Raw genomic sequence first — 57,545 nt, 5'->3', positions numbered from 1 at the left:
AAATACATTATCTCAATCTATTTTTGTTCAAAACGCTTCGTTGGTCATCAAAAATGCCCTAGCGCATAATCGGCCTTTTTTCCGTACAGATGAGGATTTTCAAGATGCTCCACTTTTAGTTGGTCCCGTCCTATTCCAAGAGGATGTACAATACGTCATTATATTAGACGAAATCGAGTTTTCGAAAGTAACTTCTGAGCAATTCGAACTTTTCACATGGTATTTACGCTGGATGGGTGATCGTTTACAAAACGCTTCTAATCTTTGGCTATCAAGTCAAGAGGATCGTACATTCCCTAAAACAAGCATTTATTATGAAGATGAATTTGAACATTTACTAAAAATAGAAAAGAAACGGTACGAAACATTATCTTATCCATATTCCTATTTTGAGTTCAATGCTCCACAAGATTCTTTAGAAATGATAAATTCTATTTTAAAAGATCATTTGCGGGATATTGATATATTCGGTTATAGTACGACCGAGCAAAAAATTATGATTTTATTACCTGGCACTGAAGAAAAGTTTTTACTACAAGTTCAAACTCGTATACAAAATGCTCTTTCTTCTAAAGGAGTGATATTCTAATGATTTTACTCCTTCTTTATTTTATTTACGCTATTTTAGTTTTTCTTTTATTTCGATTTACGAAAAGTTTAATTGCTGAAGATAAAAAAGGAATTATTGAATTTTGCTTGATTATCTCTCTTCTTTTCCCGCTTATCGGACTTATTGTGTCAGTAATCATGTTATTACTTAATATACGAAGATCCAAAACCGAGTGGTTACAGCAATACTCTGATTATGTTTCATTTCACGTTGATAATTACGAAGATATTTTGGAATCAGCTAAACAAGATATGGACTTAATTTCATTTTCTTCTGGATTAGAACTAGATAAGCCTGAATTACATAAACAACTCATTGTACAGTTAAGCTCCTCCTCTATTTCTAATGAAGGAGGCTTATTGAAAGAAGCAATTCACCATAAAGATCCTGAAACTGTACATTACGCAGCAACTACTATCAATTTACTAAATGAACGGTACGAAAAACAGATTGAATACTTAAATAGGCAATTCCTACAAAGTCCACAAAATGAAATTGCAAAAGAATTGTTTTCTAACTATTTAAGATATATAGACAGTGGTCTTCTTTCTAATCAACAAAAAGAAAAAATAATCGATGAGTTTATGAATTTTATTACACAAAGTGTAGAACTATTCCCTAACGAATCTCTTTACCCTTTCCAACTTGGAAATCTGTTTCTACACACAAAACAATACGCAAAGTCTGAAGAACAATTTTTAAATCTTATTCATTTCTATCCTGAATCATATTACGGTTATGTTGGATTACTTGAAATATATTATGACCAAAAGTTATGGGACAAGCTCTATAACTTAATCAATAATCTAACAGATGCAAAAAGAATTCATATACTACCGCGTAAATATCAATTATTTGTAAGGCAGTTTGGAGGCGCACACATTGAAAAAGGGGATTAATATATATATCGGGATTATTAGTATCATTTTATTTCTCTTAATTTTATCCATCCTTATATATCGAACAGAAAATTTTTATCAAAAATTTTCTGTTCCTAAAACTACAGAAACAGATACTGTTAAAACACTCAAAGCAAACGATGTAACTCAAAATGGACAGAAAATACAATTATACGTTTTAAAAACGGATAATACATTAGGACAACAAGTCGAATTTAATACGAAGAAGGCAATGGATTACGCACACCTACACTATAAAGATATTACAGCTAATGAAATTAAGGGACTTACTCCCTCTCCCTACACAGGGATTATTATTACAGGTGAAATAATGGAGCAACTTCCACAAGCTGATATTCAAAATTTTGTACAAATGGGCGGAAGGATTATTATCGCAAACCGACTTGATTCAGATCCTTCCTGGAACGCACTATTTGGTATTACAAAAAAGGAAGGCTTCAAAGATGCGGAAGGATTAACCTTTGAAAAGGTTTTATTCCCTGGTTATCCAGATCTCCCAAGTTCTTCTACATTGTTTACTCATAGCTCAATGAATATTACGCTAGATGAGAATACAGCTACTCCTTGGATTACAGCAGAAGATACTCCCATCCTCTGGACCAATGACTACGGTGAAGGAAAAGTCTTATATTGGAATACAACAGCATTGAACGCTAAATTAGGTAGAGGTATGTTCGTTCAATCACTGGGTTCTATTTTCCCGGCTTTCGCTACAGCACAGCTTGGAGCAGAGATTATGTATATCGATGACTTCCCATCTCCGGTTCCAAGTGGAGAACTAAAAAACTTAACGACAGAAAAAATTTCTGTTGAAGAATTTTATAAAAAACATTGGTGGAAAAATATGAAGGATATCTCTGAAGAACTTGGTATTAAATATACAGGTGTTGCGATTGGGACATATCAGGATAAAGTGACGCCACCTTTTGAAGATTTCACAGATAAAAATAGAAATACCTATTTATTATTTGGTAGAGAATTATTAGCTCATGGTGGAGAAATTGGAATCCACGGCTATAACCATCAACCTTTATTATTACCACCGGATCCGGTAGATAAATCACTTGAATATGTTCCTTGGAATTCAAAAAAGGATATGGAGAGCTCTTTAGATGCTTTACAAAAACTCGTGTATAACTTCTTTCCAAATGAAAAATTAAAAACCTATGTACCACCATCCAATATTATAAATGCAACTGGATTAAGTGCATTAAACGACGCTGTACCAACTCTAGAAACGGTTTCCTCTCTATATGTGGGAAGTACAAGTAACGGCAGTTTAATTCAAGAATTTGGACCAGATGAACATAACAAAAATATTTATCACTTCCCGCGCATTACTAGTGGATATGCTATCACAGATGAGGAGCAATTTATCTTAGCTGATGTTACCGCAAATTTAGGGGTTATCTCACATTTCGTCCATCCTGATGATATCCTTGATGAAAAACGCTCGGGTAACTTAACATGGGAAGAATTATTTAAAGCTTATAAAACGACAATTAAAGAAATACGAGAAAGATATCCTTATATAAAAAGTATGACCCAAAGTGAAGCAACTGCTTCTATGAAAATTTATCAAACTGGTGACCTAGATGTTTCTTATGAAGATGATGCTGTTCACATTGCATATAAAGGGTTACCAAACCATACTTCAACAATTATACGTGTAGAAGAAGGTAAGAAGATACAACCTGGCTCATTCTCTTACGGTACAGTTAAAAAGCTTGATTCCCAAATTTATAGCGTTACGTTAACGAAAGCCAGCGCTACAATTCCAATTAAAGGAGAATAACAGATGAGAATAGGTTTGGTCGTTGAAGGCAGCTACCCCTTTGTAAGTGGAGGGGTAGCAAGCTGGGTTCAAATGATTATCCAGCAGTTTAAAGAACATGAATTTACGATTTTTGCGATAGTCCCTCAAGTAAAAACAGAAGATGAATATCAATATGAAATTCCAAGCAACGTAAAAGATATCATTCTGATTCCTTTGCAATCAGAAAATGAACCAAAACATATAAAAACTAATTTAACTGAACAAGAAGTACAGACACTTCAAAAGTGGTTTACATTTCAAGCCAACGATACAACAGCATTACAAATATTAGGGAATAAACAAAAGCTAGGAACGCTCCATTCCTTCTTCGAAAGCCGTGAGTTTTATGCAATTGTTAAAGAAAGCTATTCATATGAAGAAAGTAGTGGATCCTTCTTAAATTACCTTTGGATGTGGAGATCTATGTTTACACCAATCATTCAAATTTTACAAATTGATTTTCCTGAATTAGATCTTATTCATTCTGTATCGACAGGATATGGTGGATTACTTGGTGCTGCAATTAGTGCCAAGTCCGATATACCATTTATTCTAACCGAGCACGGTATTTACTCCCGAGAGCGTGAAGAAGAAATACTACAATCTACTTGGATACCAATTGAATACAAAAAAAGATGGGTTTCTTTCTTTCATCACTTGTCTCATCAAGCATATGAACAAGCCGCTGACGTAATTACGTTGTTCGGCCGAAATAGTGCATATCAAAAAGAATTAGGTGCCCCAGCTCATAAACTAAAAATCGTTCCAAATGGCGTTACTTTATCTGACTATAAAGGGTTACGTAAACCAAAATACAATTCAGATAAACTCATCATTTCCGCCATTATACGAGTTGTGCCAATTAAAGATGTAAAAACAATGATTTATGCAGCTAAATTATTATTAGAAAAAGATATTCCATTTATATTTTACTTGCTAGGTCCTGATACGGAAGAAGCAGAATATGCTCAGGAATGCCGTGATTTAATTCAACAATTAGGATTAGAAGAGCATGTAATAATGACCGGCAAAGTAAATATTAAAGATTACTTAAAACAAACAGATATTCTCGTATTAACAAGTATATCTGAAGGACAACCATTAGCTATGTTAGAAGGAATGGCAGCAGGATTACCATGGGTTGTTACAGATGTCGGTTCTTGTAGGGAGTTAATTTACGGGCAAGACGAAGATCCTTACGGGCAATGTGGATTTGTTGTACCACCTGTATCCCCTGAGCAAGTTGCCATTCATTTAGAGTGGTATTATCGTCACCCTGAATCCATTCAACAATTTGGGAATAATGGGCGCAATCGTATTGAAGCGCACTATCAATTATCAGGTGTCGTTGATAGTTATCGTAAGCTTTACTTAGAAAGAGGTAAAAAAACATGGCAGGAATAGGATTTCGTTTACAAAAATTATTCCAAGAAGACTACTATTCTTCAAGAATAAAAGCGTACGGATTTTCATTATTTGTTACAGCTGGTCCGTGGTTAGTCGTTATTTTAGCAGTAACAGCTATTCGATACATTTTAAGTTTGTTCCATTCTATTTCAATTGAGGAACAGCGCCTTTTCACAATTTCAATTTCATATTGCTTTATTTTTTCTCAAATCATATATGGTGCCTTGCAGCTCATCGTAACTAGATATGTGGCTGACCTTTTATACGAGCAAAAAGCTGATAAAGTATTTTCCTCCTTTTTAGGAATGACGAAAATCACACTTTTTTTAGCTATTATCTTATGGCTTTTGTTTGCAATTTTTACACCATTAGCCTTGTATTATAAAATCGTGATGCTATTTTTATTTTTATCTTTAAACATCATTTGGATTCAATCCATTTATTTAACAGCGGCTAAAGATTATCAGTCCATCGCTCTTGCATTTTTAATTGGTTCAATTTTCTCCTTATCTGGAATTGCGCTTATAGCTTACTGGCATCCAACACTTGGACTAGAACATGGATTTGCCCTATTACTTTTAATTGCTTTTACAATCGGGACCTTCATTACATTAGTGTGGTTAAGTATAGTTATTGTGCGAATGTTTCCAAATAGTGATGCTACTGAACAATTTACCTTTCTTTCTTATTTAGATAAATATCCAGAACTATTTTGGTCAAGCTTACTTTACAATATTGGCATTTGGGTATGTAACTTTGTTATTTGGTTCGGGGAAGGGCGAGGAAATATTGAAAACACATTTATTTATCATCAAATGTATGATACCTCTGTTTTCTGGGCTTATTTAAGCATTATCCCAACCTATATTTTCTTCGTAGTGTCCATTGAAACAAGGTTTTATGAAAGGTATAAGAAGTTCTTCGGTTCAGTTAACAATGGGGCGACATTAAATACAATTTTACAATTGAAAGATTCGATGAATTTTGTCCTCAAACAAGAAATGGAACGAATACTTCGTAATCAAGGTATTTTTTCTTTACTTATTATTTTTATAATATTTATGTTTAGTTCACAATCTGGGAAAATGACACTTGAATACTCTATTTTGCAGCTGACTATAATTGGTGCTTATGCAAACGGGATGGTCCTCGTTATCACTTTACTACTCTTATATTTTGAAGATCGTAAAGGTGCATTTCGAACATCAGCCCTGTTCTTTTTTGCAAACCTGTTATTAAGTCTTCTTCTACTTCCATTTGGATTTAACGGTTATGGCATTAGTTTTGCAATTGGATCTTCCATTACATTCTTATATGCTATTTCTAGACTCTTTACTTACATTAAAGACATTGATTACTACACGTTTTGCCAGTCAAACGTTCCTATAAAACAGCGAACTTTCTTTACTAAATTAGCTAATAAACTTAATGGGAATAAATAAATAAAAATGACCTTTTGCTCCTGCAAAAAGGTCATTTTTTTATCTACATATTAAACTTCTAGATAGCCATTTTTGTTATTTGATTGCCATCTCCAAGAGTCTGCACACATCTCTTCTAATCCGCGTATTGCTTCCCATCCTAATTCGCGCTTTGCTTTCGATGCATCTGCAAAACATACTGCAACATCACCAGGACGACGTTCCGTAATTTTATAAGGAACTTCCTTGCCTGAAACTTTTTCAAATGCTTCAACCATTTCTAATACACTATAACCAGTACCTGTACCGAGATTGTATGCATCTATCCCAGTAGTGCCAAGTACCTTTTCAAGCGCCTTTACATGTCCATTTGCTAAGTCTACAACATGAATATAATCACGGACACCCGTGCCATCTTTTGTTGGATAGTCATTTCCAAATACACTTAATTCTTTTAACTTACCTACTGCTACTTGTGTTACATATGGCATTAAGTTATTTGGAATTCCGTTTGGATCTTCTCCAATACGCCCACTTTCATGCGCACCAAATGGGTTGAAATAACGAAGTAATGCGATACTCCATTCTGCATCCGCAAATGCTACATCACGCATAATTTGTTCAATCATTAATTTTGTTTGACCATATGGATTTGTTGCACTTAATGGAAACTCCTCCGTAATTGGTGATGTTTCTGGGATACCATACACTGTTGCAGATGAACTGAAGATCATCTTCTTCACATTATACTTCTGCATCACTTCACATAGCACTAATGTGCTTGTAATGTTGTTATGATAATACGTTAACGGAATTGCTACTGATTCCCCTACAGCCTTAAAGCCTGCAAAGTGAATAACAGCTTCAATTGTATTTTCTTCAAAAATCGTATCAAGTGCTTCTCGATTTAAAATATCTTCTTTATAAAATTTAAACTGTTTTCCTGTTATATCTTTCACTCGATTTATAGACTCTACTGAGCTGTTCGAAAGATTATCTACTACTATAATTTCGTAACCGTTTTTTAGTAATTCTACGCATGTATGACTACCAATATATCCTGCTCCACCTGTTACAAGTATTGCCATAATTATAGTCCTCCATATTTCATTCATTATAAACTTCTCAAAGTATATCACATATTTCTTATCATATGTTTATTATGCGAACACAGAAACTTACATTTTATACCATAATTATTTTGTACAATACACGATTCCAATCAGGTAATAAAAAAACGCCACATAACAGACATCACGTGGCGTTTTTTGATCAAATTACGTAACAATATACACTTAGAAAATGCGCAAGACTACCTAACAATACAAAAACATGAAAAATTTCATGGTGTCCCATATATTTAAACTCCAACCATTTTGGCTTCGCACCGTAAATAAACCCACCAATTGTATAAAAAATGCCTCCAAGTACTAAGAAAATAATACCCCCTGTACTTAAATTCTCAGCTAGCGGTGCAAAGAATAGAACAATTAACCAACCCATCAGAAGATAAATTGCTGTCGATAACCATCTTGGACAATTAAACCAAAACATTTTAAAAACAATACCACAAATCGCAGTTGCATAAACTAAACAAAATAGTAGTAAACCATTTGCCGAATTTAATGTAATTAAGCAAAAGGGTGCATATGTACCTGCAATTAATATAAAAATCATAGAATGATCTAGTTTCCTAAAGAAATAAATAACACGTTCACTGGCTATAACACTATGATACACAGCTGACGCCATATAAAGGACCATCATCCCGATACCAAATAAAATAACAGCTGTAATTGCAGCAGCAGATGGCATCTTAACAGAAACCTTCACAATCATAGCTAATAATGCAATAAATGATAATACAGCTCCTCCTAAGTGAGTAAATGCATTAACCGGTTCTCTTACATAAGCATTCATATAAACACCCCTCATATAATTACATGTAGTTTTAATAACTACATGTAATTATATACGTATCATTCGTGCGGGTCAACATTTACATTTCATTTGTTTCGTAATACCATATTTAAAGATATACTAAACATTAAGTTCCACTAAGTTATAAAAGTGAGGGGTTCTACGTGGAAAATATAAATAAATTACTTGAATCATTACATTTAGAAAAAAGTATTAAACTTGAGGATATCCCAAATGTCGACTTATATGTAGACCAAGTTGTCCAACTATTTGAGAATACTTATGCGGATACAACGAGAACTGATGATGAAAAAGTATTAACAAAAACAATGATTAACAATTACGCAAAAGGGAAATTATTCATCCCTATCAAAAATAAAAAGTATTCAAAAGAGCATATGATTTTAATCAGCTTAATTTATCAATTAAAAGGAGCTCTTTCCATTAATGATATAAAAAGCTCCTTAGAAAATATAAATGCACCGTTAATAAATGATGATACATTCGAATTAAATACTCTATATAAAGATTATCTTTCTCTTACTGAAACCAATGTTGAAAGCTTTAAGCAAGACGTAAATAACCGTGTTACGGAAGTAAACGAGGTTTCTTCCTTAGAAGATCCAACACTAGAAAAGTTTTTATTACTAACATCCTTCGTGACTATGAGTAATATGTATAGACGTTTAGCAGAGAAACTAGTCGATGATCTCAAAGAATCTTAAACAAAAAACTATCCACCTGTTTGAAGTGGATAGTTTTTTTGTTTACTTAATTGCTTCATGAACCTTTAATTGTTTCCCTTTAATCGTTGTATTTTTCATGATTTTTAAAACAAGTGGTCCTTTTCCATTTAATATTTCAACGTAAGAAACATTGTCTTGTATTGTAATAATGCCTATATCTTCTGCTGTCACACCTTTAATTTTAGCAATTGTACCGACGAAATCTACCGCCCTAATTTTCTTTTTCTTCCCGCCATTAAAGTACAATTTCATAATTCCTTTGTTTAGGTCCGCATTTTTATCTTTCTTTATAATTGGTTTAGCATGTATCTTTTCCTCAAATACCGCTTTCCCTTTCATAACTTCTTCTTTTGAAGGTGCAAGTGCCTTTGGAATTTCAAAGCCGATGTACTCCTCAATCTCTTCTAAAAATCTATTTTCATACGGCGTTATAAATGTAATAGCTTTTCCTTTATTACCAGCTCGTCCCGTTCTTCCCGTACGATGTACATAACTTTCTTTTTCTAATGGAATATCATAGTTAATAACATGTGTAATATTATCAATATCAATTCCTCTAGCTGCTACGTCTGTCGCTACTAAATAACGGAACTTTCCTTTTCTAAAATCGTCCATAACTTCAAAACGATCTTCTTGTACCATACCACCATGTATTTTGTCACAAGGATAGTTAACTCGATCTAACTGTTTAAATACGTGATCTACATTTTCTTGTGTACGGCAAAAAATAATACAACTATCTGGATTCTCAATCGTTGTTACATCTTTAAGAAGTGAAAGCTTCTCCTCTTCTCTCGTCTCAAAAAGTGTATGTTCAATTTTATCTGTTGTAATCCCGGCAGCCTTAATTTCAATATGCGTTGGCGAATCCATATACTTACGAGATAACTTTTCAACATCTTCTGGAAGTGTTGCCGAAAATAACATTGTCATTCGTTTTTTAGGTAACTCGTCAATAATTGCCTCTACTTGATCGATAAAGCCCATATTCAGCATTTCGTCTGCTTCATCAATAACTAAATACTTCAAACACGCTAAAGAAAGAGTACCTTTTTCAATATGATCTAACACACGGCCAGGAGTCCCAACTACAATATGTGTTTTTTGCTTTAACTCTAATTTTTGACGTGCAAATGGAGATTTACCATAAACTGCAGCAGCCTTAATCCTTTTGAAGCGGCCTATATTCGTAATATCTTCTTTTACTTGCACCGCAAGCTCTCTCGTCGGTGTTAAAACTAAAGCTTGGGGCTTATTCTCTTCCCACTCCACCATTTCACAAAGTGGTATGCCAAATGAAGCGGTTTTTCCACTTCCAGTCTGCGATTTCACGACAAGGTCTTTCTTTTGTAAGGCAACTGGAATAACCTCTCCTTGCACTTCCGTTGGATGTTCGTATCCTAAACCAGTAAGTGCTCTTACAATTTCTTTACTTAATGCATAATCAGAAAAACTTTTTTTACTCATATATTAACCTCTTTTTATTCTATATTATTTTCTTTTTTCGCTTTTCCTATCAATGAATCATCATATACGTTATTATCACCTTATTCATTATACTTGAAAGCTCACATAAAAAGGCGAATCATTCGTGATCCACCTTTTTATATAGAAATTTTCTATTTCAAAAAATTATTCCATTATAAAAATAAACCTCTATCACTTCATATACTGTTCAACTAACTGATAGCACCTTTCCTTCGTACTATTTACATTCGATGAAATACTTGCTAAACCTGACAATGTCCCCTGTCCGGATTCATTCCAAGCTTCCTCCGCCTTTTGATCTCGATACGTAATCCATTCACGCTGTTTCTCTCTCAAAGTGTTCATTTCCTTTGTAGGAAGTTGCATTTTTAAAACACCATAAATCTCATTTAATGCGTTATCCCATGCCTCGTATCTTTTGCTCTCACCCTCTTTCATTTCAGTTGTAATTCCTTTCTCATATAAGTAATCGAGTTTCTTCAAACTCTCCTCAATACTATTTAATTTAGTAATATACTCTACCTTCTGACCGGTAATAGCACTTTCTTTCTTAGGCTCTTCTACTTTCGGCTTCTCTTCATTTTTATTTTCTTCTTTTACTTTTTCTTCCTTAAGATTCTCATCTTTTCTTTTATCTACATCTATTGCCCTCGGCACAATCTGTGTAATTTGTTCATTCGCATTTTGATAATATACTTTAAACTGTTCTTTCCCTTTCGTTTCCCTAATAATTACGTTCAGTTGCTCTTTTACATCCACAAACTTCTGTTGGTTTTTCAACTCCTCTACTTGAGCAAGCATTTGCTTATATTTTTCTTCCTCATCTTTTTGATTAGCTAAAACTTCTCGTTTTTCTTTTGCTTGTTTGGCCAATATAACTGAACTAGCAGAATCATTTTCAATTTCTCTCAATAACGAAATTGCCCGGTCTATATTACTTTCCTGCAATACTTCAATCATTTTATTCGTTTGATTCATCTTCAGCCTTACTTCTCGGTCATCCTTATTTTCTTTTAATGCTAATTCAAAAGATGCGACTGCTCTATCGTATTCTTTATTTTCCAGTGCTAAATCTCCTTGCTTCTTCGCCTTATCAAATGCATCATTATTGCTGCATCCAGCAACAACCAACAAAGTTATTCCTATTGTTAGTATTAACTTTTTCATAGTATTTCCCCAGCCCCTTCACCCAAAATAAAAAGCACACATACAATTTTATGCAATTATCGCAACTTTCCTTACTTTTTTTATAAACGAACATTATGCATATAAAAACTATTTAAATTCGTTTTTAACGTTATTTTTAAAAGATATTGGCTTCTTTCAAAAAAAACGTTAAGAAAATCTTTGACTTCTTCATAAAAATGATGTAAATTATCCTATGGACGAACATTTTTAATCAATAAAAATAAAATATTCGTATTTTAGGGGTGTAAATGATGGAAAACGTATTTGACTATGAAGACATTCAATTAATTCCTGCAAAATGTATTGTAAATAGCCGATCAGAGTGTGATACAACTGTCACTTTAGGAAAACATAAATTTAAATTACCTGTCGTACCTGCAAATATGCAAACGATTATAGATGAAAGAATCGCAACTTATTTAGCTGAAAATAATTACTTCTATATCATGCATCGTTTCCAACCAGAGAAACGAATCTCATTCATTAGAGATATGCAATCACGTGGATTAATTGCTTCAATCAGCGTTGGTGTTAAAGAAGACGAGTACGAATTCGTGCAACAATTAGCTGCTGAGCAACTTTCACCTGAATACATTACAATCGATATCGCACATGGTCACTCTAATGCTGTGATCAACATGATTCAACATATTAAAAAACATTTACCAGAAAGCTTCGTTATCGCTGGAAACGTTGGAACTCCAGAAGCGGTAAGAGAATTAGAAAACGCTGGTGCTGATGCAACAAAAGTTGGTATTGGACCTGGTAAAGTTTGTATTACTAAAATTAAAACAGGCTTTGGAACTGGTGGTTGGCAGTTAGCTGCACTTCGCTGGTGTGCAAAAGCTGCAAGTAAGCCAATTATCGCTGACGGTGGTATTCGTACGCATGGTGATGTAGCTAAATCAATTCGATTTGGAGCAACTATGGTTATGGTCGGTTCTCTATTCGCTGGTCATGAAGAGTCTCCAGGGGAAACAATCGAAAAAGATGGCAAACTTTATAAAGAGTACTTCGGCTCAGCTTCTGAATTCCAAAAAGGTGAGAAGAAAAACGTTGAAGGTAAGAAAATGTTCGTTGAGCATAAAGGTTCTTTAGAAGACACTTTAGTCGAAATGGAACAAGATCTTCAATCTTCTATCTCTTACGCTGGCGGAACAAAATTAGACGCTATTCGTACTGTAGATTATGTTGTCGTGAAAAACTCTATTTTCAATGGTGACAAAGTATATTAATTTTCAAATTCAACTCGAAGGACAAGTATTTTATATGCTTGTCCTTCTTTTTTTATGTATAAAAATGTTAAATATTTTCATTTAACTGAATTTTCTAGTATCATATTTTTAGATAGTTAAAATAAGGGGGCTATAATAAATGAAACATGTAATCGAAAAACGCCTTATTCGTGCAGAAATTCCTACCGAACTAACATGGGATCTTTCCGATTTGTACAAGTCCGATGATGAGTGGCATACTGCATTAAGCATATTAGAAAATGATATACAAAAACTCGATTCATTTAAAGGACACTTACATACTAATTCCACTACTTTATTAAATTGCCTACTTTTAGAGGAAGAGCTTTTAATGAAGTTAACAAAACTGATCTCATATGCAAATTTAAAAGAATCTGCTGATCGGACAAACCCAACTATTCAAGCAAACTCTTCCAAAATTTCTGCGCTAGGAACGAAAGTACATACAGCACTAGCCTTTATTCATAATGAAATTCTCTCATTTGAAGAGGGATTGATTGAAAAGTATTTAAATGAGGAAGTAACACTCGAGCCTTTCCGTAAATCGTTACTAGAAGTGCTGAGCAAAAGGCAGCATACACTTTCACCTGAAACAGAAGAAGCACTTGCTACACTAGGTGAAGTTCATAGTTCTCCCTATAAAATTTACGGCATGACTAAATTAGCCGATATGGATTTCCCTCCTATACAAGATGAACAGGGAAATGATTTGCCTGTATCATTTGCATTATTTGAAAGTAAATACGAATTTTCTCCAAGCGCATATATACGTAGAAAAGCATATTCATCATTTGTTTCCACATTGAAACGATATAAAAATACAGTTGCAACAACATATGCTACTGAAGTAAAAAAACAAGTGACGCTTTCTCGTTTACGCAAGTACGAGTCCGTTACTCATATGCTTTTAGAACCTCAAAAAGTTCCAATTGAAATGTATAACAACCAACTAGATATTATTTATAACGAATTAGCGCCTCATATGCGCCGTTTTGCAGATTTAAAAAAGAAAGTATTAGGGCTTGATCAAATGCTTTTCTGTGACTTACACGCACCGTTAGATCCTGAATTTAATCCAACCATCACATACGAGGAAGCCGGTAAATTAATTCAAGAATCTTTAAAAGTATTAGGACCTGAATATAATACGATTATCGAAACAGGATTTAAGGAAAGATGGGTAGACCTTGCAGATAATATTGGGAAATCAACAGGTGCTTTCTGCTCTAGCCCATATGGTTCCCATCCTTACATTTTAATTACATGGCAAAATACGATGCGTGGATGTTTCACATTAGCTCATGAATTTGGACATGCTGGTCATTTTTATTTAGCCAATAAAAATCAGCGCATTATGAATGTACGTCCATCTATGTACTTTGTTGAAGCACCATCAACGATGAATGAATTACTATTAGCTCAACATTTACTAGCGACTACTAACGATAAGAGAATGCGCAGATGGGTTATTCTGCAACTACTCGGCACATATTACCACAACTTCGTTACCCATCTACTTGAGGGAGAATATCAAAGAAGAGTATATACCCTAGCAGAAGAAGGGCAAGCACTCACAGCTACAACTTTAACTGAAATAAAAACGAAGGTCCTTTCGACATTCTGGGGAGATTCTGTAGAAATTGATGAAGGCGCCGGTTTAACATGGATGCGTCAACCTCACTATTATATGGGCTTATATTCTTACACATATTCTGCGGGCTTAACTGCATCTACTACTGTAGCTCAAATGATTAAAGAAGAGGGACAACCTGCTGTTGATCGCTGGCTTGATGTACTCCGTGCAGGCGGTACAATGAAACCACTTGAATTAATGAAACACGCTGGAGTAGACATGTCAAAACCAGATGCAATCCGTAAAGCTGTTTCTTACGTCGGTTCCTTAATTGATGAATTAGAGCGTTCTTATCAAAAATAAAAAATAAGCCCTCGCTTTATGAGGGCTTATTTCATATTTACTTTCCAAATCTTTTACGGTATCCACATTTTCTGCATAGCTCTTCGACTGCAACTCTTTTCGAAAATCCATCGACAATGTTTGTTGCTCTCTCACCTTCTATAATGTTAGAAAATGAGTCATTATTAATATTCCCAAGATTAATAATTCCCTCACCATCTAAACAGCAAGGAATAACAGTTCCGTTCGCTAAGATTCCAGCCTGATTACGAAGTCCATGACAGAAACCTTTTCCATCATCCTCTTCTTCATGTAATGCCGGCCACTGGAATTCATAATCTTGATTAATAAATACACGTTCCGCAATTTTTATACCTTTTCCTGGTGTAAGCTTCTCTTCGATTTGATAAGATAGACCAAACTCATTTTCAATGATGGATAATAAATCTCTATTTTTCTGGATTTCAGCATTTGTTTTATTATCCTGAGTTAAATTCCATAATCGTAGCGAAACAATTAAATCAGATTCACTTGTTGCCTCTCTAATGAAAGAAAGTATACTTCTTACATAGCCCTCTTTATCTTGCGATCCTGGGTGTCCATCAAAACTGTGAAGTGAAAAATTCATTTGTCTTAATGCAGGCTTATTTAACAGTCTATGCCTTCTTTTATTAATTAACGTTCCGTTCGTTGTAATATTAACTTTAAACCCTTTTTCATGGCTTAAATCTAACAGTTGATCTATTTTCGGATGGAGCAATGGCTCACCCTTCACGTGCAAATAAATGTAGTCTGTGTGAGGTTTAATTTGGTCTAATCTTTTCGCAAAATCCTCCACAGAAATGAATTGCTTCTGCCTTTCCGTCGGCGGACAAAAGCTGCACGCAAGATTACATACACTCGTAATCTCCAAGTAAAACTTTTTAAACTTCTTCACCTTTAATTCCTCACTTCTATGACTACTTATACTTTTTTCCTCTTCATATTACATCACACTTTTTTAGAAATAGAAACATACTTATTTTAGAAAATCTATATATCACCTATTAATGTGTAAAAGACCATCGGTAATTTTTGTCCAATGGTCTTTTTTACTCTTTATATACAAATGAAAAATTTATTTATGATACGGTTCACCATGACTGTCCTAAGTGCGGTTTCTTATAAAACTTCAATCGGCTTAAATTCCTCTAAAACATTCTTTTTAAACTTTTGCAACATCGTATCTGTATATTCTATACTAAACTTTGAGTCAACATCTTTTACATAACTTACAATTTCAGGTTCTAATTTCCTCATAATTTCATTGAACTTCTCAATATGAGTTTTATCTTTATCATAGAAATGTTGTTTAAATTGTTTTGAAAATGCCATTGTTAAAGCTCCATGACTTTCATGCCCAGTAAATGGGTCCACTACTTTTGGCAAATATACTAAATTCCATGGTGCATTAAATGCAAATGGGTTTTTAGTTCGACCAAAGATGTGTGAAACTTGATAGTTAAGGATTTGCTCATATTTCTTCGGCACTTCTTTTCCACGTTTACAGTTAGTATAAATTTCAAGAAGACGTTTAGGAGCTGCATTATTTGTACTATCTTTCAAAAAAGTACCATTCGGAAACAAGGTTTTATATAAATCCATATATAAATTTGTTGTCTTCGCATCTCTACCAGATCCTCTTACATATACTGGTTCTTTTTTCGTTCCATCTATTCGTTCTTGCAGGTTTAACCATTCTATTTCAATATCTTTCTCAGAAATACTGATTGTTTCTTTAATGCCAAATTCAATTAAAGCTTTCGGATCAATGTTAAATTCCTTTAAAAATAGTTCATATGCATCTTTCATATAATCACCTCGAAGAAGAATATACGTTCCTAATTTAATTATATTTCATTAAAATGGTTTTGAAAATAGGAATTCCTATATTTGCAATATAATACAAAAAGGTGTAGATAAGTCATCATCTGACGACTTATCTACACCTTTTTCAGTAAAGTAGTTCAGTACCGCATTATTAAATTGAATTTGGATACTATCAATCTCTCGTTCCTCATTAATTGTTATTTCCTTTATTAGCAACGTTACCAAATGCTTCTGCTGTTCTTGGGTGATTGATCTTTTAAATGCTTTATGAAAATTAGCCATGATCTCTTTAATCAATCCTGCATTAATTGTATGCGTCTTTAACGACTGCATTTGTAATTTAATTGGTTGCAAGCGAATTTCTACTTGGTCGATTAATTCATTGATTTTATTCAAGCGTTGCTGTAACTCTACTTTTGTAATGAGGTCATCTTCAAACATCTCCATGGCCTTTTCTTTCTTGCGTTGTAGCTTTTCGAGTTCTTTGGTTAGTGTTGCAAATTCACGCTTTATCGGCTCATCGTTGTTAGATCGTTTACCGTTCACTGTGTCAACAATGTCCTGAATCAGTTGCTCGTTTGTAGCAAGTTGCTGTAGTCGCTCAAAAATGTATACCTCTGCCTTATCCGCACGAATTGTATTAGAGTTGCAAACTGATGTCCCTTGGTTCTTCCATGCACCACACGCATAATATTCAATAGTTTTCTTTGTTCCGTTCTTTAGCTTATTGACTGTACGGCTCACAACCACTCCAGCTCCTGCATCCATAAAATTTATTACATTCTTTTTTATGGGGGTAAACATGGAACTCATAAAAGAGGCAATTGGCATTGGAGTAAAATATTGCTCATTAATCTCTTTATTTAAACTTCCCGTTCTACTAGAAGTTGTTAAGGAAGAACTTTTATTAATACTATCTAAAAAATCTATTATCATTCAAACAACCTCCACAAGTAACATTATATATTATTTAATACTCTCTTTGAATTATTCATATCCTGTAAAATTCAAAAAGGATTGAACAAATACTCCTTTGTTCAATCCTTTTCCTCAGCTGCTTTAATTACTTGGTTTTTAAAACTTTCCATTATAACTTTCTCTTAACAATATCAGTGTAGTTAAGGATAACAAATGACTATAATATGTTAAATTTAATAAAAAACCGCACCTACTTATGGTACGGTCACTATGATCTATTTAAATGTATTTCATAATATTATAAGAATAAAATTGTCCCCTCTATCACTTAAAATGAATTAAGTACTTTAATTCGTTAGAATCAATATCCACCATGGAAATTTTTGTTTCTATAGTTATCGTCGGCCTACTATCATTAAGGTTCATTGATTCAATGTATCCTGATAAAACATATCCTTTTTTTAATAAATTAAAAAATACTTTATTAAAAGGTTTTTGAATATATCCCACACGTTCATTTTCATTTCCTGGATCAACAATTTCAACTGCCTGAGTATCATTTTTATTTTGTTCATCCTTACGTAAAATTAGTTGATCATTAACTTTTAAGTTAATATTATTGTTTTTTGTAAATGACCAACCAGCAATCTCTCCGTTATAGCTGAGTTCATCTTTTTCAATATACACAGGCTCTAGGAATGATAAATTATCAGTAGCAGTTCTTCCTTTCGTAAGCTTTAGATATTCCCATGTTACAGCATCACTTGTTTGAAGCTGATAATCATCAATAAATTTTTTGAAAATATTGCGGCTTTGGTTAGGTAATCTTCTTTCGAAAACAGAAAATAACTTATCACTATTGTACTCCCTGTCAAGATCCTTCAATCCAACAAATGGAATAAACCCTTCTTCTTTTGCTTGTAAAACAACCTCATGAATGTAAATAAATTTATAATTTAATCCATTAGAAATATGATTTTTAGAGAGTAGTCCAACAAAAAAGTTTTTTTTTGATTTAGGACCCTTCCACGATACTAATAATTTTTCGTTACCTTTGGGCATATCAAATCCCCCTACTTTATTAAATAATCTCTTCTTGCTTTTAAAATTTTATTTACCAACGCTTTTTTAGGTTCAGACATTACTGTTGGCGGAACCTTATAAATAATATTTTTTAAAACTTCATCCGTAAGTTTTGCAACATTCGACAAATTTTTATTAACTTCTTGTGGATGCGCCTTTTTCACGTTCTCATAAAACTCTATAATATTTAGCTTTTTTTTCGTCCATGACTCTTCCCATCGTATAAGTGTGGAAGACTTCTTTCCAAATATATAAGAATTGAACATATTTTCGTCACTTAACATAAGTTTTATTCGCCCCTCATTCATTTCTCTCCCCAATGACGAAGAGTTATCATATAATGGGGCAAATTTTTGACGTCCGGTTTCCTCATCCCTAATTACTCCGAAGTTATCCTGATGACGATCGGTATTGCCAATCAATGTGTCGAATAAAATCATTTGAAATAAATGATCTATGATTCCATTTTCATAGAAAAGCCTGTATAACAAGTCAAAGTTATATATTTCGCGTTTACCTTGTAAGGTATCTCGATCATAGGTTTCATCAAAATCCATAATCATATCTGCACCTTCAACTAAACTATCTTTAGTTTCATCTAGAAAAGACCAGCATAAAGCACCAAATACCTTATCCCCAGTTTTAACATCTTTTCCATTCAATCCATAGTACTCTATGGCCTCATCATCAATTAAAAGAGCACCTATGTCTACATTATGTGTAGGGAAACCAATATAATTACCAATTTCACTACATATTTTTTCAGACCATACTTCCCCTGTAGACTCTCCTTCACCAGGGGTGCTATCACTTGTCATAGAAATGGGCAATTTAAAGAGCGCTAACTGATTTTTATCTAATGAACGATACCATCGCTTTTCTTTTGAACCTGAAACGTTAATATTTTCATATTTCCAACTAGAGATGTCCACAATAGAATAATGATCCATAGAATTTCTCTCCAATAACATAGAATATATACCATATTTAAGTATAACATCAGATTTCGACTTTGTAACAAATATGATTTTACCTTTGCATATATTCCAATTGACTTTCACCAAGTATTGCCGAATGGCCTATCAGATTTACATATCTTCTATACATTCTTAAAATTAAAAAGACATAACTAATAAATAGTTACGCCTTTTAAAACAATTCTCAAAACCGCCCTTATTTATGATACGGTTCACCACGATTAATACGAAACGCTCTATACACTTGCTCAAGTAACACTAATCGCATTAATTGGTGTGGTAATGTCATTTTTGAAAAAGAAAGAGATTCGTTTGAGCGCTTCATTACTTCAGAACTAAGCCCCAGTGATCCGCCAATTACAAATGTGATTTTGCTCTTTCCATATGTAGCAAGGCGATCTATACTTGCTGCAAATTCTTCTGATGATTTTTGTTTTCCTTCTATTGCTAGCGCAATGACGTGTGTATCATCAGAAATTTTATCCAGTATACGTATGCCTTCTTTTTCTTTTACAATTAACATTTCTGCCGCACTTAAATTTTCTGGTGCCTTTTCATCTGGCAATTCAATTACTTCTACTTTTGCATAAGAAGATAATCGTTTTAAGTATTCCGCTATACCTTGTTTTAAGTATTTTTCTTTTAATTTTCCGATTGAAATAATCGAGATATTCACATCTATTCCCCACCTTACAAACACGTTATCCACAGGACTTATCCACATATCCACAAATGTTACCCACATATTGTGTGAGAATCTGTGTTCGATACAACATATGTCGCCTCATTTTGACAAAATTCACATGTTTTTTTCTCTTCTTTAGAGTTATCCACATTGTTAATAACCGGTGCAACTTCACATTCATCCACAATGATATCTAATGCTAATTCAACATGTTCTAAACAACAAGGTAAATTCATATTCTTCACCTCACTTTTCTACAATAGAAAACAGGAGGTAGGCCCTCCTGTTTTTAATACTTTTGAATGCCTAATTTCACCGTTGTTGTCGCTCGTTTTGTACCACGATAAAACGTAAGAGTCATTTTATCATTAATTTTTTTATTATATAAGGCCGTGCGGAACCCAATAATATCGTGCACCGCTTTTCCATCTACTGCCACAATAACATCATGTTCTCTAAGACCCGCATCCGTACCTGGCGAAGGACTTTTCACATCTAAAATGCAAACTCCATCCGTTACGTTACCTGGTAATTGTAACGTTTTTGACCAATAGTAACTCGGAATCTCATTTAACGATCTAAGCTCAATTCCAACATAAGGTCTTTTTACTTTACCGTATTTCTCAAGTTCATTCATAACAGGGACGGCTCTTGTAATTGGAATAGCTAGTCCAATTCCTTCTACTTCTTTTGCTGCAATTTTCATTGAGTTAATGCCAATTAATTGTCCTGCTGCATTAACAAGTGCGCCACCACTATTACCTGGATTAATTGCCGCATCTGTTTGCAATACTTCTACTTGCCAATCGTAATGTCCATCTTGATCTAAATCCACAGGAACAATACGCTCATTAGCCGAAATAATACCTTGTGTGACAGTTCCGGAAAATTGTAGCCCAAGTGGATTTCCAATCGCAATAACTGGTTCTCCTCTACGAACGGTATTAGAGTCGCCAATTTCAATCACTTTCTTCACATGCTTCGCATCTATTTCTAGTACCGCTAAATCAGTGACTACATCGGTTCCTAATACTTTACCTGGAATTTTCTTACCGTCACTTAAGCTCACTTCAATACGATTCGCCCCAGCAACAACGTGGTTATTCGTTACAATATACGCATGTCCATCTGTTTTCTTATAAATCACACCAGAGCCTGTACCAGCTTCCGAATCAGCCTCTGAAAAATCGTCTCGTTGAATGTTAATAACACCAACAACAGCCTCTGAAGCACGATCAACAGCGTCTACAAAGCTACTCTGTTTAACAGGAACATTTCCATTTTGAGCTTCAGCCATATTTTTTTCACTTGCTTCAGCTTGCGGAAGCTTACCTGCATCATTTGAAAATAAAGGAGCTCCAAATGCAAATAATGAAGCACCTACAATTGTCCCCGCTATGCTAGAAATTACAATACCTTTATGTTTCTTTTTCCCTGCACGTTTAATACGATATTTTTCTTCATCAATAAAGGACATATTTGTTCACCTATCTTCCTGAAAACAACTATATTCACCTTTATTGTTTACTAAAATGAAGAATTATACGTATTGAATTTTCGTAGGCATTTTTGGATCTGTATCATGTATTTCAAAGGATTCTCCAACCCCAAAACCTTTTTCTTCTAATACTTGTGATACAGACATACGCGCTAATTCTTTCATGTTATTATCTAAGCTTAAATGCGCTAAATAGATGTGTTTTGTCTCGTCTGTAATAACATCCGCCATCGCTAATGCAGCATCCTCATTACAAACGTGGCCAACGTCGCTTAAAATACGTCGCTTAATGCTCCATGGATAGCGTCCCATACGAAGCATTTCCACATCATGATTACTTTCAAATACGAAAGCATTCGCTCCCTTAATAACACCTTTCATACGGTCACTTACGTATCCTGTATCTGTAATAAGAGCTAACTTTCTATTATTGTTATGAAAAGCATAAAACATCGGTTCTGCCGCATCATGAGAAACACCAAATGATTCAACTTCAATATCCCCAAATGTTTTCACGTCTCCTATTGAGAAAATGAATTTTTGATCAGTTGGGATATTACCTATTAAATGTTCCATTGCATTCCATGTTTTCTCGTTCGCATAAACAGGTAAATCATATTTACGCGCCAATACACCTAATCCTTTAATGTGGTCACTATGCTCATGTGTTACAAGAATACCTGATATGTCATTTATATTCAGTTCAGCTTGTTTAAATAAAGCCTCTGTTGCTTTACCACTTAAACCTGCATCGACAAGCAGTTTTTTTTCATCTGTTCCTACATATAGCATATTCCCTGTACTTCCACTTGCAAGTACACTAAAGTGCATACTCATTCTTTCTCACTCCATTATGTTCTTCCGGCATTTGAGTTTCCCCTAATTCCATAACTTGTCCTTCAATTGCATTCACAAAAAAATCCTTTTTCTGTTCTGTCTTTAAGTTCCATGTTGGAGCAAGCACTTGTATATTAGAAGAAGACTCCGCAAGAGTCGCATATCCAATCTGCGCCTCTTTCACGTGCGTATTTTCTGCAATTTTATTTTTCAAATATATATTTTCTAAAGCTGTTTGAGCAGTAATAATTTCTTGTTCTTTCGTCTTTTCGCTTTCGCCCATTTCCTTCAAATCCGTTAACATTGTTTGTGTATACGAAATAAGCTCGTTTTTTTCATTTAAATCTACAACAATCATCGCACGATTATTGTAGAAGATCGGTTTATCTTTATACTTTTGAAAGAAGTAAATTTTTGAGTCCTTTATTGCTCCAAACTCATATTTTTGTCCATCCAGCACATAATTTTTCAAAAACTCATTATACTTATCTTTTGACGATGATTTTGTATTTAAAAAAGGCTCTTTTAATTTACCCTCTATTTGATATTCGTCTTGCACATGCGCCGTCTGATTTTTTAAAGATTGCACATCTTCTTCTTTGAAAACCTTATTTTTCGCCATTATAAATGACTCTTTCTTCGGTTCTTTAGGAAAATTCCCCATAGTAATTTTTTCAGCTTTTAATTGTTGATCGATTTTCGTTTCCGTCACAAGTTCTAATTGATTACTATCTTGCTTTTGAATGAACTGGAAGATAAGAAAGAGGTCTAAAACAAAAAAGGTCACAATAAATATTGTTTTAATTCGATCCCAATCCATTTAGTCCCCCCTCACTCCACTCATATATTTGTTGCTTACCATCTTCTTCACATTTTACATACCATATCGGCTGTAAGACAGCGATTCTCCCATCATTGATGGAAGGTTCCAATGACATTTTATAACCAATACCAACATCCTGAATTGATTTTTTATCAATTTCTGGATTATTCTCTAGTGATGTCATCACTGTATGACCTGATGCAAGAGAAGTTGTTTGTTGTTTACTAGGCAAAGTAATACTGAACCCAAAAAAGGGTCTTTCATACTGCATAATTTCACCTGAACCCCATACTTGTTTTAATTCCGCTATTCCATTTGCATTAAATACAGGCAAACCATCCTCATATAAACGGAATGAAGTTTTCCTCCCATTAATATAATCAAAACGATAGGAATTCAAGGATCCACTATGTCCACTTACAAAGTCAAAACTTTTTTGTAAAATTACCGCATTATCCGTGGTTTTATCACCATGTACAGCGGAATTTTTATATTTTAACATTGCATCCGACTTATCGATTTCCATAGAACGGATGCCATCCGTAAATGTTTCCTTTGTTTTCTCAGAAATAGGACTTAAATAACGTGGATCACTAAATAAAGCATTTTTAAATGGATCCACTTCTAGTTTAGCTGTAATATACTCTACCTTACTTAATTCCGTAATCCCCTCTGGTAAAAAAAGTTTTTTTGTATCATTTATTTGATACTCAAAATATGGTTTTGCTACTGCTATAAGTTGATTTTGAGCATTTATAATATCCTTTATATAAGCACCGCTCAATGTTGCTTGATATATTTTATGAGGAGTATCATAGGAAACAAAGCTAACTTTAATTTCTTGGTCCTTACTTCTAGAAGGATCAATTATAATACGATTAAAACTTCTGTTACTTTCTATGTTTTTATCTTTAATATTAAACATATCTTTAATCGTATCTAACGGGATATTTGTAGGAAAAACAAATTCAATTTTTTCTTCTCCGTGTACATAAGACAGAAAATCACCTTTAGGGACTGTCCCCGTTATTTCCTCGAAATTATGTAATTCTCCGTTTTCAAGAATTTTATAGATTGAATCCACATTTGCCTTCTTTTCGCTCACATAATGATTTTTCTCTTTATGAATAACGACAGAGGATGGGCGAACAACCTCCGAAATCTTTATCGGATTTATCTCTTCGTTACCTTGAACGAACTTTGTATTTTGCATAGAAGTAGAATCAGGAACATATGTCCACAAGTTAAAAGTAAGAAATAGACTAATGACAACCAAATTAATTAGAACTATCGTTTTAAAGTTTTCCATATTCATTCCCAATCGTCCTCTTCATCTGTCGCCATCGGTAATGTGAAATAAATAGTTGTCCCTTTTCCTTCCTCACTTTTCGCCCAAATCGAGCCGCCATGTGCCTCAATCATTTCTTTCGCAATAGCTAACCCAAGACCGGTACCACCCATTTGTCTCGAACGTGCTTTATCTACACGATAAAAACGTTCAAATATTTTATCTACATTTTCTTTCGGAATTCCCATTCCTTGATCACTCACACTAATCTCTAATAACTCTCCGCGGTCACGTAGGCGATATGTTACTGTACCACCTTCCGGCGAATATTTTAGTGCATTGGAAATAATGTTATATAAAACTTGTGTAATTTTGTCTGTATCCATATCAATAAATCGAGATTTTTTAGAGAAAGATCGTTTGAAGCTTACATTTTGCTCTTTAGACATTTCAAAGCGATCGATAACGTTATTAAAGAAGTCAGTAAAGTCGACCCATTCCTTCATTAAGCGATGTTCTGTACTATCTAGTTTAGATAGTTGTAACAATGCATTTACAAGCCTGATCATTCTTTCCGTTTCCTCTTGTGTAACCGTTAAAAATTGCGGTGCAATATTCGGATCTTGCCATGCCCCATCAGTAAGCGCTTCTAAGTAACTGCGCATCGTTGTTAACGGCGTTCTTAACTCATGAGATACGTTCGCAACAAACTCACGGCGCTCTTGTTCTATCCGCTCCTGCTCTGTTACATCATATAATACAGCAATTAAACCATTTGCCTTACCTGTTTCTTTTTGAATGACAGAGAAACTAGCTCGTAAAATATATGGTTCATTTCTCGTACTAAAATCTAATAAAACTGAATCGGGCTCTTCATATAAATGATCCAGTGTAAATTCTTCTTGTATTCCTAGCACTTCTAACACTGATTGATCTAGCGCCGTTTCACGCGAAACATTTAACATCTTTTCCGCAGGATCATTTAATAAAATGATATCCCCTTTTCGATCAGTAGCAATTACTCCATCTGTCATATGTGATAAAACGGATGATAATTTTCGTCTTTCACTTTCTGTGGAGGAACGAGCTTGTTGTAATTTTTTAGATAAATTGTTAAAAGATAATGCTAATTGTCCAATCTCATCGTGACTATGCACCTTTACTTTTCGCGAATAATTTCCTTTCGCCATTTCAATTGCTTGTCTTCGCATATCTGAAATTGGTCTCGTAATTGTTTGAGCCAATAAAATTCCAAGTACAGCTGTTACTAATAAAGCAATTACTGTCCCCGTTGCGAAAATTTGGTTGATGTCCTTCATTTGTTTATACACATCTTCCATAGATGCAACGATATGAATGACGCCAAGTACCTCTCCGCCCGGCTCTTTTAAAATAGGGGTAATCATAACTTGAACTCGATGACCTGTATTTCCATCTTTCTCAATCTTTGACTCTGGTTTCTTTTGTACCATTACCCGTTGTACAGCTGTATCTGCTGACGTTCGTCCTACCTTATTTTGCTTAGACGCGTCTGAAATTGCCATTAATTTTTTAGTAGCATCAATTACACTTACTTCTTGAATATCTTTCTTACGATCTGATGCGAATTTTTGAATCGAATCATTAATAGCCTTATCTACTGATTCTCCTTTAGGACGATCCTTCACAAACTCTTGCTTCAGGTTATAAGAAAGTAGATTTGTTTGCTGCGTTAAGGAATCTTGAAAGCCTTTTACAAGGCTTTTTTCTAATTCCCTGACGAAATATACACCAATTACTTGCATTGCTATTAATATTAACAGCATATATATGAGCACAAATTTTAAATGAATAGATTGAAAAAAACCAACTTTCTTCATATACTATTCCTGTTCTGGGTCACGCAAGTAATACCCTACCCCACGTCTAGTTACAATTAAAGTAGGATGACTTGGATTATCTTCAATTTTTTCGCGTAAACGACGTACCGTTACGTCTACTGTACGTACATCTCCAAAATAATCATAACCCCAAACTGTTTGTAATAAATGTTCACGAGTCATAACTTGACCTAAATGCTTCGCTAAATAATGTAGTAATTCAAATTCACGATGTGTAAGCTCAATGCTTTCTTCACGCTTCGTTACACTATAAGCATTCGAATTGATAACGATTGGTCCAATAACCATTTCAGTATTTTCTTCTTTCTCTGCAGCACCACCCTGCTGATGGCGACGTAAATTCGCTTTCACACGAGCAAGTAATTCCCTCGTACTAAATGGCTTCGTTACATAATCATCCGCCCCAAGCTCAAGCCCTAATACTTTATCGATTTCAGAGTCTTTTGCTGTAAGCATAATAATTGGCATTTCTGAGCTTTTACGTATTTCACGACATACCTCTAAACCGTCTTTTCCCGGTAACATAATATCTAATAAAACCATATCTGGCTGTTCTTCATTAGCTTTCTCAATTGCTTCATCACCATCATGCGCCATTACAATTTCAAAACCCTCTTTTTCTAGGTTGAACTTCAAAATGTCCGCAATCGGCTTTTCATCATCAACTACTAAAATTTTCTTTCCCATCATCGTCTATTTCCTCCTCATAAAAATATGGTCAATGATTCTTAAATATATTGATGTTTCTATAGTATATCCCTATATGACAGCAACCTTTATTTAAGTGTTCTCTCCTCTATTCTCATAGACTCATGTATGATCCACCTTTACACGGAATCCTATACGATCTACAGAAAAACCTCTAGCTTCAACTGCTAGAGGCTCCTCATCCTATTGTAAAATAACTACCCACATTTGTAAAACTGCACAAAATAAAAAGGATATTAAGTGGGCCCACTTAATATCCTGAGAGTGGCTCGGGACGGAATCGAACCGCCGACACGAGGATTTTCAGTCCTCTGCTCTACCGACTGAGCTACCGAGCCAAAACTATATATAAAACCACTAATGGTGGTATAAACAAAAGTGGCGGTCCCGACCGGGGTCGAACCGGCGATCTCCTGCGTGACAGGCAGGCATGTTAACCACTACACCACGGGACCAAAAATAAACATAAAAAAAACATGACCCGTACGGGATTCGAACCCGTGTTACCGCCGTGAAAGGGCGGTGTCTTAACCACTTGACCAACGGGCCACGAAAAATAAAATGGTGAGCCATGAAGGATTCGAACCTTCGACCCTCTGATTAAAAGTCAGATGCTCTACCAACTGAGCTAATGGCTCATACTCACCAACGTCATATTTTCGTGACGACAAGATGTATCATAACATGTTATCTTTATTTTTTGCAATACCTTTTTTCATTTTTTTTATAAAAGATAAGAAAAAACTCATGAGAACATGAGTTTTTTCTTAAAAAAGTCAATTTCTTATATCAATTAAGCTTCGTATACGTTACGAACGATATTTGTTTGATTACGATCTGGTCCAACTGAGAACATAGATAATTGGATTCCTGTTAATTCAGAAACACGCTCTACGTATTTTCTTGCATTTTCAGGAAGTTCATCTAATGATTTCACACCAGTAATATCTTCTGTCCAACCTGGAAGCTCTTCGTATACAGGCTCACATTTCGCTAAAATATTTAAGTTTGCTGGAACTTCATCGATAACTTCGCCGTTGCATTTGTAAGCAACACAAATTTTAAGAGTTGAAATACCTGTTAGAACGTCGATAGAGTTTAATGATAAATCTGTTAAACCACTAACGCGACGTGCATGTCTTACAACAACGCTATCGAACCAACCTACACGGCGTGGACGACCAGTTGTTGTTCCATATTCACGACCAACTTCACGAATTTGATGACCAATTTCATCATTAAGTTCAGTAGGGAATGGACCGTCACCAACACGGCTTGTATATGCTTTACATACACCTACAACGCGAGTAACTTTCGCAGGACCAACTCCAGTTCCAACTGTTACACCACCAGCAATCGGGTTAGAAGATGTAACGAACGGGTACGTACCGTGGTCAATATCAAGCATAACACCTTGTGCACCTTCAAATAATACACGGTGATTGTTATCTAGTGCATCATTTAGTACAACAGATGTATCACATACATATTGTGCGATTTGTTGTCCGTATTCGAAGTACTCTTCAAAGATATCTTCTACGCTGAAACCTTCTGTATCGTACATTTTTTCAAATAAACGATTTTTTTCTACTAAGTTGCGCTCAAGCTTCTCTTTAAATGCTTCACGGTCTAAAAGATCAGCCATACGGATACCAATACGAGCAGCTTTATCCATATATGCAGGACCGATACCTTTTTTCGTTGTACCAATCTTATTATCACCTTTACTTGCTTCTTCTAACTCGTCTTGTTTTAAGTGATAAGGTAAAATAACGTGTGCGCGATTACTAACACGTAAATTATCAGTACTTACACCACGATCGTGTAAGTATTTTAATTCTTCAAGTAATGCTTTTGGATCTACTACTAATCCGTTTCCGATTACACAAATTTTCTCTTTATAGAAAATACCAGATGGAATTAAGTGTAATTTATATTTAACTCCGCCGAAAACAATTGTGTGTCCTGCGTTATTTCCACCTTGATATCTTGCAACTACTTCCGCATGCTCAGAAAGAAAGTCAGTAATTTTACCTTTTCCTTCGTCGCCCCATTGTGTTCCTACAACTACTACTGAAGACATTATTAAAGCACCTCCGCAATTTTCAAACGAACTTTTCAAACAATATAATTGTACCAAACCAGAAAGAGAAGTCAACCAAAAAGCGAACATTTTTTTAACGAAAAACGTTTTCGTTCGTAAGAATTACATATTCATCTTATGAAAGCCCTATCTTTCATATAAAAAAAAAGAAACACATCTTATTATAAGAAATGCGTTTCTTTTTTATACTGCCTTTATGCGGGCGGTGCATGTCCATCCTCAAAGCGGCGTTCTAAGTTGACGAATTTATTAAATTCCTTAACAAACGCAAGCTCTACTGAACCTACCGGACCATTACGTTGTTTTGCAATGATAATTTCAATCGTATTTTTATTTTCTGTTTCACGATCATAGTAATCTTCACGATATAAGAAGGCTACAATGTCAGCATCCTGCTCGATACTTCCTGATTCACGAATATCAGACATCATCGGACGTTTATCTTGACGAGATTCTACACCACGAGATAACTGCGACAAGGCGATAACAGGTACTTGCAATTCACGCGCAATCCCTTTTAATGTACGAGAAATCTCAGATACTTCCTGCTGACGGTTTTCTCCTGATTTCCCACTTCCTTGAATAAGCTGTAAATAGTCAATCAAAACCATCCCAAGACCTTGTTCTTGCTTTAATCTACGACATTTCGCTCGAATCTCGTTTACTTTAATCCCTGGTGTATCATCAATATATATACCAGCATTAGAAAGGCTACCCATCGCCATTGTTAATTTCGCCCAATCATCAGAAGTTAATGAACCGGTACGAAGTCTTTGCGCATCAATATTTCCTTCTGCACAAAGCATACGCATAACAAGCTGATCAGAGCCCATCTCCAAACTAAAAATCGCTACATTTTCATCAGTTTTCGTCGCTACGTTTTGTGCGATATTTAATGAAAATGCAGTTTTCCCCACCGACGGACGCGCTGCTACAATGATTAAATCATTTCGCTGAAAACCTGCGGTCATCTTATCTAATTCAGTAAATCCAGTTGGTATCCCGGTAACCTCACCTTTTTGATTATGCAAAAGTTCAATTTTATCATAAGCATCTACAAGAACATCTTTAATGTTTTGGAATGCTTTTGCATTTGTTTGGTGAGATACTTCTAATATTTTTTTCTCAGCCTCATTTAAAAGGCCATCCACATCATCTTCTCGCTCGTATCCATCCGATACAATATGAGTCGCCGTTCGAATTAAACGACGTAAAAGTGCCTTTTCAGCGATGATGCGTGCATAATATTCTACGTTTGCAGCTGTTGGAACAACTTCTGCTAATTCTGCTAGATAAGAAACCCCACCAACTTCTTCTAGTAATCCTTGATCAGCCATCGCTGATGTCATTATTACTAAGTCGATTGGTTCTCCCTTATCAGACAACCCAAGCATGACTTCAAAAATCTTTTGATGTTTCGTTCGATAGAACGAGTCAGGTAGCAACAGCTCTGATGCTGACGTTAATGCATCTTGATCAATCAATATAGCCCCTAAAACCGCCTGCTCTGCTTCTATATTATGCGGAGGGGTACGATCAGCCAGTACATCACTCATGCGCAATCCTCCTTGCTTAATCTATTTTTATTGTTCACTAACATGAACTTTTACTGTTGCTGTTACTTGCGGATGCAATTTCACAGTGACGTTTGTATAACCTAATGCACGGATTGCATCATCCATTTCAAATTTACGTTTATCAAGTTTAATCTTGTGTGACTTTTGCATTACATCTACAATTTGTTTGCTTGTAATAGAACCAAATAAGCGGCCACCTTCTCCAGATTTCGCCTTTACTTCTACAGTTAATTTCTCTAATGTTTCTTTCAGCTCTTTTGCATTCTCAACTTCTGCCGCTGCGTCTTTTTCTTCTTTGCGCTTTTGAGCATCTAAAATTTTCATACTGCTGTTTGTTGCTTCGGCAGCTAACCCTTGTTTTAGTAAGAAATTATTTGCATAACCGTCTGGTACGTTTTTTATTTCTCCTTTTTTACCTTTACCTTTTACGTCTTTTAGAAAAATTACTTTCATGATTGTGTGCCTCCCTGTAAATAGTCATCAATAACAAATCGAAGCTTCTCCTCTGCTTCATCTACTGTAACATTTTTCATTTGTGTGGCTGCATTTGTTAAGTGCCCGCCACCTCCTAAATTCTCCATAATTAGCTGTACATTCAATTCACCTAAAGATCTACCACTAATTCCAATGAAATTTTCTCCACGTTTTGCAATAACAAACGATGCAATGATACCTGTCATTGTCAATAATGTGTCTGCTGATTGCGCAATAAGTACTTGGTGGTAATATTCATCACCATCAACTTTAGCAATCGCAATTCCATTTTTATAAATGTACGCATTTTTAATGGCTTTTGCAACTCGTAAATACTGATCCATATCTTCTTTTAAAAGTTCTTGTACAAGTACAGTGTCTGCACCATGCGAACGTAAATAAGAAGCGGCATCAAATGTGCGAGCGCCTGTACGGAATGTAAAACTTTTCGTATCAACAATAATACCAGCTAACAATGCCGTTGCCTCTAACATTGTCATCTTTAAATTTTTCGGTTGATACTCAAGTAATTCTGTAACAAGCTCTGCCGTTGAAGAAGCGTATGGCTCCATATAAACAAGCAATGGATCTTCAATGAAATCTTCCCCACGGCGATGATGGTCAATAACCACTACATTTTCAATCTTATGTAACAGTTTTTCCTCCATCACCATTGAAGGTTTATGCGTGTCAACAACAACAAGTAATGAATCATCATTTGCAAATTCCATCGCTTGCCCTGGTGAAATAAAATGTGACCATAACTCTTCATTTTGTTTCACTTTATCCATCAAACGTTTGATTCCTTTATCAGAATCATTTTCATCTAATACAATATATCCTTTGCGCTCATTTAATTGAGCTACCTTTAAAATACCAATCGCTGCACCAATCGCATCCATATCAGGAGCTCTATGCCCCATTATAATGACATTACTGCTTTCTAATACTAAATCCTTTAATGCATGCGAAATAACTCTAGCGCGTACACGAGTACGCTTTTCGACCGGATTCGTCTTACCGCCGTAAAACTTAACTTTACCTGTTGCTTGTTTAATAGCTACTTGGTCTCCTCCTCGTCCTAACGCAAGGTCTAAACCAGATTGAGCCATCGCTCCAAGCTCCGATAAAGGTAAATCACCTGAGCCAACACCAACACTTAATGTAAGTGGTATATTCCTTTTTGATGTTTCTTCACGCACTTGATCCAAAATACTAAATTTCCCTTTCTCCATTTGCGCTAAAATACTTTCATTTAGTACAACGAAGAATCTTTCTGAAGATGCACGTTTCAAATATGCACCATACTTAACGGCCCATTCATTTAGACGTGACGTCACAAGACTTGTTATATTCGTACGTAATTGATCATCTAACCCTTGTGTAACTTCATCGTAATTATCTAAATAAATAACAGCTAAAACAGTACGCTGATCCTCATACATTTTTTCAATCTCTGTTTGCTCAGTTACATCAAAAAAATAAATTAGTTTTTCTTCTTTCCTTACAAACACACGGAACTTTCGACTATTTAAAGATACTATATCGTCAGAAGTCTCTCCTTTAATAAAAAGGAGTAATGTTTCTGATACATCGTACAGATGCCATCCAGCTAATGCGTGTTGCCCCAAACATGAAGACAAGTAAGGATTTGCCCAATCAATCCCATACTCCTTATTGTATAACAATATACCGATTGGCATCTGGTTGAATGCTTCGTTACTCACTTTTTTTACCCTAGTAATCATATCTGTCGTATACTTTTCAAAATTCCTTTGAAAGGTAAGTTCAAATCGTATAACTAAAAAGAAAACGATGCTAAAAATAAAAAAGGCGGCTATCCCCATAATTAAGTGAAAATAACAGAGAATCGAGATTAGCACCAACACAAAAAATGCCAATACGTAAACAGGATATAAAAACCACTGTTTCTTATAAAATTCAGGCATGTATACAACTCCTATAAGGTAAAACTAACTCACCTTCCAGTTAGTTAAACAAATTAAAATAGTGTAAGGAATATTATTTTATTCCCCTATTTTAGAACGCAATGAAATCCCTAAATCAATTATACCTAAGATTGTCACAAGAGGAAACAGCATTGGAATAAACATACATACGATAAAACTAATAATAGGAATACCTCTCTTAAAACCTTTTCTGTATGCTAAAAAGGTGATAAACGTTAATCCTTGCAATACGAGCAGCAAAGCAAAGATTACATATAGGTTAGAAAATACCATATGTAAATATGATGTTGGTTCTACTTTTATAAAAGTTGCTAACAAAATAAATATGACGTAATACCAGACAATACTCTTTGGCAATTGTATATCTTTAAATTTAGGCCAAGGTGTAACGTCGTGCTTTAACTTCCTCAAAACACTACCCGATATTAGCACCGTAATCCAAGAAAAACATGCAGAAACTAGCACAAGTATACTCGGAAATAACGTTTGTAATATATCATTCATTTGTGCAAATAACTCTTTTTGTTCTTTACTAACTGGCATACCAGCAGCATTTGCTATCTTTTCACTTTGCGCTATACTTTCACTAAACATATTTTGCATTTGCTTCATTAAATCTATGTCGAAAAATTTTATACTTCCAACATAAATGAGCATTATACCAATTAAATATCCCAGTGTTCCAGCTATCAATATTTCCACTGGTTTTTTCCCTTTTTTATACATATATCCTAATACAACACCTATTAATCCAAACATCACTGTCTTTATGAGACTAATCGGCTGACTCACAATAACTGTAATAAAAAGTGCCGCTACAAAAATCACGAGTATATTAGATAGTTTATGCCTTACTGTTAATAATATAAATGGTAACGGCAACGCAAATATTGCAACTGTACCTAAAATCGGAACATACATAGATATAAGCAATAAAATTGCATATATCGCTAATAACGCTGCACCCTCAGTAATAAATCTCGTATTTTTCATCATCCAACCTCTCTCTCAAAAAAGAAAAGCATAGCAAAATGCACAGTAGAGTCCGACTCTACTGTGCATTTCATACGCTATTATTCACCAACATATGGTAAAAGTGCCATTTGACGAGCACGTTTAATTGCAACTGTAAGTTTGCGTTGGTATTTTGCGCTTGTTCCTGTTACACGACGAGGTAAAATTTTACCACGCTCAGAAACGAAACGTTTTAATAAATCAACATCTTTATAGTCAATGCGAGTGATGCCGTTAGATGTGAAGAAACACACCTTACGACGTTTCGCACGTCCACCTTTGCGTCCTGCCATGTCTATTCCCTCCATTCTTTGTTAAAAATAACCGATTCCCACCATTAAAATGGTAAATCGTCGTCCGAAATGTCAATCGGTTGACCAACATTCGAAAATGGATCGTCATTCTTTGTAAATCCAGAGTTACCAGTGTTACCTGAGTTACCACCCGGATTACCAGATTGACCAAATGGGTTAGAGCTTTGGTTACCGAAACCAGCTCCTGATGGTTGCTGATTGAATGAACCACGTTGCTCCCCACCGCCATTACGCGGCTCTAAAAATTGTACGCTCTCCGCAAGAACTTCTGTTACATATACACGTTTACCGTCTTGTCCATCGTAATTACGAGTTTGAAGACGTCCGTCTACGCCTGCTAAGCTACCTTTTTTCAAATAATTTGCCACGTTTTCTGCTTGTTTACGCCATATTACACAATTAATAAAGTCAGCTTCACGCTCACCTTGTTGATTCGCAAATGCGCGATTCACAGCTAACGTAAAAGTAGCTACTGCAACACCATTGGGCGTGTAACGTAAGTCAGGGTCCTTAGTTAAACGACCAACGAGGATAACACGATTCATCAATCGAACCACTCTCCCTTATATATCAATTATTTTTCTTCTTCTTTAACAACGATATGACGAAGGATATCTTCGTTGATCTTAGCTAAACGGTCGAATTCGTTAATCGCTTCTGCGTTAGAGTTCACGTTTAAGATCATGTAGAAACCTTCACGTAAGTCGTTGATTTCGTAAGCTAAACGACGCTTACCCCACTCTTTCGTGTTAATGATTTCTGCACCATTGTTTGTTAAAACACCTGCAAAACGTTCAACTAAAGCTTTTTGAGCTTCTTCTTCAACGCCAGGACGAATGATGTACATAATTTCGTACTTTCTCATTACACTTTCACCTCCTTTTGGTCTAAACGGCCCATAATGGGCAAGGAGCAATTAATTTATAGTAATTACTCACGAGTTTAGATTATATCATAGTAAGTTATATGAATCAACTCACCTATACGTAAAAAACTTGGCAAACACATAATATATTTGCCAAGTTCATATCTTTATTTTTCCTAGGAAATATTAAATTAAACGTTAAAGCGGAAGTGCATAACATCTCCGTCTTTTACGATATACTCTTTTCCTTCTAAACGTACTTTTCCAGCTTCTTTTGCAGCTGTCATAGAACCGTTTGTCATTAAATCATCATAAGAAACTGTTTCTGCGCGAATAAATCCACGCTCAAAGTCTGTATGAATTACGCCAGCACATTGTGGTGCTTTCATACCTTGTTTAAACGTCCATGCACGCACTTCTTGCACACCTGCTGTGAAGTAAGTAGCAAGTCCTAATAAATCATATGCAGCACGAATTAATTGATCTAAACCAGATTCTTCAATGCCTAGTTCTTCAAGGAATACTTTTTTCTCTTCCTCGTCTAGCTCAGCAATTTCTTCTTCGATTTTTGCACATACAACGATTACTTGAGAATTTTCATTTGCAGCAAATTCTTTTACCATTTTTACGTATTTATTTTCAGAAGGATCGATAATATCGTCCTCACTTACGTTTGCTACGTATAACATTTCTTTCGTTGTAAGTAAATGAAGACCTTTAACAATCTTCATTTGCTCTTCTGTAAATTCAACAGTACGAGCTGGTTTTCCCTCTTCAAAAGCTTCTTTTAAGCGAACTAAAATTTCATGCTCATATACAGCTTCTTTATCTTTTTGTCTTGCTAATTTCGCAACACGCTCGATACGTTTATCAACTGACTCTAAATCCGCTAAGATTAGCTCTAAGTTGATTGTTTCAATATCATCAATTGGATCTACTTTTCCTGAAACGTGCGTAATATTTTCATCTTCAAAACAACGAACAACTTGGCAAATTGCATCTACTTGGCGAATGTGAGATAAGAATTTATTTCCTAAGCCTTCACCTTTACTAGCACCCTTTACGATACCTGCAATATCAGTAAATTCAAATACAGTCGGAACAGTTTTTTTCGGTTCTACTAATTCCGTTAATTTATTTAAACGCTCATCTGGTACTTCTACAATCCCTACGTTTGGATCGATTGTACAGAATGGATAGTTCGCAGATTCTGCTCCTGCTTGTGTAATTGCATTAAATAAAGTGGACTTCCCTACGTTAGGTAATCCAACAATCCCAGCCGTTAATCCCATATTTTTCACTCCTATGTCTCAATCTTTCATCATTATAGATAGTAACGAAAAAAATGACAAGTTTCCACCAAATGAAAAAAAGCAACGGCTGTCTACTGCAGCTGTTGCTTTTTCACTATTCTTCATGCTTCACAAGTATTTTTTTTACCTTACGATCAAACTCTCTTCGAGGAATCATTACCGAATGGTCACATCCCTCGCACTTAACGCGGATATCCATTCCCATACGAATAATCTTCCAGCGATTTTCACCACATGGATGGGCTTTCTTCATTTCCACAACATCGTACAAGTTATATTGCTTTTGCTCCATTCTCCAAGTCCCTCCCACTATTAAATTGCTTTTTCACTAACTAATTCTTCACGACTATATAAAACCATACGTGGGTATGGAATTTCAATCCCATGTAAATCAAGACGATTTTTAATCTCTTTGCGAAGAGCCCTCGCAATAACCGCATGCTGCATCGGCTCAACCTCAGCAATAACACGTAATACAACTTCAGACGCTGCCAATGTTTGAATACCTAGTAATTGAGGTGTTGTTACCATCTTCTCATATTTTTCTGGTAATTCCACTAATAAATCTTCAATAACTTGCTCCGCTCGTACTATATCGCTTTCATAAGAAATAGATACATCAACAAATGCTACACTATTACTAACGGAAAAGTTCGTTACTTGGATAATACTACCATTTGGTAGTATGTGAATTTCACCCGTCCAGCTTTTCATCTTCGTTGTACGTAGTCCTATTTCCAAAACTGCTCCTTCAAATTGACCTATTCTTACATAATCACCTACTGAAAATTGATCCTCTAACAAAATAAATAATCCTGTAATAACGTCTTTAACTAAACTTTGTGCACCAAAACCGACTGCTAAACCAATTACCCCAGCACCGGCTAATAGACCTGACGCATTAATATCAAACACACCTAAAATCGCAATTAACATAATGAACATAACAACGTATGCCACAATATTTTCAAGCAACTTCGCTACCGTAACTGTACGACGTTCTGAAATTTGAATCGGCGAACGACTTCCCATACGAAACGCATTTCGTACAATTGCCCTTGCAACTCGCACAACGATTGCACCAAGTATTAAAATAACGACTATTTTTAGTGATTTCACACCTATATTCGTCCAATCAATGGACTCAAACCATTTCAACGCTAAATCCATGTCCCTCTACCTCTCCAGCTAAAATTTCTTTTTAGTTATCCTTATTATTGTATCAGAACTCTCTCTGATTTCTGAAAAAAATTTATGACTTTAATTCCATTTGTTAACTTCCATTCAGGTATAAAATGCAACGAATATATATATACTAGTACTATTATTTCCGTTTTCATTCACAGTTTGCAAAAGGTATGCACTTATAATTTTCCATTTCACACACCATATAACATATTGTGAAAATTTATTAAAAGGATGGGTGCTTCATGAATATTAGAAGTTTTCGCTTACCTTTTTTTGAAAAAGAAACTCAAAATGTTATGCATCATGACTTAGAAGCCTCTGAGACAATCAGTAATTTCTTACTTTCTCATATTCCCATTAAGACTAATATGCCACTCATTCTCGTTTGTATCGGAACAGACCGTTCCACCGGTGATGCACTTGGTCCATTAGTTGGTACTAAACTAGAACAAATTGAAATTAAAAACCTTCAAGTATTCGGCACACTAGACGAACCAATACATGCACTAAATTTAGAAGAAAAAATTCAGAATATACAGAAAGAGAATCCTACTTCATTTATTATTGCTGTTGATGCATGTTTAGGGAAATCTCAAAGTATCGGTTCTATAACTACTGGAAAGGGCCCTAGTAAACCTGGAGCAGCGATGAACAAGAAATTGCCTGAAATTGGTGATTTGCATATACATGGCATCGTAAATTTAAATGGTTTCATGGAGTTTTTCGTACTTCAAAATACAAGACTAAGTTTAGTCATGAAGATGGCTGATGTAATTGCACAAAGTATAAAAGAAACAGATCAAAAATTATCTGCATTAAAAAAAGCAAACCATCTATAAACAATAAGATGGTTTGCTTTTTAATTTTCCTTTGATAATAATTCTAAAATTCGATTTAAATCTTCTTTATTAAAAAATTCAATTTCGATTTTACCTTTTTCTTTTTTCGTTTCTTTGATTTTTACATCTGTACCAAACTTTTCTCTTAAAAACGTTTCACGCTCTACAAAAAATATGTTTCTTTCTTTTTTTACTTGTTGTGTTTCACGTGAAACACGTTGATTAATCTCCTGGACAATTTGTTCCAATTGACGAACATTCAATCCTTCTTTTTCAATTCGCTTCAATAAAGATTTCAACTGTTCTTCATCTTTTATTGTAAGTAACGTTCTTCCATGGGCCATTGAAAGCTCACCGTTTGCAATCATATCTTGAACGAATGAAGGGAGGCTTAACAAACGAGTATAATTTGCGATATAAGGTCTGCTTTTACCAAGACGTTTTGCTAATTGTTCTTGTGTTACATTTAGCTCGTTCATTAACATTTGATATGCCATTGCCTCTTCCATAGGATTTAAATCTTCTCGTTGTAAGTTTTCAAGCAAAGCAAATTCCATCATTTGCTGCTCATTTAATTGCCTTACGACAGCAGGCACTCTCTCAAGTCCGGCCTCTTTAGCAGCACGATATCTTCTTTCACCTGCAACGATTTCATACCCTTTAATACTCTTTCGAGCAATTAACGGTTGCAATATACCGTGCTCTTTAATAGAAGCCGCTAATTCCTGGATCGCTTCTTTATTGAAATGTTTACGTGGTTGATATGGATTCGGCCTTAATTCAGTTACTATAATCTCCTGAATCGTTTCTTCTTCTTTCACATCTAAATCTGGAAAAAATACATTGATTCCTCTTCCTAATCCCTTAGCCACCTGCAATCACTTCCTCTGCTAAATCTATATATACTTCTGCTCCTCTTGATTTAGCGTCATACTGCATAATTGGTTTTCCATGACTTGGTGCCTCACTTAAGCGAACATTACGAGGAATAATCGAACGATATACTTTATCCCTAAAGTATTTTTTCACTTCATCTATAACTTGAATTCCTAAATTTGTACGAGCATCCAACATCGTTAACAATACACCTTGAATTGCTAAATTTTTATTTAAATGCTTTTGCACAAGTCGAACTGTATTTAATAGCTGACTTAACCCTTCCAGCGCGTAATATTCACACTGTACAGGAATAATAACAGAATCTGCTGCTGTTAATGCATTAATCGTTAATAATCCCAAGGATGGGGGACAGTCAATAATAATATACTCATATTCATCACGAATTGGTTGTAATGCTCTTTGCAAGCGTACTTCCCGGGAAATGGTTGGTACCAATTCAATTTCAGCACCAGCCAATTGAATTGTAGCGGGTAGAACATCTAAGTTTTCAGTTGCGGTTTTCCGTATAACACCTTGAACATCTGCATCTTCTACGAGAACATTATAAATACATTGATCTAATTCAGACTTTTCAATCCCTACACCAGTCGTCGCATTTCCTTGAGCATCAATATCTACGAGAAGGACTTTTTTTCCTACTTGTGCCAATCCAGCCCCTAAATTAACGGATGTTGTTGTTTTTCCAACACCGCCTTTTTGATTAGCAATAGCAATGATTTTTCCCATGATGTCACCTACTTTCAACCTTTCTTTCTTATTCTAGAAATAATTATGTTTATTGTAACATGAAATAAAAGTTTTTCTTTTACGTCCTTATTAAACTTCAAAATTTATTTCTAAACTCCTTCTTGCTTTAACAAGAAAATATAGTAAAAGAGACCTCTCCAATAGGATAAGGCCTCTAGCACGTAATTATTTTTTCTTCGGAATTTTAATCGTAATTTGATAGTATTCATCAAACTCTTCTTCCGCAGAATTAACATTCAAACCACTGTTAGCAACCATTTGTAATGATTGTCTAATTGTGTTCATGGCAATTCTCGCATCTCGACTTACTGCTTTTTGCTTCGCTTTGCGCTTTGGTTTTACTTCTTCTAGTAACTTTGCAATTCGTTCTTCTGTTTGCTTTACATTCAATTGCTTCTCCACAATCTCTTGTAAAACCTTCAGTTGTAATTCCTCATTTTTCAAAGGAATAAGGGCTCGAGCATGCCGTTCTGTAATACTTTTTTCTAATAATGCACTTTTGATTTCTTCAGGCAACTTTAATAATCGCAATTTATTTGCGACTGTCGATTGTCCTTTTCCAAGTCGTTGTGCCAATGCTTCTTGTGTTAAATTATGTAACTCAATCAGCTTTTGATACGCCACAGCTTCCTCAATTGCTGTTAATTCCTCACGCTGCAAATTTTCAATTAACGCTACAGAGGCTGTCTCAGTATCATTTAAATTCTTTATTATTGCAGGAACTTTTTCCCACCCTAACTTTGTTGCTGCGCGGAAACGCCTTTCCCCGGCAATAATCTCGTACTTATCATCCTCATATTGTCTCACAACAATCGGCTGGATAAGCCCGTGAGTACGAATCGTTAACGCTAGCTCCTCAATACGTGCATCATCAAAAACTGTTCGTGGTTGATAACGGTTAGGGGTAATGTTTACTATCGGAATTTCCTGTATTTCTTCATATACCTTTTTATCTATTTCTTCATGGCTTTCGTCTTGTAATTCGAATTCGCTCTCTTTATCTCCAAAGCCAAATAAACGAGAAAACGTATTTTTCATACATATTCCACCACCTTTTAGGCCTATTGACTGTTCTACATAAAATGTTTCCTATGAAACATTTACGTTTTCATTTATATAATTTAATCTTACGTCTAATAAGATTTATTTTTCAATAGGTAATTTATTGGGCGTTCCCGGTTTGCGTGGATATTTCTTTGGTGTCTTGCGCTTTTTCTCGATTAATAAAATATTACGCTCACTTTCTTCAAACGGTAATTGGAACGTAGACATTTCTTTTAATTCTCCGCCAAGTACCTCTAAAGCATATTTGCCATTTTCGATTTCTTCGTTCGCCGCTGCACCTTTCATTGCAATGAATGTTCCGCCTACTTTTACAAGCGGTAAACATAGCTCACTTAATACAGAAAGACGTGCAACTGCACGTGCCATTACAATATCGTATGCTTCACGTACACCTTCTTTTTTCCCAAATGTTTCAGCACGATCATGACAAAATGCAACATCACTTAATTCTAACTTTTGCGCTAAGTGATTTAAGAAATTAATACGTTTTTGTAATGAGTCTACAATTGTTACTTTTAAGTGCGGGAAACAGATTTTTAAAGGGATACTTGGGAATCCAGCTCCTGCTCCAACATCACAAATAGAAAATGGTTTCGAAAAATCATAATAAAAAGCCGCTGTAACGGAATCAAAAAAGTGTTTTAAGTATACTTCTTCTTTCTCCGTAATAGCCGTTAAGTTCATTTTTTCATTCCACTCTACTAACGTTTCAAAGTAGATTTCGAACTGCTCTAACTGTCTAGAAGAGAGGGAAATACCCTTCTCTTCCAGCATAGATTGAAATTGTTCCATGTTCATCTAGCAATGTCTCCTTACTATGTTATTGGTTCGATACTCGTGCAATTTTTCCTTGTTCAATGTAAATAAGTAAAATGGAAACATCAGCAGGATTTACGCCAGAAATACGTGAAGCTTGCCCCATCGAAAGTGGACGAACATCTTTCAATTTCTGTCTCGCTTCTGAGGCAAGGCTAGAAATCGCATCATAATCAATATCCACAGGGATTTTTTTGTTTTCCATTTTCTTCATACGCTCTACTTGCTGTAAAGATTTCTCGATATATCCTTCGTACTTAATCTGAATTTCAACTTGTTCTGTAATTTCATCATTTAATTCTAATTCACTTGGTACTAAAAGATGGATATGCTCATATGTCATCTCTGGGCGACGTAATAAGTCACTTGCACGTATTCCATCTTTTAACTCGCTTCCACCAATACTGCGAATTAATTCTTGAACTTCAGGACGTGGTTTAATAATAATACTTTCTAAACGTTCCTTTTCCTGGTCAATTTGTAACTTTTTATTTGTAAATCGCTCATAACGGTCTTCTTTAATTAAGCCAATTTCACGACCGACTTCAGTTAAGCGAAGATCTGCATTGTCATGACGTAATAATAGACGATATTCTGCACGAGATGTTAATAAACGATATGGCTCATTTGTCCCTTTCGTTACAAGATCATCGATTAAGACACCAATATATGCATCAGCACGACCTAAAATAACTTCTTTTTTACCTAAAGATCTACATGCCGCATTAATCCCGGCCATAAGCCCTTGTCCTGCCGCTTCTTCGTAACCAGAAGTCCCATTAATTTGTCCTGCTGTATATAAATTTTTAATATTTTTCGTTTCAAGTGTTGGCCATAGTTGAGTTGGTACAATTGCATCATATTCAATTGCATAACCCGTACGCATCATTTCAACATTTTCCAGGCCAGGAATTGTTCTAAGCATTGCACGCTGTACATCTTCTGGTAAGCTTGTCGATAAGCCTTGTACATACACTTCTTGCGTATTACGTCCCTCTGGCTCTAAGAAAATTTGATGACGTGGTTTATCATTAAATCTTACTACCTTGTCTTCGATAGAAGGACAGTATCTAGGCCCTGTTCCTTTAATCATACCAGAATACATAGCTGAGCGATGTAAGTTTTCATCTATTAAACGATGTGTTTCTGTACTTGTATACGTTAACCAACATGGAATTTGATCCATAATAAATTTTGTCGTTTCAAAAGAGAAAGCACGTGGCTTATCATCACCTGGTTGAATTTCTGTTTTACTATAATCAATCGTATTACTGTTTACACGTGGAGGTGTACCTGTTTTAAATCTAACAAGATCAAACCCAAGTTCCTCTAAGTGTTCAGATAACGTAATAGATGGTTGCTGATTATTTGGACCACTTGAATATTTTAAATCTCCCATAATAATCTCACCACGTAAAAATGTTCCCGTTGTAATTACAACTGTTTTCGCTGTGTATTCAGCACCAGCTTGTGTAATTACCCCTTTACATACACCATCTTCAACAATTAAACGCTCTACCAGACCTTGAAACAGCGTTAAGTTTGGTGTCTCTTCAATTGTTTTCTTTAACTCATGCTGGTAAGAGAATTTATCAGCTTGTGCACGAAGCGCGCGTACAGCTGGTCCTTTACCCGTATTTAACATACGCATTTGAATATGTGTTTTATCAATATTGCGTCCCATTTCTCCGCCTAATGCATCAATTTCACGAACAACAATCCCTTTTGCTGGTCCACCAACAGAAGGGTTACATGGCATGAACGCTACCATATCTAAGTTAATTGTTAACATTAATGTTTTTGAGCCCATTCGTGCTGCCGCAAGACCAGCTTCACATCCTGCATGACCTGCACCGATTACTATGACGTCGTATGAACCGGCATTGTATCCCATTGTTTTTTCCTCCTAATAATCTCTAGCTTTCTAAAACATCTCTAGCTTATTTTCCTAAACAAAATTGAGAGAACAACTGGTCAATTAAGCTTTCATGGACAGTGTCACCAGTAATTTCACCAAGTATTTCCCACGTTCTTGTTAAATCAATTTGTACCATATCAATTGGAACACCATTTTCTATCGCTTCAATTGCATCACCAATTGTTTTTCCTGCTTGTGTTAATAATCCGATATGTCTCGTATTAGACACATATGTCATATCCGCAGAATCAATTGTTCCTTCAAAGAATAAATCAGCTATTGCCTTTTCAAGCTCATCTATTCCTTTCTCCTCAATTAGAGATGTTGTAATAACACGATTGCCTACCGCTAAATCTGTAACACGTTCCATATCAATTTCTTGCGGTAAATCTGTCTTATTTACAATGACAATGAAATCTTTTCCTTGTACGGCACGGAATAGATCCTCATCTTCATTTGTTAAAGCCTCACTATAATTAACTACAACTAATACTAAGTCTGCTTGGCTCATCATTTCTTTTGAACGCTCTACACCGATTCGTTCAACAACATCTTCCGTTTCACGAATTCCGGCTGTATCTATAAGTTTAAGTGGTACACCACGCACATTAACGTACTCTTCAATAACATCACGAGTTGTTCCTGCAATATCAGTTACAATTGCCTTTTTCTCCTGAACAAGACTATTTAATAGCGATGATTTCCCAACGTTAGGTCTACCGATAATCGCGGTAGAAATACCTTCACGTAAAATCTTTCCTTGCTTCGATGTTTCTAATATCTTTTTAATTTCAGCACGGACATGTGTAGCTTTCTCAATTAAAATATTATGCGTCATCTCTTCTACATCATCATATTCTGGGTAATCTATATTCACCTCAATATGAGCTAATGTTTCTAATATTTCTTGACGCAAATAGCCGATTAATTTAGATAATCGTCCTTCCATTTGGTTAATCGCTACGTTCATAGCACGATCCGTTTTCGCACGGATTAAGTCCATAACAGCTTCTGCCTGTGACAAATCAATACGTCCATTTAAAAAAGCACGTTTTGTAAATTCACCAGGCTCTGCCAGTCGTACTCCTTGTGCTAAAATAAGCTGTAATACTTTATTTACCGAAACAAGTCCACCATGACAGTTAATTTCTACTATATTTTCACGCGTAAAAGTCCTTGGTGCACGCATAATAGACACCATAACTTCTTCAATAACTTGATTTGTATCTAAATCGACAATATGACCATAATGAATTGTATGAGAAGAAACCTGTGTTAAATCCTTCCCTTTAAAAATACGATTGACTTTCTCAATCGCATCATCCCCACTTACTCGAACAATGGCAATTGCACCTTCCCCAAGTGCTGTGGAAATTGCGGCAATTGTATCAAATTCCATGTCCTTTCACCTCACTTGCTTATTTATCTCTATTTCAACATGATTTTTTTCCGTCACTAAATTATTAGAATACCATAACGAACCTATCTACAAAAGAATAATAACTCATTTTATTATGTCCTTATGTGAAAAACACTAAACTTATTCACAGTGGATAACTTTAGTGTTTTTTTAGTTATCCACATTTATTTTTGCCTCAAAAAAACCGGCACTCAATTGAGTAACCGGTCACTTGGAAGATATTACAACATACCGATGTGGTTCTTTCCCTTCAGACGTTGTAATGATATTTTGATGATTAGATAATGCTTGGTGAATAATTTTTCGTTCGAAAGAAGGCATTGGTTCTAGAACAACTCTTTTTTTCGTACTCACTACTTGTTTTGCTAATCGATAAGAAAGAGATTCTAACGTATTTTTTCTTTTACTACGATAGTTTTCAGCATCCAGTGTAATACCAATATATTGCTTTGTATTACGATTCGCAACAAGTTTTGTTAAATACTGTAAAGAATTCAACGTATTACCTCTCTTACCAATTAAAACACCAATATTTTCACCAGAAATTGTAAATTCAACTTCGCGTCCTTTTACAATTTTTCTAATCTCAACTTCCACACCCATATTTTGAATAACATTTTTTAAATATTCTTCACATTCTTGGATTGGATCTTTTTTCAATACAACTTCTACTACAGCGGGGCGATTCCCAAATAAACCTAGGAATCCCCTCTTACCCTCATCGATAATATTTATATCTACTCGATCTTTCGAAGCGTTTAATTGTCTTAAAGCATCTTGTACTGCCAGCTCGACTGTTTGTCCTTTAGCAGTAATTATACTCACTTGCTTGATCCTCCTGCTTTACTAGCCTTAATTTCAGGCCCTTTGATCAGATACATTTGAGCGATACCAAAGATATTACCAACTACCCAGTACAATGATAGTGCTGCCGGGAAGTTAATTGCAAAGACTAAAATCATAATTGGCATAAGCCAAATCATCATTGCCATTTGCGGATTTTGTCCAGCCGTTCCCGCCATTGCAAGCTTTTGCTGAATAAACGTCGTAATAGCCGCAACAACTGGAAGGATATAGTAAGGATCTGCCTGTCCTAAATCAAACCATAAAAATGTATGTTTACTAATTTCTGATGTTCTCATAATCGCATGATAAAAAGCGAATAAGATAGGCATCTGAACAAATATTGGTAAACATCCTGCTAATGGATTTACACCATTTTTTTGATATAACTGCATCATTTCTTGTTGTAGTTTTTGCTGTGTTGCTTGGTCTTTAGAGCTATATTTCTCTTTTAACCTTACCATTTCTGGTTGTAACGCTTGCATTGCCTTCGTACTTTTCGTTTGTTTAATCATTAATGGTAATAATGCAAAACGAATAATAAGAGTCGTAACAACGATTGCTAAACCATAATTCTTACCGAATAATTCTGCAAAATACGTGATTAACTGAGACAGTGGATATACGAAATATTCGTTCCAAATCCCAGTACTATTTGGCGTAATCGGCTGACCCGTTTCACTACAACCAGTAGCAATTGCCATTAATGCAACAACCATGGCTAGTAAACCTAGTTTCTTTTTCAAAGCCTACTCCTCCTTGTATCGGTATGTATATAGTGTAATTCATTTCCTTACGCTACTTTTTTATTCTTTTCATACCAGAGCGTTTAAAGACATGAATTAAGCTTTTCTTTAACTCTTCATATGTCATCTCTGCACAAGGCTTCCTTGCTATTATAACAAAATCTTTTCCAGAATCTATCTCATCTTTTAATTCTATAATCGATTGGCGAATCATACGCTTAATTCGATTACGAACCACTGCATTTCCTATTTTCTTACTAACAGAAAGACCAATACGAAAATGCGACTGTTTTTCTTTATCTAATTTGTATACAACAAACTGGCGATTGGCATTCGATTGTCCTTTTTGGAAAACAGCCTGGAATTCATCATTCTTTTTTATACGATTTTTTTTCTTCATATCAATTGACACTCCTGTATTTCATCAGCGGAAACTCATTATTATTAGAAAAAAAGACCACTGAACGATCAGTGGTCTACGCAGATAATACTTTTCTTCCTTTACGACGACGAGCTGCTAGCACTTTACGTCCGTTCGCTGTGCTCATACGGCTGCGGAAACCATGTACTTTGCTGCGCTTACGTTTATTTGGTTGGTAAGTTCTTTTCATTATATGACACCTCCCTGAGGAATATCTGTTAAAGACAGTCTAATAAATTATAGTAAATGAACTAGGAAAATGTCAATGGTTCTCGAAATTTTCATCAAATATTCATTTTGAACCTATTCACACACTTTTTCACAGTCCCTATATTTCCTTGTGGATAAATATATTTTCTCTTTTTTTATATCCACAAACTCTTTTTTTACTTTTACACAGTATATCGTGTTGTGGACAAGTTTATTCCACAAGGTATTGATTTTGTGGATAACTTTCTTAAATTCATTGCTATAGCTACTTTTTTTTGATATTATAGTTGTGTTTTCACTTTGAATAAGTTTTCCACATCTTTATTTTATCCACAATTTGTGTATAACATGTGGACAGTTTAAATCACATGTGGGTAAATAGTTGTCCACATTTGTTTTTTTGTCGAAAACTCTATCTCGGATACCAACAACGTTTTTATATTTTAAAATACGTTTCGTATAAATATGCATTAAAAATATTTGCAGGTTGTACAATTGTTGCACAACCTTATTCTTTTACCATCTTTGTAAAGGAGGGACACCTTTGGAAAATATCTCTGATTTATGGAATAGTGCCTTAAAAGAATTAGAAAAAAAGGTAAGTAAGCCAAGTTATGAGACATGGTTAAAATCAACAACTGCTCATAACTTGAAAAAAGATGTATTAACTATTACAGCTCCAAATGAATTTGCTCGTGACTGGCTAGAATCTCATTATTCAGAACTAATATCCGAAACACTTTATGATTTAACAGGGGCAAAACTGGCTATTCGTTTTATTATTCCCCAAAGTCAGGCAGAAGAGGATATAGATCTCCCTTCTGTTAAGCAAAAACACGCACATGATGAGTCTAATCACTTACCACAGAGCATGTTAAACCCCAAATATACATTTGATACATTTGTTATTGGCTCTGGTAATCGTTTTGCACATGCTGCCTCTTTAGCTGTAGCTGAGGCACCAGCTAAAGCTTATAATCCGCTCTTTATTTACGGGGGCGTTGGGCTTGGAAAAACACATTTAATGCACGCGATTGGGCATTATGTAATTGAACACAACCCGAATGCAAAAGTTGTATATTTATCATCTGAAAAATTCACAAATGAATTCATTAACTCAATTCGTGATAATAAAGCTGTCGATTTTCGCAATAAATATCGTAATGTAGATGTCTTATTAATAGATGATATTCAATTTCTTGCCGGAAAAGAACAAACACAGGAAGAGTTTTTCCATACATTTAATGCGTTACATGAAGAAAGTAAACAAATTGTGATTTCAAGCGATAGACCACCAAAAGAAATCCCAACTTTAGAAGATCGCCTTCGTTCTCGCTTTGAATGGGGGTTAATTACGGACATTACGCCACCAGATCTAGAAACTAGAATTGCAATTTTACGTAAAAAAGCAAAAGCAGAAGGCCTTGATATACCAAATGAGGTTATGCTTTATATTGCAAATCAAATTGATTCTAACATTCGTGAACTAGAAGGTGCACTTATTCGAGTTGTAGCCTATTCATCTTTAATTAATAAAGATATTAATGCTGATTTGGCAGCTGAAGCACTTAAAAATATTATTCCAAATTCTATACCTAGAATTATTTCTATTTCTGATATTCAAAAGGCTGTTGGGGGCGTCTATCAAGTAAAGTTAGAAGATTTCAAAGCAAAAAAACGGACAAAATCCGTTGCATTCCCTCGCCAAATCGCGATGTATCTATCACGTGAACTTACGGACTCATCTTTACCAAAAATAGGTGAAGAATTTGGTGGCCGCGATCATACAACAGTAATCCATGCTCACGAAAAAATTTCGAAGCTATTAAAAACGGATACTCAGTTACAAAAACACGTTGAAGAAATTAATGATATTTTAAAGTAGTAGTAGCTGAATAGTGTGAATAACTTACCTTATTTTACGCACAGTCTATCCACATGTAGATAGACTGTTTTTACATCTTTAAATGGGGTTATCCACATATCCACAAGCCCTATTACTATTACTACTACTTTTATATCTTTATTAAATAAATAAAATCTTATACTTACCGGAGGTTTTTCGTTATGCGTTTTACAATACAAAAAGACTATCTTGTAAGAAGTGTACAAGATGTAATGAAGGCAGTTTCTTCTCGTACAACAATCCCAATTCTTACAGGGATTAAAGTTGTAGCAACTGAAGAAGGAGTTACTTTAACAGGTAGTGATGCAGACATCTCTATCGAATCATTTATCCCAGTTGAAGATGCTGGAAAAGAAATTGTGGAAATTGAGCAATCAGGAAGTATTATTTTACAAGCAAAGTATTTTAGTGAAATCGTAAAAAAATTACCGAAAGACACTGTCGAAATTTCTGTAGAAAATCATTTTATGACAAAAATAAAATCTGGAAAATCAGAGTTCAACTTAAATGGTTTAGATGCTGCTGAATATCCGTTATTACCACAAATCGAAGAACATCATGTATTTAAGATTCCAACAGATTTACTAAAGCACATGATTCGTCAAACTGTATTTGCAGTTTCAAGTTCTGAAACAAGACCGATCTTGACAGGTGTAAACTGGAAAGTATATAACAGTGAGCTAACATGTATTGCAACAGATAGTCACAGGCTAGCACTTCGTAAGGCGAAAATCGAAGGATATAATATTGCTGAGGAGTTTCAATCAAATGTTGTTATTCCTGGTAAAAGCTTAAATGAATTAAGTAAAATTCTAGATGAGTCTGAAGAAATGGTAGATATCGTTATTACGGAGTATCAAGTATTATTCCGTACAAAACATTTATTATTCTTCTCAAGATTATTAGAAGGAAATTATCCAGATACAACACGTTTAATTCCAGCTGAAAGTAAAACTGATATTTTTGTAAATACAAAAGAATTTTTACAAGCGATTGATCGTGCTTCACTATTAGCAAGAGATGGTCGTAACAATGTTGTAAAATTATCGACATTAGAACAACAGATGCTAGAGATTTCTTCAAATTCGCCAGAAATCGGAAAAGTAGTGGAAGAGGTTCAATGTGAAAATGTAGATGGAGAAGAATTAAAAATATCTTTTAGTGCAAAATATATGATGGATGCATTAAAAGCTTTAGATAGTACAGAAATTAAAGTTAGTTTTACTGGGGCGATGAGACCGTTCTTAATTCGTACAGTAAATGATAATTCCATTATCCAATTAATTTTACCGGTTCGTACTTACTAAGTACGGATTAAGGGTTGCTAGTTAAAGGTACTAGTGACCCTTATTTGATTTGTAGGGTATTACTTTCCTAATGCTAGTTTATTTAGTACAATGAAAGAATGAACACTTTCAGAAAGTGAGCGATTTTATGAAACTTATTAAGATTTCAACAGAATACATTACACTAGGACAATTTTTAAAGTTAGCTGATGTAATTGATACAGGTGGCGCAGTAAAATGGTTCTTACAAGAATATGAAGTATACGTGAATCAAGAACTTGAAAATAGAAGAGGCCGAAAGTTATATGCAAATGATATTGTTGAAATTCCGGGAAGCGGAACTTTCCAAGTTCAGGCATAAAGGGGGATCCCTTTGTTTATTACAGAAATAAAATTAAAAAACTATCGCAATTATGAGCATTTAGAGCTTTCCTTTGAAGACAAAGTCAATGTAATTATTGGTGAAAATGCACAAGGGAAAACGAATCTGATGGAAGCTATTTATGTATTGGCGATGGCGAAATCACATAGAACTTCGAACGATCGTGAACTCATTCGTTGGGATGAGGATTATGGTAATATAAAAGGTAGATTACAAAGGCGAAATAGTTCATTGTCCTTAGAATTAAATATTTCAAAAAAAGGTAAAAAGGCAAAGTTAAATCAATTAGAACAACAAAAATTGAGTCAGTATATTGGTGAAATGAATGTTGTTATGTTTGCCCCAGAAGATTTAAACCTTGTAAAAGGAAGCCCTCAAGTACGAAGACGCTTTTTGGATATGGAACTTGGACAAATAGCTCCGGTCTATTTGTATGAATTAAGCCAATATCAAAAGGTACTCACGCAACGAAATCATTTACTTAAGAAGATGCAAGGGAATAGTAAAAATGAGGAAACGATGTTGGATGTATTTACACTTCAACTTATTGAGCATGGTGCGAAAATTTTGCGAAAACGTTTTGAGTTTTTGCATTTACTACAAGAATGGGCTGCTCCAATTCATCGCGGAATTAGCAGGGGATTAGAGGAGTTAGAAATCGTTTATAAACCAAGTGTAGATGTATCAGAATCAATGGATTTGTCGAAAATAAAAGAAGTATACTATGAAAGTTTTCAATCTGTGAAACAACGTGAAATTTTTCGTGGTACAACTTTACTCGGTCCTCATCGTGATGATTTACAATTCTTCGTTAATAGTAAAAATGTTCAAGTCTTTGGTTCACAAGGACAACAACGAACAACCGCACTATCCCTAAAATTGGCTGAAATTGAATTGATATACTCAGAGGTTAAGGAATATCCAATCCTTTTACTAGATGATGTGTTATCAGAATTAGATGATTATCGTCAATCGCATCTGCTAAATACAATTCAAGGAAAAGTACAAACCTTTGTGACAACGACGAGTGTCGACGGAATTGAACACGAAACATTGAAAGAAGCGAAAACAATTCATGTAACGAACGGCACGGTAGATTGTGAAATAGACAGAAAATAATTTCTGTTTAAATGGAAAAGTAGGTGATCTTTGTGTCAATGGAACAAAAGCAAATGCAGGAAAATGCATATGATGAAAGTCAGATTCAGGTGTTAGAAGGACTGGAAGCAGTTCGTAAGCGTCCTGGTATGTATATCGGTTCTACAAGTGGAAAAGGTCTTCATCACCTCGTGTGGGAAATAGTTGATAATAGTATTGACGAAGCTTTAGCGGGATATTGTGATGAAATTAATGTCAGCATTGAAGAAGATAATAGTATTGTTGTAACAGATGATGGTCGTGGTATCCCAGTTGGTATTCAAGAGAAAATGGGACGTCCCGCTGTAGAAGTTATTATGACGGTCCTTCATGCTGGAGGAAAATTTGGCGGTGGCGGTTATAAAGTCTCCGGTGGTTTGCATGGAGTAGGTGCCTCTGTTGTAAATGCTTTATCAACAGAATTAGAAGTATTTGTACATCGAGATGGAAAAATACATTATCAAAAATACGAACGTGGTATCCCAGTCGCAGATTTAAAGGTAATAGGTGAAACTGATCGTACGGGAACGATTACACGCTTTAAGCCAGATGAAGAAATTTTTACAGAGACGACAGAATACGAATTTGATACATTAGCTACTCGTATGCGTGAGTTGGCGTTTTTAAATCGTAATATTAAATTAACAATTGAAGATAAGCGTGAACATAAGCAAAAGAAAGAGTTCCATTACGAAGGTGGAATTAAATCTTATGTGGAACATTTAAATCGTTCAAAACAACCAATCCATGAAGAGCCTGTATATGTTGAAGGTTCAAAAGATGGAATTCAGGTTGAGGTTGCGCTTCAATATAACGAAGGATATACAAATCATATTTACTCATTTACAAATAATATTCATACGTATGAAGGCGGTACACATGAGGTAGGATTTAAAACTGCCCTAACACGTGTAATCAACGATTATGGTCGTAAAAATAACATTTTAAAAGATGCGGATAGTAATTTAACTGGTGAAGATGTTCGTGAAGGTTTAACAGCAATCGTATCAATTAAGCATCCAAATCCACAATTTGAAGGACAAACAAAGACGAAACTTGGAAATAGCGAAGCGAGAACGATTACAGAGTCTGTATTCTCAGAGGCGTTTGAAAAGTTCTTACTGGAAAATCCCAATGTTGCACGTAAAATTATAGATAAAGGGACTATGGCAGCACGTGCACGTGTAGCGGCTAAAAAGGCTCGTGAATTAACGCGCCGAAAGAGTGCGTTAGAAGTTTCAAGTTTACCAGGGAAATTGGCAGATTGTTCGTCTAAAGATCCAGCAATTAGCGAAATTTATATCGTGGAGGGTGACTCTGCGGGCGGATCTGCAAAACAAGGACGCGATCGCCATTTCCAAGCGATTTTACCACTGAAGGGTAAAATTATTAACGTTGAAAAGGCACGATTAGATAAGATTTTATCTAATGATGAAGTGCGTACAATTATTACAGCAATCGGTACAAATATTGGTGGGGATTTTGATATTGAAAAAGCCCGCTATCATAAAGTTATTATTATGACGGATGCCGACGTGGATGGTGCACATATTCGTACCCTATTATTAACGTTCTTCTATCGTTATATGCGTCAAATAATTGAGTGTGGTTATATATATATTGCGCAACCACCGTTGTTTAAAGTACAACAAGGTAAAAAAATTCAATATGCTTATAACAATAAAGAACTTGAAAAAATACTAGCTGAATTACCAGCTCAACCTAAGCCTGGGATTCAGCGTTATAAAGGTCTAGGGGAAATGAATCCAACTCAGCTGTGGGAGACGACAATGGACCCAGAAGTACGTTCGTTACTTCAAGTTTCCCTTCAAGATGCGATTGAAGCGGATGAAACATTTGAAATTTTAATGGGCGATAAAGTAGAGCCGCGTCGTAACTTTATCCAAGAAAATGCAAAATACGTGAAAAACCTTGATATTTAAGTGAGTAATGACAGGAATCTAAGTATTCCTGTCTTCTACATATAAATCAATGTATGTGTAACGGAAATGTAAGAGGAGGTGCTCGTTGATGTCAGATAATCAACAACAAGCACGAATTCGAGAAATTAATATTAGTCATGAAATGCGTACATCATTTTTAGATTACGCAATGAGTGTTATCGTATCCCGTGCATTACCCGATGTTCGTGATGGATTAAAACCAGTTCATCGTAGGGTTTTATATGCGATGAATGATTTAGGAATTACAGCTGATAAAGCATATAAAAAGTCGGCGCGTATTGTCGGCGAAGTAATTGGTAAGTATCACCCGCACGGTGATTCAGCTGTTTATGAAACGATGGTACGTATGGCGCAAGATTTTAGTCAACGTTACATGCTTGTTGATGGACATGGTAATTTCGGTTCAGTTGATGGAGATTCAGCGGCAGCAATGCGTTATACAGAAGCAAGAATGTCTAAGATTTCTATGGAATTAATACGCGATATTACAAAGAATACAATTGATTATCAAGATAACTACGATGGTTCTGAAAGAGAACCAGTTGTATTACCAGCACGTTTTCCTAACTTATTAGTAAATGGTACGACGGGTATTGCGGTTGGTATGGCAACAAACATTCCACCGCATCAACTTGGAGAAGTAATTGACGGAGTGTTGGCATTAAGTCATAACCCTGATATCACTATCGCGGAATTAATGGAATATATTCCTGGTCCAGATTTCCCAACATCAGGTTTAATCTTAGGGCGAAGTGGAATTCGAAGAGCTTATGAAACAGGTCGCGGTTCTATTATACTTCGTGCTAAAGTTGAAATTGAAGAGAGAGCAAATGGGAAACAATCTATTATCGTAACAGAACTACCTTATCAAGTTAATAAGGCGCGATTAATTGAAAAGATTGCAGAATTAGTTCGTGATAAGAAAATTGAAGGCATTACAGATTTACGTGATGAATCGGATCGAAATGGTATGCGTATTGTTATGGAAGTACGTCGTGATGCCAATGCAAATGTACTATTAAATAATCTATATAAACATACAGCACTTCAAACTAGTTTCGGTATTAATATGTTGTCTCTTGTAAATGGAGAGCCACAGGTCCTAAATTTAAAACAAAATCTATATTATTACTTAGAGCATCAAAAGGTAGTAATTCGTAGACGTACTGCTTATGAATTAGAGAAAGCAGAAGCGCGTGCTCATATTTTAGAGGGATTACGAATTGCTTTAGATCATCTCGATGAAGTTATTACTTTAATCCGTAGTTCAAAAACAGCTGATATTGCAAAACAAGGTTTAATGGAACGTTTCGGCTTAAGTGAGAAACAAGCGCAGGCAATTTTAGATATGCGTTTGCAACGTTTAACTGGATTAGAACGTGAAAAAATCGAACAAGAATATCAAGACTTAATGAAGATAATTGCAGAGTTAAAAGCAATTTTAGCAGACGAAGAAAAAGTTCTTGAAATTATTCGCGAGGAATTAGCTGAAGTAAAAGAACGTTTTAATGATAAGAGAAGAACAGAAATTACAATTGGCGGTATGGAAGCTATAGAGGATGAAGATTTAATCCCAGAACAAAATATCGCAATTACACTTACTCATAATGGTTACATTAAGAGGTTACCGGCTTCTACGTACAAAACACAGAACCGTGGGGGACGTGGTGTACAAGGAATGGGTACGAATGATGATGACTTTGTTGAACATTTATTAACAACGTCTACTCATGATCATATTTTATTCTTCACAAACAAGGGTAAAGTATACCGTACAAAAGGATATGAAATTCCAGAGTATAGTCGTACAGCAAAAGGCATACCAATTATTAATCTATTAGGGGTAGATAAGGGCGAGTGGATCAACGCTATTATTCCAATTCGTGAATTTGGTGACGATCAGTTCTTATTCTTTACAACGAAACAAGGTATCTCTAAGCGAACGCCGCTCTCATCATTTGCAAATATACGTACGAACGGCTTAATTGCAATTTCGCTTCGTGAAGAAGATGAATTAATTTCTGTACGTTTAACATCTGGTGATAAAGATATTATCGTAGGGACAAGCAATGGTATGTTAATTCGCTTCAATGAACAGGATGTACGTTCTATGGGCCGTAATGCAGCTGGTGTAAAAGCTATTACACTAGGCGAAGAGGACCAAGTAGTAGGTATGGAAATTGTTGAAGAGGATACGAATGTCTTAATCGTAACGAAGAACGGGTATGGTAAGCGTACGCCGGTTGAAGAGTATCGATTACAGAGTCGTGGTGGTAAAGGTCTGAAGACTTGTAACATTACAGATAAGAACGGTAAATTAGTAGCGGTTAAGTCTGTAACAGGTGAAGAAGACGTTATGTTAATTACAGTAGCGGGTGTTATTATTCGTATGCCAGTTGATCAAATCTCTCAAATGGGGCGTAATACACAAGGTGTTCGTCTAATTCGATTAGAGGATGAGCAAGAGGTAGCGACAGTAGCAAAAGCACAAAAGGATGAAGAAGAAGAAATTAGCGAAGAGGTTTCTTCTGAAGAATAAGAGTGGGGATTTCTCCCCCTCTTATTTTTTTATAATAATACTTGCATAGCAATAGGAAAGTGTATATAATAGGCAGAGTCAGCAAATGAGAGATACAAGTTATCGAAAAAAACTTGTTGACGAAAATAATATACTATGATATATTATGAAAGTCGCTGAAACGCGATGTTGAACTTTGAAAACTGAACGAAACAAACAACGTGAACGTCAATTTTTATTTTTAGATGCTAGACAAACTAACTTTATTGGAGAGTTTGATCCTGGCTCAGGATGAACGCTGGCGGCGTGCCTAATACATGCAAGTCGAGCGAATGGATTAAGAGCTTGCTCTTAT

General features: G+C 35.2%; 52 protein-coding genes, 4 tRNA genes, 1 rRNA gene and 1 pseudogene. 16 read left to right on the top strand and 42 right to left on the bottom strand.

All coding sequences use genetic code 11. The features are described 5' to 3' along the window. The 5 genes and pseudogenes from KI356_RS00530 to pelG form a co-directional block, all read left to right on the top strand. Positions 1 to 589, top strand: a pseudogene (locus KI356_RS00530) (nucleoside-diphosphate sugar epimerase); the annotation flags it as partial. Continuing rightward, positions 589 to 1,509: a tetratricopeptide repeat protein gene (locus tag KI356_RS00525; protein ID WP_212934560.1), complete on the top strand. Its 921-nt coding sequence runs from the start codon at positions 589 to 591 to the stop codon at positions 1,507 to 1,509. The pseudogene KI356_RS00530 and the gene KI356_RS00525, both read left to right, overlap by 1 nt. Next, entirely contained in the window at positions 1,493 to 3,325 is a 1,833-nt protein-coding gene (locus tag KI356_RS00520) for a DUF2194 domain-containing protein (protein WP_212934559.1), read from the top strand. The genes KI356_RS00525 and KI356_RS00520 overlap by 17 nt, the downstream gene beginning before the upstream one ends. Before the next feature lie 3 nt (positions 3,326 to 3,328). Beyond that, positions 3,329 to 4,750 carry a GT4 family glycosyltransferase PelF gene (pelF, locus tag KI356_RS00515; RefSeq protein ID WP_212934558.1) on the top strand — a complete coding sequence of 474 codons (1,422 nt, stop codon included), beginning with the start codon at positions 3,329 to 3,331 and terminating at the stop codon, positions 4,748 to 4,750. Then, positions 4,738 to 6,195 (top strand): exopolysaccharide Pel transporter PelG, encoded by a 1,458-nt coding sequence (pelG, locus tag KI356_RS00510; protein WP_128283070.1) that lies wholly within the window; start codon positions 4,738 to 4,740, stop codon positions 6,193 to 6,195. Before pelF ends, pelG begins: the two co-directional genes overlap by 13 nt. Positions 6,196 to 6,245: 50 nt before the next feature. Here pelG and galE read toward each other — a convergent pair whose 3' ends face one another. Together galE and trhA are read right to left on the bottom strand one after the other, a co-directional pair. Then, the gene (gene galE, locus KI356_RS00505) at positions 6,246 to 7,262 is read right to left on the bottom strand and encodes a UDP-glucose 4-epimerase GalE (protein ID WP_212934557.1); all 1,017 of its coding nucleotides are present in this window, start codon (positions 7,260 to 7,262) and stop codon (positions 6,246 to 6,248) included. Between the two features lie 184 nt (positions 7,263 to 7,446). Beyond that, positions 7,447 to 8,094: a PAQR family membrane homeostasis protein TrhA gene (gene trhA / locus KI356_RS00500; protein WP_212934556.1), complete on the bottom strand. Its 648-nt coding sequence runs from the start codon at positions 8,092 to 8,094 to the stop codon at positions 7,447 to 7,449. A gap of 164 nt (positions 8,095 to 8,258) precedes the next feature. Between trhA and KI356_RS00495 the strand changes: the two genes are divergently transcribed. Continuing rightward, on the top strand, positions 8,259 to 8,819 hold the full coding sequence (locus KI356_RS00495) for a DUF1836 domain-containing protein (RefSeq protein ID WP_002123597.1): 561 nt from the start codon (positions 8,259 to 8,261) through the stop codon (positions 8,817 to 8,819). A gap of 42 nt (positions 8,820 to 8,861) precedes the next feature. Here KI356_RS00495 and KI356_RS00490 read toward each other — a convergent pair whose 3' ends face one another. Further along, on the bottom strand, positions 8,862 to 10,307 hold the full coding sequence (locus KI356_RS00490) for a DEAD/DEAH box helicase (RefSeq protein ID WP_128283072.1): 1,446 nt from the start codon (positions 10,305 to 10,307) through the stop codon (positions 8,862 to 8,864). Between the two features lie 192 nt (positions 10,308 to 10,499). After that, a complete protein-coding gene (locus KI356_RS00485) occupies positions 10,500 to 11,495 on the bottom strand; it encodes a lysozyme inhibitor LprI family protein (protein WP_212934555.1) in 996 nt (331 codons plus the stop codon). A 272-nt stretch (positions 11,496 to 11,767) separates the two neighbouring features. Here KI356_RS00485 and guaC point away from each other — a divergent pair, with 272 nt between their 5' ends. Then, positions 11,768 to 12,751, top strand: a complete 984-nt coding sequence (gene guaC / locus KI356_RS00480) for a GMP reductase (RefSeq protein ID WP_033712398.1) — start codon at positions 11,768 to 11,770, stop codon at positions 12,749 to 12,751. A gap of 139 nt (positions 12,752 to 12,890) precedes the next feature. Further along, positions 12,891 to 14,708 carry an oligoendopeptidase F gene (pepF, locus tag KI356_RS00475; RefSeq protein WP_212934554.1) on the top strand — a complete coding sequence of 606 codons (1,818 nt, stop codon included), beginning with the start codon at positions 12,891 to 12,893 and terminating at the stop codon, positions 14,706 to 14,708. A gap of 37 nt (positions 14,709 to 14,745) precedes the next feature. Here the strand turns inward: pepF and KI356_RS00470 are convergent, their stop codons facing one another. The 28 genes from KI356_RS00470 to KI356_RS00335 form a co-directional block, all read right to left on the bottom strand. Then, entirely contained in the window at positions 14,746 to 15,624 is an 879-nt protein-coding gene (locus KI356_RS00470; protein WP_212934553.1) for a radical SAM/SPASM domain-containing protein, read from the bottom strand. Positions 15,625 to 15,848: 224 nt separating this feature from the next. Next, positions 15,849 to 16,538, bottom strand: a complete 690-nt coding sequence (locus tag KI356_RS00465) for a PM1201 family protein (protein WP_212934552.1) — start codon at positions 16,536 to 16,538, stop codon at positions 15,849 to 15,851. 75 nt (positions 16,539 to 16,613) lie between these two features. Continuing rightward, on the bottom strand, positions 16,614 to 17,492 hold the full coding sequence (locus KI356_RS00460; RefSeq protein ID WP_212934551.1) for a hypothetical protein: 879 nt from the start codon (positions 17,490 to 17,492) through the stop codon (positions 16,614 to 16,616). 306 nt (positions 17,493 to 17,798) lie between these two features. Beyond that, complete coding sequence (locus tag KI356_RS00455) at positions 17,799 to 18,536, bottom strand: HIRAN domain-containing protein (protein ID WP_212934550.1); 738 nt, start codon at positions 18,534 to 18,536, stop codon at positions 17,799 to 17,801. A gap of 11 nt (positions 18,537 to 18,547) precedes the next feature. Then, entirely contained in the window at positions 18,548 to 19,507 is a 960-nt protein-coding gene (locus KI356_RS00450; protein ID WP_212934549.1) for a HipA domain-containing protein, read from the bottom strand. Positions 19,508 to 19,730: 223 nt separating this feature from the next. Further along, positions 19,731 to 20,210, bottom strand: a complete 480-nt coding sequence (gene rlmH, locus KI356_RS00445) for a 23S rRNA (pseudouridine(1915)-N(3))-methyltransferase RlmH (protein ID WP_002123590.1) — start codon at positions 20,208 to 20,210, stop codon at positions 19,731 to 19,733. 59 nt (positions 20,211 to 20,269) lie between these two features. Further along, on the bottom strand, positions 20,270 to 20,455 hold the full coding sequence (locus KI356_RS00440; protein ID WP_002035001.1) for a CxxH/CxxC protein: 186 nt from the start codon (positions 20,453 to 20,455) through the stop codon (positions 20,270 to 20,272). A 53-nt stretch (positions 20,456 to 20,508) separates the two neighbouring features. Next, positions 20,509 to 21,696, bottom strand: coding sequence for a S1C family serine protease (locus KI356_RS00435; RefSeq protein WP_212934548.1), 1,188 nt, complete (start codon positions 21,694 to 21,696; stop codon positions 20,509 to 20,511). Positions 21,697 to 21,759: 63 nt separating this feature from the next. Further along, positions 21,760 to 22,554 carry an exodeoxyribonuclease YycJ gene (gene yycJ / locus KI356_RS00430; protein WP_002123585.1) on the bottom strand — a complete coding sequence of 265 codons (795 nt, stop codon included), beginning with the start codon at positions 22,552 to 22,554 and terminating at the stop codon, positions 21,760 to 21,762. Further along, positions 22,538 to 23,374 carry a two-component system regulatory protein YycI gene (locus tag KI356_RS00425; protein WP_128283076.1) on the bottom strand — a complete coding sequence of 279 codons (837 nt, stop codon included), beginning with the start codon at positions 23,372 to 23,374 and terminating at the stop codon, positions 22,538 to 22,540. Before KI356_RS00425 ends, yycJ begins: the two co-directional genes overlap by 17 nt. Further along, positions 23,355 to 24,692 (bottom strand): YycH family regulatory protein, encoded by a 1,338-nt coding sequence (locus KI356_RS00420; protein ID WP_128283077.1) that lies wholly within the window; start codon positions 24,690 to 24,692, stop codon positions 23,355 to 23,357. Before KI356_RS00420 ends, KI356_RS00425 begins: the two co-directional genes overlap by 20 nt. Then, complete coding sequence (gene walK, locus KI356_RS00415; RefSeq protein WP_128283078.1) at positions 24,689 to 26,524, bottom strand: cell wall metabolism sensor histidine kinase WalK; 1,836 nt, start codon at positions 26,522 to 26,524, stop codon at positions 24,689 to 24,691. Before walK ends, KI356_RS00420 begins: the two co-directional genes overlap by 4 nt. Positions 26,525 to 26,527: 3 nt before the next feature. Then, positions 26,528 to 27,235: a cell wall metabolism DNA-binding response regulator WalR gene (gene walR / locus KI356_RS00410; protein ID WP_000971867.1), complete on the bottom strand. Its 708-nt coding sequence runs from the start codon at positions 27,233 to 27,235 to the stop codon at positions 26,528 to 26,530. A gap of 283 nt (positions 27,236 to 27,518) precedes the next feature. Then, a tRNA-Phe gene (locus KI356_RS00405) sits at positions 27,519 to 27,591 on the bottom strand. Positions 27,592 to 27,632: 41 nt separating this feature from the next. Further along, positions 27,633 to 27,708: transfer RNA gene (locus tag KI356_RS00400), tRNA-Asp, on the bottom strand. A 22-nt stretch (positions 27,709 to 27,730) separates the two neighbouring features. Continuing rightward, a tRNA-Glu gene (locus KI356_RS00395) sits at positions 27,731 to 27,802 on the bottom strand. 13 nt (positions 27,803 to 27,815) lie between these two features. Further along, positions 27,816 to 27,891, bottom strand: a tRNA-Lys gene (locus KI356_RS00390). A gap of 155 nt (positions 27,892 to 28,046) precedes the next feature. After that, entirely contained in the window at positions 28,047 to 29,336 is a 1,290-nt protein-coding gene (locus KI356_RS00385) for an adenylosuccinate synthase (RefSeq protein WP_128283079.1), read from the bottom strand. A 215-nt stretch (positions 29,337 to 29,551) separates the two neighbouring features. Then, positions 29,552 to 30,913 carry a replicative DNA helicase gene (gene dnaB, locus KI356_RS00380; protein WP_002123579.1) on the bottom strand — a complete coding sequence of 454 codons (1,362 nt, stop codon included), beginning with the start codon at positions 30,911 to 30,913 and terminating at the stop codon, positions 29,552 to 29,554. A 27-nt stretch (positions 30,914 to 30,940) separates the two neighbouring features. Beyond that, positions 30,941 to 31,387, bottom strand: a complete 447-nt coding sequence (rplI, locus tag KI356_RS00375) for a 50S ribosomal protein L9 (RefSeq protein WP_002123577.1) — start codon at positions 31,385 to 31,387, stop codon at positions 30,941 to 30,943. After that, positions 31,384 to 33,357, bottom strand: a complete 1,974-nt coding sequence (locus tag KI356_RS00370; RefSeq protein WP_128283080.1) for a DHH family phosphoesterase — start codon at positions 33,355 to 33,357, stop codon at positions 31,384 to 31,386. Before KI356_RS00370 ends, rplI begins: the two co-directional genes overlap by 4 nt. A 78-nt stretch (positions 33,358 to 33,435) precedes the next feature. Further along, complete coding sequence (locus KI356_RS00365) at positions 33,436 to 34,371, bottom strand: YybS family protein (RefSeq protein ID WP_128283081.1); 936 nt, start codon at positions 34,369 to 34,371, stop codon at positions 33,436 to 33,438. Between the two features lie 80 nt (positions 34,372 to 34,451). Beyond that, positions 34,452 to 34,685, bottom strand: a complete 234-nt coding sequence (rpsR, locus tag KI356_RS00360) for a 30S ribosomal protein S18 (RefSeq protein ID WP_000918874.1) — start codon at positions 34,683 to 34,685, stop codon at positions 34,452 to 34,454. A gap of 44 nt (positions 34,686 to 34,729) precedes the next feature. After that, entirely contained in the window at positions 34,730 to 35,254 is a 525-nt protein-coding gene (gene ssb, locus KI356_RS00355) for a single-stranded DNA-binding protein (RefSeq protein WP_002095075.1), read from the bottom strand. A 26-nt stretch (positions 35,255 to 35,280) separates the two neighbouring features. Continuing rightward, positions 35,281 to 35,571 (bottom strand): 30S ribosomal protein S6, encoded by a 291-nt coding sequence (gene rpsF, locus KI356_RS00350; RefSeq protein WP_001233781.1) that lies wholly within the window; start codon positions 35,569 to 35,571, stop codon positions 35,281 to 35,283. 191 nt (positions 35,572 to 35,762) lie between these two features. Beyond that, a complete protein-coding gene (gene ychF, locus KI356_RS00345) occupies positions 35,763 to 36,863 on the bottom strand; it encodes a redox-regulated ATPase YchF (protein WP_212934547.1) in 1,101 nt (366 codons plus the stop codon). A 115-nt stretch (positions 36,864 to 36,978) separates the two neighbouring features. After that, a complete protein-coding gene (locus tag KI356_RS00340; RefSeq protein WP_000436054.1) occupies positions 36,979 to 37,176 on the bottom strand; it encodes a DUF951 domain-containing protein in 198 nt (65 codons plus the stop codon). 20 nt (positions 37,177 to 37,196) lie between these two features. Further along, the gene (locus KI356_RS00335; RefSeq protein WP_212934546.1) at positions 37,197 to 38,054 is read right to left on the bottom strand and encodes a mechanosensitive ion channel family protein; all 858 of its coding nucleotides are present in this window, start codon (positions 38,052 to 38,054) and stop codon (positions 37,197 to 37,199) included. Between the two features lie 260 nt (positions 38,055 to 38,314). On the opposite strand from KI356_RS00335, the gene yyaC reads away from it, so the two are divergent. Continuing rightward, positions 38,315 to 38,911, top strand: coding sequence for a spore protease YyaC (gene yyaC, locus KI356_RS00330; protein ID WP_002089953.1), 597 nt, complete (start codon positions 38,315 to 38,317; stop codon positions 38,909 to 38,911). Between the two features lie 20 nt (positions 38,912 to 38,931). Here yyaC and spo0J read toward each other — a convergent pair whose 3' ends face one another. The 10 genes from spo0J to rpmH all read right to left on the bottom strand — a co-directional run bounded on the left by spo0J (position 38,932) and on the right by rpmH (position 47,977). Beyond that, the gene (gene spo0J / locus KI356_RS00325) at positions 38,932 to 39,783 is read right to left on the bottom strand and encodes a ParB/RepB/Spo0J family partition protein (protein ID WP_205685985.1); all 852 of its coding nucleotides are present in this window, start codon (positions 39,781 to 39,783) and stop codon (positions 38,932 to 38,934) included. Beyond that, positions 39,776 to 40,537: a sporulation initiation inhibitor protein Soj gene (soj, locus tag KI356_RS00320; protein WP_002123569.1), complete on the bottom strand. Its 762-nt coding sequence runs from the start codon at positions 40,535 to 40,537 to the stop codon at positions 39,776 to 39,778. Before soj ends, spo0J begins: the two co-directional genes overlap by 8 nt. Before the next feature lie 186 nt (positions 40,538 to 40,723). Continuing rightward, positions 40,724 to 41,596 carry a nucleoid occlusion protein gene (noc, locus tag KI356_RS00315; protein WP_002123568.1) on the bottom strand — a complete coding sequence of 291 codons (873 nt, stop codon included), beginning with the start codon at positions 41,594 to 41,596 and terminating at the stop codon, positions 40,724 to 40,726. 105 nt (positions 41,597 to 41,701) lie between these two features. Then, a complete protein-coding gene (gene rsmG / locus KI356_RS00310; RefSeq protein ID WP_128283085.1) occupies positions 41,702 to 42,421 on the bottom strand; it encodes a 16S rRNA (guanine(527)-N(7))-methyltransferase RsmG in 720 nt (239 codons plus the stop codon). Positions 42,422 to 42,443: 22 nt separating this feature from the next. Continuing rightward, a complete protein-coding gene (gene mnmG / locus KI356_RS00305) occupies positions 42,444 to 44,333 on the bottom strand; it encodes a tRNA uridine-5-carboxymethylaminomethyl(34) synthesis enzyme MnmG (RefSeq protein WP_128283086.1) in 1,890 nt (629 codons plus the stop codon). Positions 44,334 to 44,379: 46 nt separating this feature from the next. Beyond that, entirely contained in the window at positions 44,380 to 45,756 is a 1,377-nt protein-coding gene (gene mnmE / locus KI356_RS00300) for a tRNA uridine-5-carboxymethylaminomethyl(34) synthesis GTPase MnmE (protein WP_212934545.1), read from the bottom strand. 228 nt (positions 45,757 to 45,984) lie between these two features. After that, positions 45,985 to 46,602, bottom strand: a complete 618-nt coding sequence (gene jag, locus KI356_RS00295) for an RNA-binding cell elongation regulator Jag/EloR (protein WP_002123563.1) — start codon at positions 46,600 to 46,602, stop codon at positions 45,985 to 45,987. Then, entirely contained in the window at positions 46,599 to 47,366 is a 768-nt protein-coding gene (gene spoIIIJ / locus KI356_RS00290) for a YidC family membrane integrase SpoIIIJ (RefSeq protein WP_071744226.1), read from the bottom strand. Before spoIIIJ ends, jag begins: the two co-directional genes overlap by 4 nt. A 52-nt stretch (positions 47,367 to 47,418) precedes the next feature. After that, positions 47,419 to 47,766 carry a ribonuclease P protein component gene (gene rnpA / locus KI356_RS00285; RefSeq protein WP_002123559.1) on the bottom strand — a complete coding sequence of 116 codons (348 nt, stop codon included), beginning with the start codon at positions 47,764 to 47,766 and terminating at the stop codon, positions 47,419 to 47,421. A 76-nt stretch (positions 47,767 to 47,842) separates the two neighbouring features. After that, positions 47,843 to 47,977, bottom strand: a complete 135-nt coding sequence (gene rpmH, locus KI356_RS00280) for a 50S ribosomal protein L34 (RefSeq protein ID WP_000831901.1) — start codon at positions 47,975 to 47,977, stop codon at positions 47,843 to 47,845. A gap of 564 nt (positions 47,978 to 48,541) precedes the next feature. On the opposite strand from rpmH, the gene dnaA reads away from it, so the two are divergent. The 7 genes from dnaA to KI356_RS00245 form a co-directional block, all read left to right on the top strand. Then, a complete protein-coding gene (gene dnaA / locus KI356_RS00275; protein WP_002123558.1) occupies positions 48,542 to 49,882 on the top strand; it encodes a chromosomal replication initiator protein DnaA in 1,341 nt (446 codons plus the stop codon). Positions 49,883 to 50,064: 182 nt separating this feature from the next. Further along, positions 50,065 to 51,210: a DNA polymerase III subunit beta gene (gene dnaN, locus KI356_RS00270; protein ID WP_002123555.1), complete on the top strand. Its 1,146-nt coding sequence runs from the start codon at positions 50,065 to 50,067 to the stop codon at positions 51,208 to 51,210. A gap of 127 nt (positions 51,211 to 51,337) precedes the next feature. Next, positions 51,338 to 51,550, top strand: a complete 213-nt coding sequence (gene rlbA, locus KI356_RS00265; protein ID WP_002016484.1) for a ribosome maturation protein RlbA — start codon at positions 51,338 to 51,340, stop codon at positions 51,548 to 51,550. Between the two features lie 12 nt (positions 51,551 to 51,562). Further along, positions 51,563 to 52,690, top strand: a complete 1,128-nt coding sequence (recF, locus tag KI356_RS00260; RefSeq protein ID WP_002123553.1) for a DNA replication/repair protein RecF — start codon at positions 51,563 to 51,565, stop codon at positions 52,688 to 52,690. 38 nt (positions 52,691 to 52,728) lie between these two features. Then, entirely contained in the window at positions 52,729 to 54,651 is a 1,923-nt protein-coding gene (gene gyrB / locus KI356_RS00255) for a DNA topoisomerase (ATP-hydrolyzing) subunit B (protein WP_033712394.1), read from the top strand. A gap of 88 nt (positions 54,652 to 54,739) precedes the next feature. Next, a complete protein-coding gene (gyrA, locus tag KI356_RS00250) occupies positions 54,740 to 57,211 on the top strand; it encodes a DNA gyrase subunit A (protein ID WP_128283088.1) in 2,472 nt (823 codons plus the stop codon). A 242-nt stretch (positions 57,212 to 57,453) separates the two neighbouring features. Continuing rightward, positions 57,454 to 57,545, top strand: a 16S ribosomal RNA gene (locus KI356_RS00245); the annotation flags it as partial.

Origin of the sequence: Bacillus hominis, assembly GCF_018332515.1 — a bacterium.
Taxonomy (GTDB): Bacteria; Bacillota; Bacilli; order Bacillales; family Bacillaceae_G; genus Bacillus_A; species Bacillus_A hominis.
This window is presented reverse-complemented; position numbering and strand designations above follow the sequence as displayed.

Excerpts from the sequence above, each read along its gene's own strand:
- KI356_RS00425 (WP_128283076.1), bottom strand. The coding sequence starts at position 23,374 with ATGGATTGGGATCGAATTAAAACAATATTTATTGTGACCTTTTTTGTT.
- rnpA (WP_002123559.1), bottom strand. The coding sequence starts at position 47,766 with ATGAAGAAAAAAAATCGTATAAAAAAGAATGATGAATTCCAGGCTGTT.
- gyrB (WP_033712394.1), top strand. The coding sequence starts at position 52,729 with ATGGAACAAAAGCAAATGCAGGAAAATGCATATGATGAAAGTCAGATT.
- dnaN (WP_002123555.1), top strand. The coding sequence starts at position 50,065 with ATGCGTTTTACAATACAAAAAGACTATCTTGTAAGAAGTGTACAAGAT.
- rpsR (WP_000918874.1), bottom strand. The coding sequence starts at position 34,685 with ATGGCAGGACGCAAAGGTGGACGTGCGAAACGTCGTAAGGTGTGTTTC.
- rlbA (WP_002016484.1), top strand. The coding sequence starts at position 51,338 with ATGAAACTTATTAAGATTTCAACAGAATACATTACACTAGGACAATTT.
- KI356_RS00490 (WP_128283072.1), bottom strand. The coding sequence starts at position 10,307 with ATGAGTAAAAAAAGTTTTTCTGATTATGCATTAAGTAAAGAAATTGTA.
- rpmH (WP_000831901.1), bottom strand. The coding sequence starts at position 47,977 with ATGAAAAGAACTTACCAACCAAATAAACGTAAGCGCAGCAAAGTACAT.
- KI356_RS00370 (WP_128283080.1), bottom strand. The coding sequence starts at position 33,357 with ATGCCTGAATTTTATAAGAAACAGTGGTTTTTATATCCTGTTTACGTA.
- guaC (WP_033712398.1), top strand. The coding sequence starts at position 11,768 with ATGGAAAACGTATTTGACTATGAAGACATTCAATTAATTCCTGCAAAA.
- gyrA (WP_128283088.1), top strand. The coding sequence starts at position 54,740 with ATGTCAGATAATCAACAACAAGCACGAATTCGAGAAATTAATATTAGT.
- KI356_RS00365 (WP_128283081.1), bottom strand. The coding sequence starts at position 34,371 with ATGAAAAATACGAGATTTATTACTGAGGGTGCAGCGTTATTAGCGATA.
- KI356_RS00435 (WP_212934548.1), bottom strand. The coding sequence starts at position 21,696 with ATGTCCTTTATTGATGAAGAAAAATATCGTATTAAACGTGCAGGGAAA.
- walK (WP_128283078.1), bottom strand. The coding sequence starts at position 26,524 with ATGAAGAAAGTTGGTTTTTTTCAATCTATTCATTTAAAATTTGTGCTC.
- pelF (WP_212934558.1), top strand. The coding sequence starts at position 3,329 with ATGAGAATAGGTTTGGTCGTTGAAGGCAGCTACCCCTTTGTAAGTGGA.
- galE (WP_212934557.1), bottom strand. The coding sequence starts at position 7,262 with ATGGCAATACTTGTAACAGGTGGAGCAGGATATATTGGTAGTCATACA.
- soj (WP_002123569.1), bottom strand. The coding sequence starts at position 40,537 with ATGGGAAAAATCATTGCTATTGCTAATCAAAAAGGCGGTGTTGGAAAA.
- KI356_RS00340 (WP_000436054.1), bottom strand. The coding sequence starts at position 37,176 with ATGGAGCAAAAGCAATATAACTTGTACGATGTTGTGGAAATGAAGAAA.
- mnmE (WP_212934545.1), bottom strand. The coding sequence starts at position 45,756 with ATGGAATTTGATACAATTGCCGCAATTTCCACAGCACTTGGGGAAGGT.
- KI356_RS00450 (WP_212934549.1), bottom strand. The coding sequence starts at position 19,507 with ATGGATCATTATTCTATTGTGGACATCTCTAGTTGGAAATATGAAAAT.
- KI356_RS00455 (WP_212934550.1), bottom strand. The coding sequence starts at position 18,536 with ATGCCCAAAGGTAACGAAAAATTATTAGTATCGTGGAAGGGTCCTAAA.
- KI356_RS00525 (WP_212934560.1), top strand. The coding sequence starts at position 589 with ATGATTTTACTCCTTCTTTATTTTATTTACGCTATTTTAGTTTTTCTT.
- yycJ (WP_002123585.1), bottom strand. The coding sequence starts at position 22,554 with ATGAGTATGCACTTTAGTGTACTTGCAAGTGGAAGTACAGGGAATATG.
- trhA (WP_212934556.1), bottom strand. The coding sequence starts at position 8,094 with ATGAATGCTTATGTAAGAGAACCGGTTAATGCATTTACTCACTTAGGA.
- rsmG (WP_128283085.1), bottom strand. The coding sequence starts at position 42,421 with ATGAACATGGAACAATTTCAATCTATGCTGGAAGAGAAGGGTATTTCC.
- KI356_RS00420 (WP_128283077.1), bottom strand. The coding sequence starts at position 24,692 with ATGAATATGGAAAACTTTAAAACGATAGTTCTAATTAATTTGGTTGTC.
- walR (WP_000971867.1), bottom strand. The coding sequence starts at position 27,235 with ATGATGGGAAAGAAAATTTTAGTAGTTGATGATGAAAAGCCGATTGCG.
- KI356_RS00465 (WP_212934552.1), bottom strand. The coding sequence starts at position 16,538 with ATGAAAGATGCATATGAACTATTTTTAAAGGAATTTAACATTGATCCG.
- mnmG (WP_128283086.1), bottom strand. The coding sequence starts at position 44,333 with ATGGGATACAATGCCGGTTCATACGACGTCATAGTAATCGGTGCAGGT.
- yyaC (WP_002089953.1), top strand. The coding sequence starts at position 38,315 with ATGAATATTAGAAGTTTTCGCTTACCTTTTTTTGAAAAAGAAACTCAA.
- pepF (WP_212934554.1), top strand. The coding sequence starts at position 12,891 with ATGAAACATGTAATCGAAAAACGCCTTATTCGTGCAGAAATTCCTACC.
- noc (WP_002123568.1), bottom strand. The coding sequence starts at position 41,596 with ATGAAAAATACGTTTTCTCGTTTATTTGGCTTTGGAGATAAAGAGAGC.
- dnaB (WP_002123579.1), bottom strand. The coding sequence starts at position 30,913 with ATGAGTGATGTACTGGCTGATCGTACCCCTCCGCATAATATAGAAGCA.
- KI356_RS00485 (WP_212934555.1), bottom strand. The coding sequence starts at position 11,495 with ATGAAAAAGTTAATACTAACAATAGGAATAACTTTGTTGGTTGTTGCT.
- ychF (WP_212934547.1), bottom strand. The coding sequence starts at position 36,863 with ATGGGATTAACGGCTGGGATTGTTGGATTACCTAACGTAGGGAAGTCC.
- KI356_RS00385 (WP_128283079.1), bottom strand. The coding sequence starts at position 29,336 with ATGTCTTCAGTAGTAGTTGTAGGAACACAATGGGGCGACGAAGGAAAA.
- KI356_RS00440 (WP_002035001.1), bottom strand. The coding sequence starts at position 20,455 with ATGAATTTACCTTGTTGTTTAGAACATGTTGAATTAGCATTAGATATC.
- rpsF (WP_001233781.1), bottom strand. The coding sequence starts at position 35,571 with ATGAGAAAGTACGAAATTATGTACATCATTCGTCCTGGCGTTGAAGAA.
- KI356_RS00335 (WP_212934546.1), bottom strand. The coding sequence starts at position 38,054 with ATGGATTTAGCGTTGAAATGGTTTGAGTCCATTGATTGGACGAATATA.
- rplI (WP_002123577.1), bottom strand. The coding sequence starts at position 31,387 with ATGAAAGTAATTTTTCTAAAAGACGTAAAAGGTAAAGGTAAAAAAGGA.
- KI356_RS00460 (WP_212934551.1), bottom strand. The coding sequence starts at position 17,492 with ATGATAATAGATTTTTTAGATAGTATTAATAAAAGTTCTTCCTTAACA.
- pelG (WP_128283070.1), top strand. The coding sequence starts at position 4,738 with ATGGCAGGAATAGGATTTCGTTTACAAAAATTATTCCAAGAAGACTAC.